Here is a 43,759-nt window from a genome sequence, read left to right on the forward strand (position 1 = left end):
GGATGGCCCGTCACGGCGGCCCACGGATTCAAGCCGGAGTGAGGGCACACCGAGCCCAGGCGAGGTGCCGAGTGGTGGGGCAAGAGCCCTTTGGTTACTTTGGGGCTTTTCCAAAGTGACCCGCCGTAAGGGCGGAACCCATCTCAGCCATCACCCAATAACGGATATACACCCCGTCACGCCCGTACCCCAGCCGGCACCAAAAACGCCGCCTCCAACAACTGCCGCGTATAAACATGCTGCGGCTCAGCAAAAATCGCCGAAGCCTCCCCCTGTTCCACCACCTGCCCATGCTTGACCACCATCAACTGGTGACTCAACGCCTTCACCACCGCCAAATCATGGCTGATAAACAGGTAAGTGAGGTTGTACTTGGCCTGCAAACTGCGCAACAACTCCACCACCTGCCGCTGCACCGTACGGTCCAGCGCCGACGTCGGCTCATCCAGCAAAATCAGGCGTGGCTTGAGCACCAACGCCCGGGCGATAGCAATCCGCTGCCGCTGCCCCCCGGAAAACTCATGCGGATAACGATGCCGCGACTCCGGATCCAGCCCAACCTCACGCAGCGCCGCAATAATCGCGGCCTCCTGCTCAACAGCCGTGCCCATCTTGTGAATCCGCAACCCCTCGCCAACAATCTCGCTGACACTCATCCGCGGGCTCAAGCTGCCAAACGGGTCCTGAAACACCACCTGCATTTCCCGCCGCAACGGGCGCACCTGCTGCTGAGTCAGCCGGTCCAGCTGCTGGCCCTCAAAACGAATCCCACCTTTGCTGGCAATCAAACGCAGAATTGCCAGGCCCAAGGTGGATTTGCCCGAGCCGCTCTCGCCAACAATGCCCAGGGTTTGCCCTTGGGGCAGGCTGAAATTGATACCGTCCACCGCCTTGACGTAATCCACGGTGTTACGCAAAAAGCCCTTCTTGATCGCAAACCACACCCTCAGGTCATCAACCTCCAGCAAGGGCGGCCCCACGTCATTGGTCGCCGGCCCGCCACTGGGTTCCGCCGCCAGCAACTCCTGGGTGTAAGGGTGCTGGGGCGCCTGGAACAGCGTCTCGCAGTCAGCCTGCTCGACGATGCAACCCTTCTGCATCACGCACACGCGGTGGGCGATGCGCCGCACCAGGTTCAAGTCATGGCTGATCAGCAACAACGCCATGCCAAGGCGCGCCTGCAACTCCTTGAGCAGCTCAAGAATCTTCAACTGCACCGTCACGTCGAGGGCCGTGGTCGGTTCATCCGCGATCAACAACTCCGGTTCGTTGGCCAGGGCCATCGCGATCATCACCCGCTGCCGCTGGCCGCCGGACAGCTCGTGGGGCAAGGCCTTGAGGCGCTTGTGCGGCTCGGGAATGCCCACCAGCTCGAGCAATTCCAGGGTGCGCCGGGTGGCGACCTTGCCAGTGAGCCCCTTGTGCAGGCCGAGCACTTCGTTGATCTGCTTTTCAATCGAATGCAGCGGGTTCAACGAGGTCATCGGCTCCTGGAAGATCATCGCAATACGGTTGCCGCGAATATGCCGGATGGTTTTTTCTTTGAGCGTCAGCAGGTCCTGCCCGGAATAGGTGATGGTGCCGGCCGGGTGGCGGGCCAGCGGGTAGGGCAGCAGGCGCAGGATCGAGTGGGCAGTGACCGATTTGCCCGAGCCGCTTTCGCCGACCAGGGCGAGGGTTTCGCCGCGTTTGATATCGAAATTGACGTTATTGACCACCCGGTGGTGATGGTCGCCGGTGACGAACTCGACACACAGGTCGCGGACTTCGATCAGATTGTCCTGATTCATCTCATTTCCTCGGGTCGAAGGCATCGCGAGCGGACTCGCCGATAAACACCAGCAAACTCAACATGATCGCCAGCACGGCAAAGGCACTGATGCCCAGCCACGGCGCTTGCAGGTTGGATTTGCCCTGGGCCACCAGTTCGCCCAGCGACGGCGAGCCGGCTGGCAGGCCGAAGCCGAGAAAATCCAGCGCGGTGAGGGTGCCGATGGCGCCGGTGAGGATGAACGGCATGAAGGTCATGGTCGACACCATGGCATTGGGCAGGATGTGCCGGAACATGATCGCGCCGTTCTGCATGCCCAGCGCGCGGGCCGCGCGCACGTATTCGAGGTTGCGCCCGCGCAGGAATTCGGCACGCACCACATCGACCAGGCTCATCCACGAAAACAGCAGCATGATCCCCAGCAGCCACCAGAAGTTGGGCTGCACAAAGCTGGCGAGGATGATCAACAGGTACAGCACCGGCAAGCCGGACCAGATCTCCAGAAAGCGCTGCCCGGCGAGGTCGACCCAGCCACCGTAGAACCCCTGCAAGGCGCCTGCGATCACGCCGATGATCGAGCTGAGCACGGTGAGGGTCAGGGCGAACAGCACCGACACGCGGAACCCGTAGATCACTCGCGCCAAAACATCGCGGCCCTGGTCATCGGTGCCCAGCAGGTTGACCGAAGAGGGCGGGGCGGGGGCCGGCACTTTCAGGTCGTAGTTGATGCTCTGGTAGCTGAACGGGATCGGCGCCCACAGCGTCCAGGCGTCCTTGGCCTTGAGCAGTTCCTGGATGTACGGGCTCTTGTAGTTGGCCTCCAGCGGGAATTCGCCGCCAAAGGCGGTTTCCGGGTAGCGCTTGAGTGCCGGGAAGTACCAGTCACCGTCGAAGTGCACGGCCAATGGCTTGTCGTTGGCGATCAACTCCGCGCCCAGGCTCAGTACGAAGAGGATCAGGAACAGCCACAGCGACCACCAGCCACGCTTGTTGGCCTTGAAACGCTCGAACCGACGGCGATTGAGGGGGGACAGGTTCATCTCAATGCTCCCGGCTGGCAAAGTCGATACGCGGATCGACCAGGGTGTAAGTGAGGTCGCCGATCAGTTTCACCACCAGCCCCAGCAAGGTGAAGATAAACAGCGTGCCGAACACCACCGGGTAGTCGCGGTTGATCGCTGCTTCAAAGCTCATCAGGCCCAGGCCGTCGAGGGAGAAGATCACTTCCACCAGCAACGAGCCGGTGAAGAAGATACCGATAAAGGCAGACGGGAAGCCGGCAATTACCAACAGCATCGCGTTGCGAAACACGTGGCCGTAGAGCACGCGGTGGTGGGTCAGGCCCTTGGCCTTGGCGGTGACCACGTACTGTTTGTTGATCTCGTCAAGGAAGCTGTTTTTGGTCAGCAGCGTCATGGTCGCAAAGTTGCCGATCACCAGCGCCGTGACGGGCAGGGCCAAATGCCAGAAGTAATCGAGGATCTTGCCGCTCCAGCTCAGTTCGTCGAAATTGTTCGAGGTGAGCCCGCGCAGGGGGAACCAATCCAGGTAGCTGCCGCCGGCAAACACCACGATCAGCAGGATCGCAAACAGGAACGCCGGGATCGCATAACCGACGATGATTGCCGAACTGGTCCACACGTCGAAGTGGCTGCCGTGGCGCGTGGCCTTGGCGATCCCCAGCGGAATCGACACCAGGTACATGATCAGCGTGCTCCATAACCCGAGAGAAATGGACACCGGCATCTTTTCCTTGATCAGGTCGATGACTTTGGCGTCACGGAAGAAGCTGTCGCCGAAATCCAGTCGGGCGTAGTTCTTGACCATGATCCACAACCGTTCCGGCGCCGATTTGTCGAAGCCGTACATCTTCTCGATTTCCTTGATCAGCGCCGGGTCCAGGCCCTGGGCGCCGCGGTAGCTGGAACCGGCCACCGACACTTCGGCACCGCCGCCGGCGATGCGGCTGGTGGCGCCTTCAAACCCTTCGAGTTTGGCGATCATCTGTTCCACCGGCCCCCCGGGAGCGGCCTGGATGATGATGAAGTTGATCAGCAAAATCCCGAACAGCGTGGGGATGATCAGCAACAGACGGCGAACAATATAAGCCAGCATTTAATCGCCTCCGCTCGCCGGATCGGCGCTTGTGTCCAGGGTAACGGCTGGTTTTACGTCAGGTTTGGCCCACCAGGTCGCGGTGCCGACGTCGTAGCGTGGCGAGACTTTGGGGTGGCCCAAGTGATCCCAATAGGCCACACGGAAAGTTTTGATGTGCCAGTTGGGGATCACGTAGTAGCCGAACTGCAATACCCGGTCGAGGGCTTTGGCGTGGGCCACCAGACTTTTACGCGAGTCTGCATCGATCAGCTCTTCGACGAGTTGGTCGATGACCGGGTCCTTGAGGCCCATGTAATTGCGGCTGCCGGGTTTGTCGGCACTGGAAGACGCCCAGAATTCGCGTTGTTCGTTACCCGGTGAGGTCGACTGCGGGAAACTGCCCACCAGCATGTCGAAGTCGCGTGAGCGCAAGCGGTTGATGTACTGCGAGACGTCAACGCGGCGGATCACCAGATTGATGCCCAGGTCCGCCAGGTTGCGTTTGAACGGCAGCAATACGCGTTCGAAGTCGGTCTGGGTCAGCAGAAACTCGATGGTCACCGGTGTGCCGGTGGTGTCGACCATCTTGTCGTCGACGATCTTCCAGCCGGCTTCTTGCAGCAACTGGTAGGCCTCGCGCTGCTGGGTTCGGATCATGCCGCTGCCGTCGGTTTTGGCAGGCGCGAACGCCTGGGTGAAGACTTCGGCGGGGAGCTTGTCGCGAAACGGTTCCAGGATTGCGGTTTCATCCGGTCCCGGCAGGCCGGTGGCGGCCATTTCCGAGTTTTCAAAGTAACTGCGGGTACGCGTGTAGGCGCCGTTGAACAGCTGTTTGTTGCTCCACTCGAAATCCAGCAGCAGGCTGATCGCCTTGCGCACCCGCACATCCTGAAACATCGGCTTGCGTGTGTTGAACACAAAACCCTGCATGCCGGTGGGGTTGCCGTTGGGGATTTCTTCCTTGATCAGCCTTCCTTCGGTGACGGCCGGGATGTTGTAGGCGTTGGCCCAGTTCTTCGCGCTGAATTCCGGCCAGTAGTCGAATTGCCCGGCTTTCAAGGCTTCGAGCGCCACGGTGCTGTCGCGGTAATAGTCAGTGATGCGGTTATCGAAATTGTAGAAACCCTGGGTGACCGGCAGGTCCTTGGCCCAGTAATCCTTGACGCGTTCATAGCGAACCATGCGCCCGGCCTTGACCTGCGCCACCTTGTACGGCCCGCTGCCCAGCGGTATTTCCAGGTTGCCCTTGGCAAAGTCACGGCTGGCCCAAAAATGCTTGGGCAATACCGGTAACTGGCCGAGGATCAGTGGCAACTCACGGTTATTGGTGCGCTTGAACTTGAACAGCACGCGCAGCGGGTCTTCGGCCACCACTTCATCAACGTCGGCGTAGTAGGTGCGGTAGAGCGGCGAGCCGTCCTTTAGCAAGGTCTGGAAAGTGAAGACGACGTCTTCGGCGCGGATCGGGTGCCCATCGTGAAAGCGCGCTTCGGGGCGCAGGTAGAACCGCACCCAGCTGTTGTCGGGGGCCTTTTCGATCTTGCCGGCCACCAGCCCGTATTCAGTCACAGGCTCGTCCAGGCTTTGCATGGCCAGGGTGTCGTAGATCAACGGCAGGTTGTCTGCGGGCACGCCCTTACTGATGTAGGGATTGAGGCTGTCGAAGCCGCCCATGCTCGATTCGCGAAAGGTGCCGCCCTTGGGCGCCTCGGGGTTTACGTAGTCGAAGTGCTTGAAGTCGGCGGGGTACTTGGGAGGCTCGTTGTAGAGGGTCAACGCGTGTTGCGGCGCGGCGTTGACCGCGCTGCACAGCAACAGGCTGCTCAGGAATGCGGTGCGCAATTTCATCATTGGGCTTTCTCCGAAGCTTTCAGCCACCACGCGCTCAGGCCCAGGCTGTAAGGCGGCGTGGTGACAAAGGCGAACCGGTTGCGGTACGCCAAGCGATGATAGTTGAGGTACCAATTGGGAATGCTGTAGTGCTGCCACAGCAGCACCCGGTCAAGGGCGCGGCCGGCGGCCAGTTGTTCTTCGCGGGTCTGCGCCGCCAGCAGTTGTTCCAGCAGGCGGTCGACCACCGGGTTGGCGATGCCGGCGTAGTTCTTGCTGCCCTTGATACTGGCCTGGCTGGAGTGGAAGTACTGCCACTGCTCAAGGCCTGGGCTCAAGGTCTGGTTGAGGGTGATCAGGATCATGTCGAAGTCGAACTGATCCAGGCGCTGTTTGTATTGCGCCCGGTCAACGGTACGCAGGCGTGCGTCGATGCCGATGCTGATGAGGTTCTCGACATACGGCTGCAGGATGCGCTCCAGATTCGGGTTGACTAGCAGAATTTCGAAACGCAGCGGCTGCCCGTCACTGTTGAGCAGGCGCTGTCCCGACAGCTTCCAGCCGGCTTCACCCAGCAAGGCCAGGGCGCGGCGCATGGTTTGGCGCGGAATGCCGCGGCCGTCGGTCTGCGGCAGGCTGAAGGCTTGCGTAAACAGGTTGGGCGGCAGCTGGTCGCGGTACGGCGAGAGCATCAGCCACTCATGGCCCACCGGTACGCCAGTCGCGGAAAACTCGCTGTTGGGGTAGTAACTCAGGGTGCGTTTATAGGCGCTGCTGAACAGGGTGCGGTTGGTCCATTCAAAGTCGAACATCAACCCCAGGGCCTCGCGCACCTTGGTCTGGGCGAAGGTCGGCCGCCGTGTGTTCATGAACAGACCCTGGCTCTGGGTCGGGATCTGGTGGGCGATCTGCGCCTTGATCACGTCGCCGCGGTTGACCGCCGGGAAGTTATAGCCGGTGGCCCAGTTCTTGGCCTGGTGCTCGATATAAATATCGAATTCGCCGGCCTTGAAGGCTTCAAAGGCCACGTCGCTGTCGCGGTAGAACTCCACCTCGACGTTATCGTAGTTGTAGAAACCCTGGTTCACCGGCAGGTCTTTGCCCCAGTAATCCTTGACCCGTTCGAACACCAACTGCCGGCCAGGCGTGACCTTGGTGATGCGGTAGGGCCCGCTGCCCAACGGTGGCTCGAAGGTCGTGGCCTTGAAGTCGCGGTTTTTCCAGTAGTGCTGGGGCAATACCGGCAGTTCGCCCAGGCGCAGGATCAGCAGCGGGTTGCCGGCGCGCTTGAACACAAAACGAATGCGATGACGGTTGAGGATATCGACCCGCGCCACTTCCTGCAGGTTGGTGCGGTATTGCGGGTGGCCTTCGGTCAGCAGGGTGCGATAGGAAAACGCCACGTCATAGGCGGTGATCGGCTTGCCATCGTGGAAACGTGCTTCGGGGCGCAGGTTGAACACCACCCAACTGCGGTCCTCGCTGTACTCCACCGACTGGGCGATCAGCCCGTAGCTGGAGGTGGGCTCATCGCCGGACGGCGCGTACTGGCCGGTGCCGACCATCAACGGCTCGTTCAGCTCATTGACGCCGTATTGCAGGAAATTGGGCGTGGAAACCGGGCTTGAGCCCTTGAAGGTGTAGGGGTTGAGCGTATCGAAGGTGCCAAATGCCATGACCCGCAGTGTCCCGCCTTTTGGCGCTGCAGGGTTTACCCAATCGAAGTGGGTGAATTTGGCCGGGTACTTGAGCGTGCCGAACTGCGTATAACCGTGGCTCTCGGTAATTGTCGCGTTCGCCGCAAAGCTCAAGGCCAGACTTATTAGTAGAAGGAGGGGACGCTTCAAGTCAGAGATCCGATCCAGGCGGCTTGGGCTTTATGATCGGTACAGTAACAGCTTGTTCCGGCTGGAAAAAGGCTGTTGGAAAGCCCCCGGTCAGGGGCCGATAAGGGTTTGAACGGTGTGCAGAACAAATGTGGGAGCGGGCTTGCCCGCGATGCCATCAATGCGGTGCAACGGATGCACCGAGGTGTTTGCATCGCAGGCAAGCCAGCTCCCACACAGGCCAGCGCTTACGCAGGTTTACCTTGGCCCGGAAACCACCAGCATCTGGCCTGGCTTGAGTGCCTGGCCCGTGCGCGGGTTCCAACGCTTGAGATGTTGCATCTCAACGTTGAAGCGCTTGGCGACGATGTACAGCGAGTCGCCTTTTTTGACCTTGTACTGCACCGGCTTCTTGCTGTCAGCCTTGGCCACCAGCTTGCGCGTGTCTTGCATCACCAGGGTCTGGCCGACCTTGAGGGCCTGGCCGTTGAGCTTGTTCCAGCGCTGCAGGTCATGCACATCGACCCTGTTCGCCTTGGCGATCAGCGTGAGGTTGTCGCCAGTGCGCACTTTGTAGCTGCGGCTGCGCCCGGCTACGCGCGCGGTCTCGACTTCGTCGAACACCTGCTTTTTCGGGCGCATGGCCAGCAGTTCTTCGGGCTTCATCGTCGAAAGCGTGCTGGTAAGCAGATGCGCCTTGGAGCTCGGCACCAGCAAGTGCTGGGGGCCGTCGAGGGTGGTGCGTTGTTTCAGGGCCGGGTTGAGCTGAAACAGTTCGTCTTCATCGATTTCAGCCAGCGCGGCGACCCGTGACAGGTCCATGCTTTGCTTGACTTCAACCACTTCAAAGTACGGGGTGTTGGCGATCGGGTTCAGGTTGACGCCATAGGCCTCGGGGGCCAGCACCACCTGGGACAATGCCAGGAACTTGGGCACGTAGTCTTTGGTTTCCTGGGGCAGGGGCAGGTTCCAGTAGTCGGTCGGCAGGCCGAGCTTTTCGTTACGCTCGATGGCCCGGCTGACCGTGCCTTCACCGGCGTTGTACGCCGCCAGGGCCAGCAACCAGTCGCCGTTGAACATGTCATGCAGGCGTGTCAGGTAGTCCAGGGCGGCGGTGGTGGAGGCGGTGATGTCGCGGCGCCCGTCGTAGGCGCGGGTCTGGCGCAGGTTGAAGTAGCGCCCGGTGGAGGGAATGAACTGCCACAAGCCGACTGCATCGCTGCGCGAGTAGGCCATTGGGTTGTAGGCACTTTCAATCACTGGCAGCAGCGCCAGCTCCAGGGGCATGTTGCGTTCTTCAAGGCGTTCGACGATGTAATGAATGTAGAGGCTGCCGCGTTCTCCGGCGTTCTCCAAAAAGGACGGGTTGCTGGCGAACCACAAACGCTGTTGCTCGATGCGCGGGTTGACGCCCAGGCCGTCCTGCAATTGAAAGCCCCGTCGCATGCGTTCCCAGACATCCTGGGGGACTTCGGGGCTGGGCTTCTCTGAGAGCCAAATAGGTTTTTGCTTGATCTTGGCGGCAAGATTGGGTTTGGGTTGCACGGTGGATTGTGCAGCGAAATGAGTCGATTGGCAGCCCGCCAGAGTAGCGGACACAGCCACCGCCACGGCTTGAGCCAGGCGGGTCAATGCGTCTGAAGAAATGGATTTACGAATAGATGACGACATTGGCTGGAAGTAAGTTCCGGGCAAAAATGTCGGGCGATTCTAGAAAGCGCTTTGGTTCCGGTCAACCATTCAGAAAATCCGTATCAGATTGCATCCGCTTAGAACTTATCTTTCCACGCCCTCAAGCTAGCAAACACCTCGGCCCCAGCGCGGTTATCGCGCCCATTCCGTTCGTCCGCTTTTTGTTTAACGGATGTTTCGGCGGTACGAAGAAAAGGGTTAGTACGTTTTTCCAGGGCGAGATTGGACGGCAGCGTCATCTCGCCGCGGGCCCGCAATTGCTTGACCTGTTCGACCCGTTCGGCGATATCGCCGTTGTCAGGCTCCACCGCCTGGGCAAATTTGAGGTTACTTTGTGTGTATTCGTGGGTGCAGTACACCAGGGTCTCGGCTGGCAGGGCGGCGAGGCGTTCCAGCGAGGTGTACATCTGTTGCGGCGTGCCTTCGAACAGACGGCCGCAACCGGCGGCAAACAGCGTGTCGCCACAAAACAGCAGGCCTTGATGGTAAAAGGCGATATGGCCGAGGGTATGGCCCGGCACGCTATAAACGTCGAAGTCCAGGCCCAGTACGCTGATGCGGTCGTTGTCCTGCAATGCGACGTCCCGCGCCGGGATGTTCTCGTTTGCCGGGCCGTACACCTTGGCGTTTGTCACACGTTTGAGTTGCTCGACGCCGCCGACATGATCATGGTGATGGTGGGTGATCAGGATGTCGCTGAGGGCCCACTGCGGATTTTGCTTGAGCCAGGCCAGTACCGGCGTGGCATCGCCGGGGTCGACCACGGCGCAGCGCTGGGTGTGCGGGTCTTGTAACAACCAGATGTAGTTGTCGGTGAAGGCGGGTAGGGCACTGATCTGTATCATTCTTCGATTCGCCAAGCTGAACACATTGGTGCATCTTAGAACGTCTAGGCGAGTTGGAGAATGCAATGACTGATAAAGCGTTCGCCCAGGCCGATCCTGAGTGGCTGGCCCTGATCGGCGCAGCCCGTGAATGGCTGTCCGGGCCGATCGGACAATTTTTGCTGGATGAAGAACGGCGCATGCTCGAAGACGAGCTGGGCCGGTTCTTTGGTGGCTATTTGGTGCATTACGGTCCATCTGCGCAGACGCCGCCTTCTGCGCCGCAGGTGCAGCGCAATGTGCGCCTCGGTGCGCCGTTGCCGGGTGTGGAGATCGTCTGCGAGGAGCAGGCCTGGCCCTTGAGCGAGCATGCCGCCGACGTGGTGGTGTTGCAGCATGGCCTGGATTTTTGCCTGTCGCCCCATGGTTTGTTGCGCGAAGCCGCGAGCAGTGTGCGCCCTGGGGGCCATTTGCTGATTGTCGGCATCAACCCCTGGAGCAGTTGGGGCCTTCGCCATGTGTTTGCCCATGATGGCCTGCGCCAGGCACGCTGCATCTCGCCGTCGCGGGTGGGCGACTGGCTGAACCTGCTGGGCTTTGCGCTGGAGAAACGCCGCTTCGGGTGCTATCGTCCGCCGCTTGCGTCGGCCAAGTGGCAAGGCCGTCTGGCGGGCTGGGAGCGCCGGGCGGGCGCCTGGCAATTGTCGGGTGGCGGCTTCTATTTATTGGTCGCGCGCAAGATCGTGGTCGGGCTGCGGCCGGTGCGTCAGGTGCTGCGCCAGCCCATCGGCAAGCTGGTGCCGATGCCGATGGCCAAGGTCAATCGCAAGCAAAGCGAACCGTAAACCTCTTTTTGATGACCCGCCGAATTTTTCGGCCTCGGGATACTGTCGGTCGATGATCGCCAGCCCGTTTTGATGGATGCAACCGATGACCGATAGCGTAGAACTCTTCACCGATGGCGCCTGCAAGGGCAACCCCGGCCCCGGCGGCTGGGGCGCCTTGCTGGTGTGCAAGGGCGTGGAGAAGGAATTGTGGGGCGGCGAAGCCAACACCACCAACAACCGCATGGAGCTGATGGGTGCCATTCGTGGCCTGGAAGAGCTCAAGCGCCGTTGTGACGTGCTGTTGGTGACCGACTCGCAGTACGTGATGAAGGGCATCAACGAGTGGATGGTCAACTGGAAAAAGCGCGGCTGGAAAACCGCGGCCAAGGAACCGGTCAAGAACGCCGACCTCTGGCAGTTGCTCGATGAGCAATGCAATCGCCATAACATCACCTGGAAATGGGTGCGTGGGCACATCGGTCACCCCGGCAACGAGCGCGCCGACCAACTGGCCAACCGGGGTGTGGATGAAGTGCGCGGCTACAAACAGAGCTGAGCCGACTGACGTGTTAACATCGCGCCCTTTGACGCACACCACACTGCATACCACCGTTGAGAGCTGAACCCTGATGGCCATCCGATCTGTTGTACTCGATACCGAAACCACCGGCATGCCGGTGACCGATGGTCACCGGATCATCGAAATCGGCTGTGTCGAATTGATAGGTCGCCGTCTTACCGGGCGTCACTTCCACGTCTACCTGCAACCGGACCGTGACAGTGACGAGGGTGCGATCGGCGTCCACGGCATCACCGATGAGTTCCTCAAGGGCAAGCCGCGCTTCGCCGAAGTGGCCGACGAGTTTTTCGAATTCATCAACGGCGCCCAACTGATCATCCACAACGCGGCGTTCGACGTCGGCTTCATCAATAACGAATTTGCCCTGATGGGGCAGACCGAGCGTGCGGATATTTCCCAGCATTGCTCGATCCTCGACACCTTGATGATGGCGCGCGAGCGTCACCCAGGCCAGCGCAACAGCCTGGATGCCTTGTGCAAACGCTACGGCGTCGACAACTCCGGCCGTGAACTCCACGGCGCCTTGCTCGACTCCGAGATTCTGGCCGACGTTTACCTGACCATGACCGGCGGGCAAACCAGCCTGTCCCTGGCCGGTAATGCCTCCGACGGCACCGGCTCGGCAGAAGGTTCGGGTAATCGCCCTTCAGAAATCCGCCGCCTGCCGGCTGATCGCAAGCCGACCACCATCATCCGTGCCAGTGAGCAGGATCTGGCTGAGCACGCGGCGCGTCTGGAAGCGATTGCCAAGTCGGCGGGTGCGCCGGCGTTGTGGTCGCAGCTGACCCAGCAATAGCCTCGGTCGAACACGGTTAAAAAATGTGGGAGCTGGCTTGCCTGCGATAGCGGTAGGCCAGCCAACCTATCTGTGACTGATCCATCGCCATCGCAGGCAAGCCAGCTCCCACGGTTGATTTGCAGCGCCTTGGAAATCTTCATTCGCCACATCCGCTCCCAGCTTCTACCCTGAGTACATAGCCCTGGGGACTGCCCGCACTCATGTACAAAGACCTGAAGTTTCCTGTTCTGATTGTGCACCGTGATATCAAGGCCGACACCGTTGCCGGTGACCGGGTTCGAGGTATCGCCCACGAACTGGAACAAGAAGGCTTCAGTATTTTTTCTGCAGTGGATTACGCCGAAGGCCGCCTGGTGGCTTCTACCCATCACGGGCTGGCGTGCATGTTGATCGCCGCTGAAGGTGCCGGGGAAAATACCCACCTGTTGCAAAACATGGTCGAACTGATCCGCCTGGCGCGGGTGCGGGCGCCCAACCTGCCGATCTTTGCCCTGGGCGAGCAAGTCACGCTGGAAAACGCGCCCGCCGATGCCATGAGTGAGCTCAACCAGTTGCGCGGCATTCTTTATCTGTTTGAAGACACCGTGCCGTTTCTGGCCCGACAAGTGGCTCGCGCGGCGCGCGCATACCTGGATGGCTTGTTGCCGCCTTTCTTCAAAGCCCTGGTGCAACACACCGCCGACTCCAATTACTCCTGGCACACGCCCGGCCATGGCGGCGGCGTGGCGTATCGTAAAAGCCCGGTGGGGCAGGCGTTTCATCAGTTCTTCGGCGAAAACACGCTGCGCTCGGACTTGTCCGTGTCGGTGCCGGAACTCGGCTCGCTGCTCGATCACACCGGGCCGTTGGCCGAAGCCGAGGCCCGCGCCGCGCGTAACTTTGGCGCCGATCATACGTTCTTTGTGATCAACGGCACCTCCACGGCCAACAAGATCGTCTGGCACTCCATGGTCGGCCGGGACGACCTGGTGCTGGTGGACCGCAACTGCCACAAGTCGGTGCTGCACTCGATCATCATGACCGGTGCGATCCCGCTCTACCTGTGCCCGGAACGCAACGAACTGGGGATCATCGGCCCGATCCCCTTGAGCGAGTTCAGCCCCGAGTCGATCCGCGCCAAAATCGCAGCCAGCCCTTTGACGCGTGGCCGGCCACCGAAAGTGAAGATGGCGGTGGTCACCAACTCCACCTATGACGGCCTGTGCTACAACGCCGAGCTGATCAAGCAACAATTGGGCAACAGTGTCGAGGTGTTACATTTTGACGAGGCTTGGTACGCCTACGCGGCGTTTCACGAGTTCTTTGCCGGGCGGTACGGCATGGGCACTTCACGCACGCCCGACAGCCCTCTGGTGTTTACCACGCACTCAACCCATAAGCTGCTGGCGGCCTTCAGCCAGGCCTCGATGATTCATGTGCAAGACGGCGGCGCGCGGCAGCTGGACCGTGACCGTTTCAACGAAGCGTTCATGATGCATATCTCCACCTCGCCGCAGTACAGCATCATCGCATCGCTGGACGTGGCCTCGGCGATGATGGAAGGCCCCGCCGGGCGTTCACTGCTGCAGGAAATGTTTGATGAGGCGTTGAGTTTTCGGCGCGCCCTGGCCAACCTGCGCCAGCACATCGCTGCCGAGGACTGGTGGTTCTCCATCTGGCAGCCGCCTTCGGTGGCGGGTATCGACCGGGTTGTCACCGCGGACTGGCTGTTGCATCCGCAGGACGACTGGCACGGTTTTGGCGATGTGGCCGAAGATTATGTGCTGCTTGACCCGATCAAAGTGACCCTGGTGATGCCCGGCCTGAACGCCGGCGGCGCCTTGAGCGACTGTGGGATTCCCGCCGCAGTGGTCAGCAAGTTCCTCTGGGAGCGTGGGCTGGTGGTGGAAAAAACCGGCCTGTATTCCTTCCTTGTGCTGTTTTCCATGGGCATCACCAAAGGCAAATGGAGTACCTTGCTCACCGAACTGTTGGAGTTCAAGCGCAATTACGACGCCAATGTCAGCCTGGCCAGTTGCTTGCCCTCGGTGTTTAAACAAGGGCCGGCGCGCTATCAGAACCTCGGTTTGCGCGACCTGTGTGACCAACTGCACGGCTGTTATCGCAGCAATGCCACGGCCAAACACCTCAAGCGCATGTACACAGTGTTGCCGGAAATCGCGATGAAACCGGCTGACGCCTACGACCAGTTGGTCAGGGGTGAAGTGGAGGCGGTATCGATTGACGCCTTGCCAGGTCGCATCGCAGCCGTGATGCTGGTGCCCTATCCGCCGGGCATTCCGTTGATCATGCCGGGTGAGCGCTTTACCGAGTCGACCCGATCGATCATTGACTACCTGGCGTTCGCGAGGACGTTCGATAGCAGTTTTCCCGGTTTTGTCGCCGATGTTCATGGATTGCAACACGAAGACGACGGCAGTGGTCGTTGTTACACCGTCGATTGCATCAAAGGGTAAAGGATGTTTATGCAAGCTGTAATGAACCCGAAGTACCCGGGGCTCAGCGTACGGGTCGCCGACGAAGGTTTTGATGCCTACGTGTGGGGCAATGATTTCAGTTTTGAAGTCAGTGCCTACGGCGTACCCGAGATGGGCAAACGCGTCGACCAGTGGGCCGTTGAGCGCATCCTGCCGTACCGCAAATGTTATGGCATCGACCCGGAGGAATTCGCCAGTTTTCGCGATGCGCCCGACAGCGCGATCTTCATGGCGTACCTGGATGACCGTGCGGTGGGTCATATCGTGGTCAGCACCAACTGGAATGGCTTTGCCCACGTCGATGAGCTGGCGGTGGCCTTGCCTGCGCGCCGTCATGGGGTGGCCAAGGCCTTGCTGGACGTGGCTCAGTTCTGGAGTCGCAAGAAAAACCTGCCGGGCATGATGCTGGAAACCCAGAACAACAACCTCGGCGCTTGCCGATTGTATGAGCGTTGCGGCTATGTGATGGGCGGGATTGATCAACTGCGTTATCGCGGTATTGACCCGCAGACGCGTGAAGTGGCGATTTTCTGGTACCGGTTGTTCAAGACTGAACTTGAACAGGTTTAACTCGCCAGCAGGCTATCGGCCTTCTGCGTGACAATGTCCAGCAACGCATTGAGTGCCGGTGACGTCTGGGCGTCCCTGAGAGTCAGTGCGTACAGGCTGACCATGATCGGCGGCGACACCGGGCATGCATCCAGCCCAGCTTCGCGTGCACCGGACGCGGTGAACGGGTCGACAATCGCCAGGCCTTCGCCGGCTTCCACCATGCTGCGCATCATCTGGTAGGTCTGCACCCGCGTCTGCACCACCGGCAGCGGGCGCAGGGCCTGTAGCTTGGCGTCCAGCACGCGGCTCAAGGGGTCATGCCCTTCAAGCCCGATCAGCGATTGCCCGGCCAGGTCCTGCAGGGCGATGTACTTTTGTTTGGGTTTCAGCCAGCCATGGGGCGCGAGCAATTGCAACTTGCCCTCGGCCAACACGCTGCTCTGGATTTGCGAGTGCTGCGGGTCATGCAGGCTCAGGCCCACATCGGCTTCGTGCAGCAGCAGGCTTCTGACAATCTCGCGGGTCGGCTGGCTCGACAGGTTGCACGGCGTGTCCTGGAAGCGCCGGCGCAGTACGGCGATGCTTTGCGGCAGCAACTGATTGGCCAGCGGCGGGGTGCATAGCGCGCGCAAGGCCGGAGCATGGTGGAGTTTCAAGCGGCTGGCCAGGCGTTGCACCGGCTCCAGCGCCTCATAGAGGTGACTGATGTGTGCCTGCAGTTCGAGTGTTTCGCGCGTCGCTTGCAAACGCCCGCGCACACTGGCAAACAGCATGAAGCCCAATTGCTGCTCGGCATCCTTGAGCGTTGCGTCTACATCGCCCACGGGAAGTTGCAACCACTCGGCGGCCGTGCCGAGGTGTCCGGTCTGCAAGATGGCCTGAATCACTTCGATATGACGTAAACGCATCGCCGGAGTCTAGGGTCAGTGGGGCGGGGATTCAATGGCTGGGAAAAAAACAGCGCGGGCCTTGATGCGCGTCGTCTAACGTTCACCTTGCGTGCGCTGCAACGAGCGGGTCATATAAAGAGCGTATCAACCGAGGTTCAACAGGGAGCCCTTCCAAGGCCCGGATACACCGCAGTCACAGGCAAACCGCAACCCCAGCAAGGTTTTACACGCTGGGCGGTGCTGGTGGTACTGGTCATCATTGGCTTGCTGGCCCTGGCGGTGGGGCCGCGCTTGTTTGGTGATGTAACGCTGGCAGAGATCGCGACGGCCAAGGCCCAGGTGGCCGAGCTGGGCAAGGCGGTTGAGCAGTTTCACCAAGACACGGGTCGCTACCCCACCGATGAGGAAGGTCTGGAGGCGCTGACCACGCGACCTGCGCAGGACGCCCAGTGGAAAGGGCCCTATGTCAGTGACGAGTTGTTGACCGACCCTTGGGGCGTTGCCTATCAGTACCACTACCCGGCAACCCAGCCCAACACGGCGTTCGACCTGTTTTCGTTCGGCAAGGACCGTACGCTGGGCGGAGTCGGCGATAACAAGGACATTACCTACGGCGACAACTGATTCATCTGGCATTAGCCATCGAGCTGATTAGAATGGCTGCGCTGATCAATAACGACCAATACAACAAAAACAGGTCTGGTCTCGAATGCCTATTCCCTCACGTTTCTTCGGGGTAACGGCCAAGCAACTCCTGGTGCTGGTGACCGTGGGGTGCGTGGCAGCTTATCTCTTCGATAATCACGATGAACACACACCGGAAAGTCGCGCACTCGAGGCGTTTATCCGTTCCCAGGAACAGGTGGATGCGCAGGTGGGGGCAGTGCTGGAGGTGGTGTTGGTCAGGCAGGTGGTGGCCTATCCCGCTAACGGCGCGCCAGGTTACAAGCGTTCGTTGTATGCGGTTGAAGGCGAGCGGGGGCGTTTGATGGTGACGCTCAAGCAGATGGAGGGCGAGCAGGGCGTGGAAGTGACGCAGATAAGCCGGCCGTGATCACCCAGCCCAGTCAATGCCATCAATGGCCAGGACTGAGCAGGTCGATAAGCCGGGATCTTATGACGCGAGGGTCGTTTGCGATTCGCGGACGATAATGGTCCCCGACTGGATCAATTTGAATTCATCGCCTTCCAGTTTCTCTACACGATCGCCAATGGCCAGCTTGTAGGTAGTGGTAGGCGCCGAGCCAGCCAGGTCGCCTTGCACCGGGTTGGATTCCTGGAACTCATGCACCGAATACACGCGTCCTTCCGCGTCTCTGGCATGGAACTGTCCGACAAGTACTGCAGCCATCTGTTTAGAACCTCTGGAGATAAACACTCGATTTGCGGTTCTGTAGACCGTCATGGAGCGGGGTAGTTTACCTATGGAAAAAAAATACTATTCGTTGATATTTTCAGAGTCTTCCTACGCAAGTCACTGCTCGGCAAACGTCTGCGGATTTATCAAAACCTTCTGGTGAACCTGCCGCGAAGACTTTATAACTGCAAGCTCCTTAGTCAAACGTCGGGAAAACCTCAATGAGCAAGGTCTACACGATTGCCGTCCTGGTTGGCAGCTTGAGAAAAGAGTCGATCAACCGCAAGGTCGCCCTGGCACTGGCCGAACTGGCCCCTGCCACTCTCAAATTGAACATTGTGGAAATTGGCGATTTGCCGCTCTACAACGAAGACCTCGAGGGAGCATCGCCGCCCGCAGCCTACAGTAGTTTCCGTCAGCAAGTACGTTCATCCGACGCGGTGTTGTTTGTGACGCCCGAATACAACCGTTCCGTGCCCGCACCGTTGAAGAATGCCATTGACGTAGGGTCTCGTCCTTACGGGCAAAGTGTCTGGGGCGGCAAGCCGGGTGCGGTCATCAGCGTGTCGCCCGGAGCGATTGGCGGCTTTGGTGCCAATCACCACCTGCGCCAGTCGCTGGTGTTCCTTGATGTGCCGTGCATGCAGCAACCGGAAGCGTACCTGGGGGGCGCGGGCAGCGTGTTTGATGACGCAGGAAAACTTTCGGAAAAGACCAGGCCGTTCCTGCAGGCGTTTATCGACGCCTACGGCAAGTGGGTAGAAAAGCTGTCCGCCTGATGCGTCTGCCTGTGTAGGAACCTGCTTGCCGGCGATTGGCCCTCACGCCTGGCGCTGCTCATCACATCGCCTTCGCCGGCAAGCTGGCGCCTGCCGCGGTCCGTAGTCAAGCGAGGCGGTCCGCCAGCGCCAGGGCCTGCTCGGTGGCTGCCTGGCGAGATGCCTGATCCACCTCTGGCCCCAGGATAGTTTTTTCCACAGACAGCGAGTGCACATCGGTCACGCCGATAAAGCCCAGCCAGGCTTCCATGTACGGCTTCTGAAAGTCCATCGCCTGTGCGTCGGGCGCTGAAAAATCCATGCCCCGCGCATACACATTCACCGCCGTCTTGTCATGCAGCAACCCGCGCAAACCATGCTCCGGGCTGAACTCGAACAGCACGCCCTTCTGCGAGACTACGTCGATAAAGTGCTTGAGCTTGTAGGGCAGCGCGAAATTCCACAGCGGCACCGAGAACACCAGCAGATCGGCCTGGTGCAGATGGGTCGCCAGCGACCTCAGTGAGTCCCAGGCCGCCGTCTGTTCCTCGGTCAATGCCGTGCCGCTGAGGCCGGCGTATTTGGCCTCCATGATCGGGCCATCAAACTCCGGCAGGTCCAGAGCCCAAAGGTCCAGCGTCACCACGCGGGTGTCCGGGGCGTTGTGCTGATAACGCGCGATAAATTCTCGGGCGATTTCCAGCGATGCAGAGCGCTGTTTGCGCGGCGAGCATTCAATATGCAGAAGAGTGGTCATGACAGGCCTCAGGAATGATGACCTGAACATTGCAACATAGCGCTCGATGAAATATAAATCGTATTTCCATCGCCTATTGATCACCTATCAGAATATGTTTGATGCCTTGCTACTCAAGACCTTCGTCGCGGTCGTGGACGAAGGTGGCTTCAGTCGCGCCGGTGAGCGCCTGCACCTGACGCAATCGGCCGTCAGCGGGCATTTGCGCCGCCTCGAAGAACAGGTCGGCAAGCCACTGCTGACGCGCACCACGCGTTCCCAACAGTTGACGCCGGATGGTCAGCGATTGATCGCCTACGCGCGCGGTATCCTGGCGCTGCATCGTGATGCCTGGGCAGAACTGACGCGTTCGGCGTTTGAAGGAAGCCTACGTGTAGGCGTGTCGGAGGAGTTCGCAGAGGCGCGTTTGCTGCGCGAGCTACAGGATGTTGCCGCGCAGTACCCTGGCCTGCATATCAGCGTGCAAGTGGGCATTCCCGGTTCGTTGCTGAGTATGATGAAACAAGGCGAGCTGGATGTGGTGGTGGGTTCGTTGTGCGAGTCCAGCGAGCCGGGCCTGGCATTATGGCGCGAGCCGTTGGTGTGGGCCTGGTCAGCGCAACCGCTGGCGGCATTGCCGACGCCGTTGCCACTGGCCTTGTTCCCCGAGCCCTGTCCGTACCGCGAGGCGGCGCTGTTGCGGCTTGCCCAAGCTGGCATTGCTCAGCGTACCGCCATGCAGTGCGCCAGCTATGCGGCGTTGCACGCCGCGGCATCGGCCGGTTTTGCCGTGGCCCCGATGGCGCAAAGCCAAGTGGGCCCAGGCTTGGCGGTCCTCGGCGCCGAGCACGGGTTGCCCGCGTTGCCCGATGCCGAGTTTCGCCTGTTCAGCGCGCCGGATGCCGACCCGCGCATGGTCGAGGTCGTCACCCAGGTGGTGGTCCGCTATGGCGCGGCCCGGCGCCACTGAAACACCCTGCGACGGAAGCTCAGCGCAACCAGTTGGTACGCGCCAGCTCGATCACCTCGTCGCCACGCCCGCTCATCACAGCCTTGAGCATGTACAGGCTGAAACCCTTGGCCTGTTCCAGCTTGATGCTCGGCGGCATGACCAGCTCCTGCGTGGCCGTGACCACGTCCACCAGCACCGGGCCGTCATGGGCCAGGGCGCGACGCAAGGCCGGCTCGAGGTCTTCGGACTGCTCCACGCGGATGCCCAGGATGCCCATGGCGTTGGACATGGCCGCAAAGTCCGGGTTTTTCAGCTCGGTGCCGGTGTCGAGGTAGCCTGCGGCTTTCATTTCCATGGCGACGAAACCCAGTGATGAGTTATCGAACACAATGACTTTTACCGGCAGTTTCAGTTGCGCCAACGAGATGAAATCGCCCATCAGCATGGCGAAGCCGCCGTCGCCGGACATCGAAATCACCTGGCGTCCGGGAAAGGCCGCCTGAGCGCCGATGGCCTGAGGCATCGCATTCGCCATCGAGCCGTGATTGAACGAGCCGATCAAGCGGCGTTTGCCGTTCATCTTCAGGTAGCGCGCGGCCCACACGGTGGGCGAGCCGACGTCGGCCGTGAAGATGGCATCGTCGTCGGCCAACTCACTGAGCAAGCGTGCGACGTACTGTGGGTGGATCGGCCGGTCGGCCTTCGAAGGTTCTGCCAGGTCGTCCAGGCCCTGGCGGGCTTTTTCGTAATGCTTCAGCGAAGTCTCGAGGAAGCTGCGATCGGTTTTGCGCGTCAGGCGTGGCAGCAGCGCGTTGATGGTTTCGCTGACGTCGGCGGCAATGCCCAGGTCCAGCGTGGCCCGACGCCCGAGCGCCTGCGGATTGCGGTCGACCTGGATGATTTTTGCGTCGGTGGGGTAGAACTGGCGGTAGGGGAAGTCGGTGCCGAGCATGATCAGCGTGTCGCAGTTGAGCATGGCGTGGTAACCCGAACTGAACCCGATCAGGCCGGTCATGCCCACGTCAAACGGGTTGTCCCATTCCACGTGCTCTTTGCCGCGCAAGGCGTGCACCACCGGCGCGCCAAGGGCATCGGCCAGGGCCACGACCTGGTCATGGGCACCGGCGCAGCCGCTGCCGCACAGCAGGGTGACTTTCTCGCTGCTTTGCAGGATTTCGCTGAGGCGTTGCAGGTCCTGTTCGGCCGGCAAGGTGCGCGGCGCATGCAGGGCTGGCCACGGCTTGAGGGTGTTTTCCACTTCCAGCAACGACACGTCGCCTGGAATGACGACCACCGCCACGCCACGGTTAAGAATCGCCGAGCGCATGGCGCGGTGCAGCACTTGAGGCATTTGCGCAGGGTTGGTCACCAACTCGATAAAGTGGCTGCACTCCTTGAACAGTTCCTGGGGATGGGTTTCCTGAAAGTAGTTCAAGCCGATTTCGGAGGAGGGGATTTGCGCAGCAATGGCCAGCACCGGCACGTGGTTGCGATGGCAGTCGAACAGGCCATTGATCAAGTGCAGGTTGCCCGGCCCGCAGCTGCCGGCGCACACCGTCAATTCGCCGGTGGCGGCGGCTTCGGCACCGGCGGCAAACGCAGCCACCTCTTCGTGGCGCACGTGCATCCACTCGATGCTGTCCATGGTGCGCAAGGCGTCGGTCAAGCCATTGAGGCTGTCGCCGGTCAGGCCCCAGATGCGCTTGATGCCCGCCTGTTCAAGGGTGGTCGCCAATTGCTGGGCCAGGTTGATTTTCGCCATGAAGAACTCCAATCGTCAGTGAGTTAAAAGCTGCTGATCAGTAGAGGACAGCTCGATCACGGCGGATGTTCACCTGCGAGTGTGAAGATTACGTCATCGGCACTGGCAAAATCCGCCCTGGCGTGGCTCGGCGTCATAGCGGCGGTGCGGGCACCGATCAAACTCAAGCCATAAAAAAAGCCCTGGCAGGCCAGGGCTTTTTCAGGCGCGAAGATTTAACGGCGACGAAACAGCGGCAACGGCTCATCCGTGGCAGCCTGGTACGTCACCGAGAAATCCTTGAGGCTTTCCAGCGCTTCGTACGGGTCTTTGTCGGCACGCAAGGCGAAGGCGTCGAACCCGCAACGGTGCAGATAAAACAGCTGGTCGCGCAGCACGTCGCCAATCGCGCGCAGCTCGCCTTTGAAACCGTAGCGGTCACGCAGCAGGCGTGCGTTGGAGTAGTTGCGCCCGTCGGTGAAGGCCGGGAAGTTCAGGGCGATGACCTGGAAGTGCTCCACGTCGTCGCCGATCTCTTCGGCTTCTTCATCGGCGTCCAGCCACACACCCAGGCCGCCGTCGCGGGCCTTGAGGGCATGGCCGTGCTCGCGCCACAGGGCCAGCGGCACGATCAGGTCGTCGCAGTTGGAAATGCCGTCGAAGCTCGCGTCCTTGGGCAGCAGGTGCCAGGTTTCGTCGAGGACTTCGTTGTTCTTAATGATTCGCTGCATAGACGCGCTCCTTGAACAGGTCGATGCCGATGCGCTGGTAGGTGTCGATGAAACGCTCATCTTCGGTGCGCTGTTCGATGTACACATCGATCAGTTTGCCGATCACCTCGGGCATGGCTTCCTGGGCGAAGGACGGGCCGAGGATCTTGCCCAGGCTCGCATCGCGGCTGGCGCTGCCACCCAGGGACACTTGGTAGAATTCTTCGCCTTTCTTGTCCACGCCCAGGATGCCGATGTGGCCGACGTGGTGGTGACCACAGGCGTTCATGCAACCGGAGATGTTCAGGTCCAGCTCGCCGATGTCGAACAGGTAGTCCAGGTCGTCGAAACGGCGCTGGATCGATTCGGCAATCGGGATCGATTTGGCGTTGGCCAGGGAGCAGAAATCGCCGCCGGGGCAGCAGATGATGTCGGTCAGCAAGCCGATGTTCGGCGTGGCGAAACCGCCTTCGCGCAGCTCGCCCCACAGGGTGAACAGTTGGCTCTGCTCGACGTCCGCGAGAATGATGTTTTGCTCGTGGGAGGTGCGCAGTTGGCCAAAGCTGTAACGCTCGGCCAGGTCGGCGACGGCGTCCAGCTGCTTGTCGGTGATGTCACCCGGCGCCACGCCGGTGGGTTTGAGCGACAGGGTCACGGCGACATAGCCCGGCTTTTTATGCGCCAGGGTGTTGCGGGTGCGCCAGCGGGCGAAACCTGGGTGCTGCTGATCGAGTGCAGCCAACTCGGCGTCCTGATTGCTCAGGGCCTTGTACTCAGGATCGACGAAGTGCTTGGCCACGCGGTGTACTTCGGCTTCGGTCAGCGTGGTCTGGCCACCGCGCAGGTGTTCCATTTCGGCGTCGACTTTCTGCGCAAATACCTCAGGGGTCAGCGCCTTGACCAGGATCTTGATCCGGGCCTTGTATTTGTTGTCACGACGGCCGTAGCGGTTGTAGACCCGCAGGATGGCGTCGAGGTAGCTCAACAGGTCTTGCCAGGGCAGGAACTCATTGATGAACGCGCCAACGACCGGCGTACGGCCCAGGCCACCACCGACCAGCACGCGGAAACCCAGCTCGCCGGCTGCGTTGTGCACCGGCTCAAGGCCGATATCGTGCACTTCGATGGCTGCGCGGTCCGAGGTCGAGCCATTGATGGCGATCTTGAACTTGCGCGGCAGGTAGGCGAACTCCGGGTGGAAGGTGGTCCACTGACGGACGATTTCGCACCACGGACGAGGGTCGATCAGCTCATCGGCGGCCACGCCGGCAAATTGGTCAGTGGTCACGTTGCGCAGGCAGTTACCGCTGGTCTGAATGGCGTGCATCTGCACCGTGGCCAGCTCGGCCAGGATGTCCGGCACGTCTTCCAGCGCCGGCCAGTTGAACTGGACGTTCTGGCGGGTACTGATGTGGGCGTAGCCCTTGTCGAAGTCGCGGGCAATCTTGGCCATCATGCGCGTCTGACGGGAAGTCAGTTGGCCATAAGGCACGGCAACCCGCAGCATCGGCGCAAAGCGCTGAACATAAAGGCCATTTTGCAGGCGCAGAGGGCGGAACTCTTCTTCGCTCAGTTCACCTGCTAGGTAGCGTCGGGTCTGATCACGGAACTGCTTGACGCGGTCCTCGATGATGCGCTGATCGTATTCGTCGTATACGTACATATAGGTCCTGTTCTCGGCAAATCTGCGCGCACGGCCGCGCACTCCCAACGGAGCCGGCGCACGATACCAGTTTGCGTTTATGCGCAAAAGTGATGTTTGAGTATATGTAAATAACCAAATTGACTAATGAGAACGGTTATCGCGATACCCACATTTGTCATGCGGGCAATCATCAACTTTACTGTGATCGTGTTTGAGTGCAATCACCTATAAAACCGATAAGAGGCGATGCAATGAGCAATCCGACCAAAGCCCGTAAACCCGACAGTACCGTTGATGCCTGGGCGATTTTGTTTCTGATAATCCTGGTGGTAGGAACCGCCGTATTCTGGGTCAGCCACCAATAAACTCGCGTTGATTGGACCTCGATTGACTGTCGTATTGCCACTATCATGGCCGTCAACGTTCAAGGTTCAGACAACTATGTTGAAGGTTCTTATTACGTGTGCGTGGTTGCTGGGATCGACGTACGGGGCCATGGCCCACGCCGCGTCGGTGGTGTTTCTCAACCCTGGCACGTCCACGGAAACCTTCTGGGTCAACTACGCGCAATTCATGCAGGCCGCCGCCAAGGACCTCGGCCTGGATTTGCGCGTGCGTTATTCCGAGCGCGATCCTCGTAACACCCTGGCCCAGGCCCGGGAAGCACTGCAAGGCAGCGAGCGGCCTGATTACCTGGTGCTGGTGAATGAGCAATACGTCGCCCCGCAGATTCTGCGTATGGCTCAGGGCAGCCGGGTCAAGTTGATGATCGTGAATAACGCCCTGACCAGCGACCAGGTGCAACTGCTGGATGCCCACAGCTATCCCAACTGGCTCGGCAGTCTTATCGCCAATGATGAGGAGGCCGGTTACCTGATGCTCACAGAGCTGCTGCGTCAGCATGGCCCCGTCGCACCCGGCCAAACCCTCGATCTGCTGGCGTTTTCCGGGGTCAAGACCACGCCGGCGGCGCAGCTGCGCGAGCAGGGTTTACGGCGGGCCCTGGTCGATTTCCCCTACGTGCGTATGCGCCAGCTGGTGTATGGCGAATGGAGCCGCCAGCGCGCGTTCGAACAGGCCACGCAACTGTTCAAACGTTATCCGCAAACCGCCTTGGTGTGGTCGGCCAATGATGAAATGGCGCTGGGCGCGATGGCGGCGCTGCAAGCCACTGGGCGTACGCCGGGCAAGGACGTGCTGTTCAGCGCCGTCAACAGTTCGCCCGAGGTAGTGCGGGCTCGCCTTGATGGGCGCTTGAGCGTTCTGGTGGCAGGGCACTTCACCCTTGGCGGCTGGGCGATGGTGTTGCTGCATGACGATGCGCTGGGGCTGGATATCCGCCAGAACGGCGTGAATGAACGCAAGCTCGATCTGTTTGAGTTGATCGGCCCGGACCTTGCCCAGCGTCTGCTGGACATCAACGCGGCGCAGGTCTACGGCGTGAATTTTCGGGCGTTGTCGGCCCAGGGCAAACCGGCCGGTTACGTTTACCCGTTCGGCTTGCAGCTGTTAACGCCTTGAGCGCACTCAAACGCCTGCCAGGTGCAGCACCAGCTTGACGATGGCGAACAGGGTCAATGCAAACACCGCCGTGAACACAATTCCCAGGATCACGAAGTGGCTGGGCTTGCCATGCGTGAAATCGCGCGCGCGGTTCTTTCCGCTTTGCACCCCGAAGGCCGCGGCCATCACGCTGTGCAGCATTTGCCAGAAAGTAGGGGGCTTATTGGGTGAGTCGTTCATAAAACCCTCGTCATGCGGATCCGGTCGATCCTGAGCAAGCATAGTCAATTCCCCGCAGCAGGCCATAAAAGTGCACCGCTTCGGGGGGCCGCCAGCGTGATTTTCTGATGCTTCTTCAAGACGCATCAGGAATCGTCAAACATGCCCACCCCTTCACTTCATGCTCCGTTCATCAAGGCCCGTCTCCCCGGGTGGATCAAACACCTGACGGCGGCGGATATCGAGGCCCTCAACCGGGCGCGCGACCCGGTGCAGCGCTTCAAGCGCGGCTATCCCGAGGCGATTGCCGCCGCCAGCCCAGCAGTGCGCCAAGCCCTGGAAGACAGCGGCCGCCGGCGCCAGGCCTCCAGCCAGGCCCTGGCCGAAACGCTGAAAGACTTCAAAGGCCTCACTGAATTTGCCGAGCCGTTGCTGGCCGAGGCATTGCACAAGGCATTCGCCCAAACACCCGACGTCAACACCACCGCGCTGTTCCACCTGCGCGCGCCCAACCGGCTCGAACAGCATTCGCTGTTGCAAGCCGCGCTGCGCAACTTCGAAGACGGTGAGCGGTTTGATGAAACCGCGCTGCAGGAAACCAGTGCGCTGGCGCCGGCGGGGTCGCTGGACATCCTGGCGTACGATGAAAGCAACCGTTATCCGTTTGCGAAATGGCGTTACCGCCTGCGCGACAAGCTGTCGATCAAGCCTGCGGATTTCGCCAACCTGTGCCGCGAGCTGGACCTGGGTCAGCAATACCAGCAACACCTGAGCCGCGTGTTTGAGACGCCAGCCACTGCGGCGCAGGTGCGTCGGCAGATGATCGAGGCAAACAAGGACACGCTGCGGGTGCACGCCCACATCGCTCGCCTGCGCAACACCCTCAGCGCCACGGCCTACGCCACGTTGCTGGCGATACTCGATGCCCATCCCGCACCGACCCTGGATGGCAAGCCGGTGGCTTACAGCCAGTTGAGCCTGTTGGGGGCGCAGGTGAGCGAGGTGCTGATCATCGGCGCCAGCACACGCAAGCCGTTGCCGGGCATGGCGACGCTCATCGACGTTATCCTGCCGGCGGCCGAGCTGCTCAAACTCCGGGCTGGCGACAGTCGAGTCATCGTGTGGATCCCCGGTGATCCGCGCAACCCAGTCAGGGAATACGCATCGCTCAAGGCGTTCACCACGCAGTTGGCGCTCAACTTGCGCTCGGTGGGTTACCAGCGGTTTTTTACCGGCTTCTTGTCCCAGGATGAAGCGCAGACGTTCCTTCGGCGGCTTAAAAGCCAACTGAAAACGATGCGCTGGAACCCGAACCCGGTGCCACCAGGGCCCCATTACAACCCTGCGGCCTATGCCCACGGGATGTACGAGGAAGTCTGGAACGACAGCGTCAAGCTGCAGCCCGAGGAGACGTTCATCAGCGCCGAGGTATTCGGTCACCTGTACGAATGCCACCTTGCGCGCCTCAGGTCCAACGCGAAGTTGCTGGCGGTACCCACCGCGCAAGTCGATCACGACGCCTGGGTCAATCGCCTCAAGCACTGGGCCGAATGGGGCCTGAACCTAGTCAATGTCGCGGCGTTTTTGGTGCCGGGGCTGGGCGAAGTGATGATGGCCGTCACCGCCGTACAGCTCGGCTATGAGGTTTATCAAGGCGTGCAAGCGTGGAACGCTGGCGACAGGGAAGAGGCCTGGGCGCATCTGGCCTCGGTGATGCAGAACGTCGCGTTCATGGCCGCGCTGGGTGCCGTGGCGGGCAGGGCGCCGCCGATTATGCCGTCGCGCTTTGTCAACGGCATGAGCCGGGTGGTCACGCCGTTCGGCAAACTGCGCTTGTGGCATCCCGACCTTGCGGCCTACAAAAGCAGCGTCTCGCTCAAGGGGCTTGAACCCAACGCAATGGGGCAATACCCGGTAGCAGGCAAAACCTACATTGCGCTGGAGGGCAATGTTTACGAAAAGACTTTCGACCCGCTGCGCAAGCAATGGCGGATCAAGCACCCGACTGAAATCGACGCCTATCAGCCGGTTGTGCAACACAACGGGCACGGTGCCTGGCGGCACACGCTGGAGCGGCCGTTGGCATGGCGTCGCAGCACGTTGCTGCGCCGCTGCGGACTGCACATGGAGCCATTTTCCGATGCGCAACTGGAACAGATCGCCGACGTCTGCGGGATCAGTGATGATCAATTGCGCAAGCTGCACATGGATCAACAGGCGCCGCCGCCAGAGTTGTTGGAGGTGGCGCGGTTATTCGAGGCAGACCGTCAGGCGGACGAGGTAATTAAACAAATCCGCGAAGGCGCCTGCCTGGAGGGCCTCTGCCAGTTCATGGTGCCGCTGGCCGTGGACATGCCGGGCTGGCCGGTCGAGGAGGTGGTGGAGGTGTTCAGCGGCCCCGAACCCTGGGGCGCTTCCCAGCGGTTCGGCGCAGAGTCGCCGGGCAGCGCAAGGCCCACGATCAAGATGACCCAGGCGCAAGTCGATGCCGGGCAATTGCCGGCGCACGTGCTGGCCGCCCTCAACGAAGCGCAAATCAGCCGTTTGCTCGGCCGCGAAAGCATGCCGGCCGGCGCCGATCCGGTACAGGTGTTCAGAGAGCGTCTGGCCGATCAGGCGCAGGCTCGCAAGAAGGCCCTGTTCGACAGCCTCCTGAGCCGACGAGCGCCGCCAGAGGCGGATATTCGCGCGCTGCAGCGCAGTTTTACGTCGCTGTCGCCAGAAGCCGCGCAGCGGGTGCTGGCCAGTGCCAGCGCTGCCGAGTTGAGCCAACTGCGCAGCAGCGGCCGGGTGCCCCTGCGCCTGGCCAAAGCCATTCGCGAGCACCTGCATCGGGGCAGTGTGAGCCGCGCCTTGGCAGGCGTGTACCGCGACAACCTGGCCTCTGCGGCCAGTGACCGTGTGGCGCTGCACAGCCTCGAGCAACTGCCCGGTTGGTCGCCGGCTATACGCATAGAAGAACGGTCCCTCGGCATCAACGGGCCGCTGGTGGACAGCATCGGCACTGAGCAGGCCGCAACGCGGTATTACCTGATCAAGGCGGGGGAGAGTTTTCGCCTGCTGGATGCCGAGGGCAGGGCACTCAATAGCCTTCCCCGGTACGGTCGCAATCTGTTTGAGTCGCTGCTGCACGCGCTGCCCGAGACGCTACGCGCGTCCTTACAGGGCGAGCCGGCTGAGGCGTTGCGCAAACACGTGGCGGACTACGCGTGCAGCCACCGCGAGGCCATGTCGCGCATCCTCAAGCGCGAGCCGCTCACACCCGGCGCCGGTCGCCGGGTCCGAAGCCCGACCGGTCAACTGGGTTACGCGGCCAGCGGTGATGCGGTGGGGTTTGCCGACGAGCCGTTGGTTGCCAGGGTGCGGGACATTTATCCCAATCTGGATGATCAGCAGGCGTTGCAGTTCGTCAGGAGTCGACTGCTTGCCGGTGACTCCGACCAGCAGGTGTTTCACCTGTTGGAGAACCGGCGCAGGGAGTTCGAGGGCTTGCGCGCAGCGCTGGACACCTGGGTCGAGGGCGACGTGCCTGCGTATCCTCGTGGGGCCAACTGGCCAACCCGACGCGATATCGCCGAGCGGCTCATTGCCGGCTGGAGAAACGGTTTGTACCGCGGGCAAGCTCCGTTGTTCGAGCTCAATCTGTTGGGCACCGAGCCGTTGCCGACCTGGGCTGCCGATTTTTCCCATGTGCGCAAGCTGCGAATCAACAGTTCACAGCTCGCCGCAGGTGCGCTTTTCGAACAGTTTGGCGCGCTTGAAGCCCTCGATGTTTTCATTGACTCAGCCAACATGGCTGCATTTGCCGACGCGCTGCCGGGCCTCACCCGCATCACTGAGCTCAAGCTCGAACTGCCGACGTTTTTCGGTGAGTATTCGCCGGCATTGACCCAGGCCCTTCAAGGCATGAACCAGCTGGAGCAGTTGCACCTGACCGGCAGTCTTCCGGCCCTGGATTACCGTGCGCTGCCACGTTTGCGTACACTGCGGCTGGCCGGCAACCTGCGTGAATGGCCGGCAGGGCTGCTGGCGCTTGAGGCGCTTGAATCGGCGGACCTGACCGGTGTGCAGATCGCCTCACTGCCCGATGAACTGTTCACGGGGCATGAGCGTTTGTGGCGCCGCTTGAGGTTGAACTGGAAGGCGCTGGAACCGCAGGCGTTCCGGAAGGCGTTTGACTACGTGCAGGGCAATCCGGCGCACCTGGTGGACGAGCCCTACATCGTCGCGCAGCACTGTGAGCGGCGCCTTGAGGCGCTGGTGCCGCACGTACCGGCCTTCGCGGCCAATGCACTCGCCGCGTTCAGCGAGGATGGCCTGGCGGGCCGTGCGTTGCTGGATAAAGTCGAGGCGCTGCACGCGGAGTATCGCGCCTGGGATGCGCCACTGGTTGAATGGCAGAGCCGCGATGGGGTGCGCGTCGAGGGCGAGCAGATGCCCTCCCATCATCGCCAGACGCTGGCGGACAGGCTGCGCGTGTGCTGGCGTGACGCTTTGGCTGCCCGGTACGCGGCCCGCGAGCCGCTGGCGGGTCCGTCGCGAGGCCGTGGCGAGCCGATGAGAGAAACGTTGGACTTGCGCGAATACGGTGCGCCGGGCGATTTACCGGCGCTGGGCGATACGGTGTTCCCGCAGATCCGGCGTTTGATCCTGGCCGGCGCAAAGCTCACGGCGGCACAGGTGAATGCATTCGTGGGCCGGTTTGCGCAGCTGCGCGAACTGGACCTGAGTCACAACCGCCTGACCGAGCTGCCTCAGGCCCTTGAGACGCTGGAGCACCTGAGCGACCTGAATCTTTGTGGCAACGAACTGACGATCACCACGCCTACCCAGACGCGGCTCAACCGCCTCCAGGCGCTGCGACGGCTGGACTTGTCGATGAACCGCGTCGGCCGGCTGAGCGTCACCTCGCTGACAGAACTGGTGTCGCTGAACCTGGGGCAGACCGCGATCCTCGACTGGCCCGAGGGCGTGCTGAACCTGCCGCGCCTGGGGTTTCTCGACCTCAGCCACAGTGCGGTCACCGGCATTCCCGAGGCGGCGCTGGCGGGGCACGATGCGCTGCTGGCCGGTACCACCTTGCGTGGTTGCCGCTTGAGCCCGGCGGCGCTGGCCGTGGCGCAGGCTTTTGCCCGCCGCACCAGCGCCGGAAAACCCATGGCGAGCATGTTTGTCAGGCCGTTCGGGATTGATCGAAACGTGCTGGCAGCCGGCATGACCGGCGGCGATCCCCTGTTCTTCCCGGTCGAGGTGTCGCAGCAACCGGACCTGATAGTGCCGCTGGCATTGGCGCCAAAAGCCACCGAGGCGTCGCTGACCTCGGCCGAGCGCTTGCAGCGCCTGGATCCACAGCTGGATGCCACCCAGGCCGGCAAGCAAATCGACACATGGCTGGCGCAGGACGTCAGTGCCACGCAGATCGAAACGGCGCTGCGCCAATGGCAGGCGCAGCACACCCAGATGATCGAGCGGTTGAACGGCTGGATTGACAGGCCAGCCGTGCGCAACCGTAACGAGTGGGTGAACGCGACCGACCGCCGGCGCGCCGCTGATCGGCTGCTGGCCTGCTGGCGAGAGACGCTGAGCGACGTGCGGGGCATCGAGACACCCGCCAGTGACGCTGCGCTGGACTTGAGCGGCCTGATCCTCGGTGACCTGCCGGCGCTGCCGGTTACCTTCAACCATGTGCGGGCGCTGGACCTGAGCGGTGTACGCCTTACGGTCGCCTCGAACGATTTTTTACGCGCCTTTGCGCGCGTGAACCGCCTGATGCTCAACGGCAACCGCATGGGCACGCTGCCCGAGGCCGTAACGCAGATGGCAGACCTGACCGAGCTGGGCATTAACGACAACGCGCTGGCGGCCAACGTGCCGTTGCAGCGCCAACTGCGTGACTTGCCGCGCCTGCAAGTGTTGGACGTGGGGCGCAACGCCCTGAGTACCTTCGACCTCACCGGTCTCGACCGCCTGCAAAGCCTGGATCTGAGTCGCAACCGGCTGTCTGAATGGCCCACCGGCGCATTGGAAGCTCCCGCGCTGACCCGTCTCGATCTCAGGAGCAACTACCCGATAGCCGTCATCCCTGCCGAGGCATTTGAGCCACAACATGCTGCCTTGATGGCCGGTACCGATCTGTCCGACAACCTGCTGCTGGAGGAAGCGTTCATCCGCCTGCGCGAGTATCAACGCGAAACCGGGCGTGGGCTGGGTTTCAGTGCCGAGGAAATTGACGATCAACTGGCGGGGTATGGGGCCGAGTCCGATGACGAACATCCTGACGTTCACCCAGAGCTTGAGCCTGCAGATGTGCAAAAGGCACGCTGGTTTGCCGGCGTGGCCCTCGACTCGGAAAAACACAGGATATGGGACACGGTGATCGCCCGGGACGACAGCGGTGATTTCTCCAACATTCTGGCGCAACTGCGTAATACCCGAGACTTCGAACTCGACCGCGCCGACCTGGCCGGGCGGGTTTGGCAAGTGCTGGAGGCGGCCTATGGCGATGCAGCCTTGTGCGAGCGGCTGATGGGCATCGCGCGTGCTTCCAGGCTTGCGGTGACCTGTGGGGATGGGCGCATGCTGTTGTTCAACGCGCTGGAAGTCGAAGTCTATGAGTTCAATGCCCTGCGTGCCATCGACCCCACCGACAAGGGGCGCGCCCTGTTGAACCTGTCCAGAGGCTTATTCCGCCTGGACCAGCTGGAGGAAGTGGCGAGCGTGCGGATTCGCGAAAACCCGGGCACCGACCCGGCCGAAATACGCCTGGCCTATCGTATCGGCCTGGCCCGGCGCCTGGCTTTGCCCAGGCAACCTGCAAGCATGCTTTACGAAGGTCTTTCCGGAGTACGGCCAGTCGACCTGGAGGCGGCCTATACGACGATCATGGCCCGCGAACAGACATCGCTGTTCATCGAGCAACTGACGGCGCGCACGTACTGGGTCGATTATCTGCAGCAGCAGTACCCGGACGCGTTCGCCCGGCTGCAGCAGACGCTGGCGGACAGCGCCTCGGCGCTGGAGGATCGCTACCCCGACATGAATTCGGCGTACCTCCAGCAGATGGAGGCGTTGCAGAAGGCCAACAAGGTGCAGCGCCAGGCCTTGATAAACGTGCTGTCAGCGCGGGAGATCGCCGCGCTGAGCCATTAGCCGATCAGTTGTCGTAACCCAGGTTCGGCGCCAGCCAGCGCTCAGTCACGGCCAGGTCCTGGCCTTTGCGCGCGGTGTAGCTCGCGACCTGGTCCTTGTCGACCTTGCCCACGGCAAAGTACTGCGCCTGTGGATGGGCGAAGTACCAGCCACTGACCGCCGCCGCCGGGAACATCGCGTAGTGCTCGGTGAGGAACACGCCGCTGCGCCCGGCGTGCATTTCGCGCGCCTCGGGGTCCAGCAGTTGGAACAACTGGGCCTTCTCGGTGTGATCAGGGCACGCCGGGTAGCCGGGAGCAGGGCGGATGCCGCTGTATTGCTCCTTGATGAGCGCTTCGTTGTCCAGTTGCTCGTCCTTGGCGTAACCCCAGTGCTCTTTACGCACTTGCTGGTGCAGCCACTCGGCGCAGGCTTCGGCCAGGCGGTCGGCCAGGGCCTTGACCATGATCGAGTTGTAGTCGTCGCCCGCGTCCTGATAGGCCTTGGCGACTTCTTCTGCGCCGATGCCGGCGGTGGTGATGAAACCACCGATGTAGTCGGTCACGCCGCTGTCTTTTGGCGCCACGAAGTCGGCCAGGGAGAAGTTCGGCTTGCCGTCGGTCTTGATGATCTGCTGGCGCAGGTGATGCAGCCTGGCAATCGGCTGGCCATCGTCGCCGTAGACTTCCAGGTCATCGTCCTGCACCTGGTTGGTCGGCCAGAAACCGAATACCGCGCGGGCGCTGATGAGTTTTTCGTCGATCAGCTTCTTGAGCATTTCCTGGGCATCGGCGTAGAGCGCGGTGGCCGCTTCACCGACCACTTCGTCTTCGAGGATGCGCGGAAACTTGCCGGCCAGGTCCCAGGAGATAAAGAACGGCGTCCAGTCGATGTACTCGGCCAGCACCTTGAGATCGATATTGTCCAGCACCTTGGCGCCGGTAAAAGTCGGCTTCACCGGGGTATAGGTACTCCAGTCGAACTGCGGCTTCTTGGCGATGGCCGCCGGGTAGCTCAGGCGCTCGGTGCGGGCGCTGCGGTTAGACGTACGCTCGCGCACGTCGATGTATTCCAGGCGGGTTTTCTCGACGAAGCCGGCCTTCAGCTCCTTGGACAGCAATTGCGTGGCCACGCCCACTGCGCGCGAAGCGTCGGTGACGTAGATCACCGCGTCGTTGCTGTACTTGGGCTCGATCTTGACCGCCGTGTGGGCCTTGGAGGTGGTGGCGCCACCGATCATCAGCGGCAGGTGGAAGTCCTGGCGCTGCATCTCGCGGGCCACGTGAACCATCTCATCCAGCGACGGCGTGATCAGCCCGGACAGGCCGATGATGTCGCACTTCTGCTCCTTGGCCACCTGCAGGATCTTCTCCGCCGGCACCATCACGCCCAGGTCGACAATGTCATAGCCGTTGCAACCGAGCACCACGCCGACAATGTTCTTGCCGATGTCGTGCACGTCGCCCTTCACCGTGGCCATCAGGATCTTGCCCTTGGCTTCCGGTTTGTCGCCTTTTTCCAGCTCGATAAACGGAATCAAGTGGGCCACGGCCTGCTTCATCACCCGGGCCGATTTCACCACCTGGGGCAGGAACATTTTGCCGGCGCCGAACAGGTCGCCGACGATGTTCATGCCGGACATCAGCGGGCCTTCGATCACTTCGATCGGGCGCGCGAACGACTGGCGCGATTCTTCGGTGTCTTCAACGATGTGCGTGGTGATGCCTTTGACCAGCGCGTGTTCCAGGCGCTTGTTGACGTCCCAGCCACGCCATTCTTCGGTCTCGGCCTCTTTGACGCTGCCGTCGCCCTTGTACTTGTCGGCGATGGCCAGCAGGGCGTCAGTGCCTTCCGGCGTGCGGTTGAGCACCACGTCTTCTACCGCATCGCGCAGCTCGGCCGGGATCTGGTCGTAGATCTCCAGCTGGCCGGCGTTGACGATACCCATGCTCAGGCCGTTGCGGATCGCATACAGCAAAAACACCGAGTGAATCGCCTCACGCACCGGGTTGTTGCCGCGGAACGAGAACGACACGTTGGACACGCCACCCGAGGTCAGCGCATACGGCAGCTCGTCGCGGATGTAGGCGCAGGCGTTGATGAAGTCGACGGCGTAGTTGTTGTGCTCCTCGATACCGGTGGCGACCGCGAAGATGTTCGGGTCGAAGATGATGTCTTCCGGCGGGAAGCCGACGTCATTGACCAGGATGTCGTAGGAGCGTTTGCAGATTTCTTTCTTGCGCGCTTCGGTGTCGGCCTGGCCGGCTTCGTCGAAGGCCATCACCACCACCGCGGCGCCATAACGCTTGCACAGTTTGGCGTGGTGAATGAACTGCTCGACGCCTTCCTTCATGCTGATGGAGTTGACGATGCCCTTGCCCTGGATGCACTTGAGGCCGGCTTCGATCACTTCCCACTTGGAGGAGTCGATCATGATCGGTACGCGAGAGATGTCCGGCTCGCCGGCAATCAGATTGAGGAAGGTCACCATGGCCTTCTTCGAATCGAGCATGCCCTCGTCCATGTTGATGTCGATCACCTGGGCGCCGGCTTCCACCTGCTGCAGGGCGACTTCCAGGGCTTCGGTGTAGTTGTCTTCACGAATCAACCGGGCGAAGCGTGCAGAGCCGGTGATGTTGGTGCGCTCGCCGACGTTGACGAACAACGAGCTGCGATCAATAGTGAACGGCTCCAGGCCCGACAAGCGGCACGCCTTGGGAATGTCCGGGATCGGGCGCGGCGCGTAGCCGGCCACAGCTTTGGCGATGGCTTCAATGTGGCCTGGCGTGGTACCGCAGCAGCCGCCGACGATGTTCAGGAAGCCGCTCTGGGCGAACTCTTCGATGACCTTGGCGGTTTGCGACGGCAACTCGTCATATTCGCCGAATTCGTTGGGCAGGCCGGCGTTCGGGTGCGCCGAGACGTGGGTGTTGGCCTTGTTCGACAGCTCTTCCAGGTACGGACGCAACTCGCTCGCACCCAATGCACAGTTCAGGCCCACGGACAGCGGCTTGGCGTGGCTGACGGAGTTCCAGAACGCTTCGGTGGTCTGGCCCGACAGGGTACGGCCGGAGGCGTCGGTGATGGTGCCGGAGATCATGATCGGCAGTTCGACGTTCAGTTCCTCGAACACGCCTTGCACGGCGAAGATCGCGGCCTTGGCGTTGAGGGTGTCGAAAATGGTTTCGATCAGGATCAGGTCGGCGCCGCCCTCGATCAGGCCCTTGGTGGCTTCGGTGTAGTTTTCCACCAGCTCATCGAAGGTCACGTTGCGGTAGCCAGGGTTGTTCACATCGGGCGACAGCGAGCAGGTACGGCTGGTCGGGCCAAGCACACCGGCGACAAAACGCGGCTTGGCCGGGTTTTCCAGGGTTTTGGCGTCGGCGATCTTGCGTGCCAGTCGCGCGCCTTCTACGTTTAATTCGTAGGCCAGTTCCTCCATGCCGTAATCGGCCATGGAAATACGCGTGGCGTTGAAGGTGTTGGTTTCCAGAATGTCGGCACCGGCATCCAGGTAGGCCTTTTCGATGCCGCCGATCACGTCGGGGCGGGTGAGCACCAGCAGGTCGTTGTTGCCCTTGACGTCACTCGGCCAATCGGCAAAGCGTTTGCCGCGGTAGTCGTTTTCCTCAAGCTTGTAGCTCTGGATCATCGTGCCCATGCCGCCGTCGAGGATCAGGATGCGTTCCTTGAGGGCTTGGTGAAGGGCTTGCAGACGAGCACTACGATCGGACATGGGACTACTCTGGTCAGGCATTTCGGAGGGCGTGAATCATAACAAACCTGTGCCGATTTAGAGCATGTCCAGATTTTGCATGAATATCGTTCATGTTGGCGGGTAGCATGGCCCGGTAGACTGCTGGCACTTTTATATCGCACGCATTGAATCGGGATCGGATACATGTCACTTCGCCTCATCATCAGCGCCGTTCTGGCCTTGATAGCCAGCTACGCTCAGGCACAGGCCTTACCGGTCAACAGTCCCGCCCCGGCGATCTCTTATACCCGCGACGTCCAACCGATCTTCACCGAGAAGTGCGTGGCCTGCCACGCCTGTTACGACTCAGCCTGCCAGCTCAACCTGGGCAGTGCCGAGGGCGCTGCGCGCGGCGCGACCAAAATGCCGGTCTACGACGGCGAACGCAGCCAGGCCGCACCGACCACCCGTTTGTTCTCAGACGCCTTCGGCAAGCAGGCCTGGCAGCAGAAGGGCTTTTACTCGGTGCTGGACGCCCAGGGCAGCCAGGCCGCGTTGATGGCGCGCATGCTGGAGCTGGGTCATAACGCGCCACTTGAACCCAATGCCAAACTGCCCGACGAGATCATGCTGGGCCTGAACCGCCAGAACCTGTGCGCCATGCCCGGCGAGTTCAATGCCTACGCCGGCGCGCATCCCAAGGAAGGCATGCCGCTGGCCGTCACCGGCCTGACCGACCAGCAATACCAGACGCTGCAGCGCTGGCTGGCCTCCGGCGCCCCGATTGATGACCAAGGCCTGGCGCCCAGCGCCAGGGAAGCCTTGCAGGTGCAGCAGTGGGAAAACCTGTTCAACCAGCCCGGCGCCCGCGAAAGCCTGGTGGCGCGCTGGTTGTATGAGCATTTGTTCCTGGCGCACATTTACTTCGAGAACGGCGAGCCGGGGCATTTCTTCCAGTGGGTGCGCTCACGCACGCCGAGCGGCCAGCCGATTGATCTGATCGCCACCCGTCGCCCCAACGATGATCCAGGCACCAACGTTTATTACCGCCTCTGGCCGGTGCAGGGCGTGATCGTGCACAAAACGCACATCACTTACCCGTTCAGCGCGGCGAAAATGGCGCGCATCAAAGCGCTGTTCTACGCCGGTGACTGGCAGGTCAACGCCTTGCCGGGCTATGGTCCGGGGCGCCGGGCCAACCCGTTCGAAACCTTTGAGGCAATTCCGGCCAAGGCGCGTTACCAGTTCATGCTCGATAACGCCGAATACTTCGTGCGCACCTTTATTCGCGGGCCGGTGTGCCGTGGGCAGATCGCCACGGACGTGATTCGCGATAATTTCTGGGCCCTGTTCCAGGACCCGGACCACGACCTGTACATCACCGATGCGCGTTATCGCGGCCAGGCCACGCCATTGCTGGCGATGCCGGGGCAGAACGACGACGTGGGCAGCGTGCTCGGCCTGTGGCTGGCCTATCGCGACAAGCGTAACCACTACGAGGCCTTGCGCCGTGACAGCTACGCAGACTTGCCGCCGCCGAGTTGGTCGACCCTGTGGGCGGGTAACGACAATGCCTTGTTGAGCATTTTCCGCCATTTCGACAGTGCCTCGGTGACCAAGGGCCTGATCGGCGAAGTGCCGCAAACGATGTGGTTGTTCGATTACCCGTTGCTGGAACGCACTTATTACCAGTTGGCGGTGAACTTCGATGTGTTCGGCAACGTGTCGCACCAGGCCCAGACCCGGCTGTACTTCGACCTGATCCGCAATGGCGCCGAGCAGAACTTCCTGCGTCTGATGCCGGCGGATACCCGCGATGATTTTATGGACGATTGGTACCAGAACAGCGGCAAGCTCAAGCTGTGGCTGGACTATGAAGCGATTGATGATGACAAGCCGAGCGGTTTGCACCTGGATGAAAAGGACCCGAAGCGCGATTTTGCCAAGCAGTTGCTGACGCGTTATGGCTATTTGAATGCCAGCCCGGATCCGATCAACCGCTGCACCAGTGCCTATTGCTCGCGCGACGGCATTGAGCCGGCGTTGCAGGCTGCGGAGCAGGCGCTCAGTCGCCTGACGTCGAGGCCGGCGGCGGGGCTCAAGGTGATTGATCAATTGCCCGAGGCGAGCCTGCTGCGGATCGAAACGGCCAGTGGCAAACGCGAGTTCTACAGCATGCTGCGCAACCGGGCGCACAGTAATGTGGCGTTCCTGTTGGGTGAGGCTTATCGCTATCAACCGGGCCTGGACACTGTGACCATCTACCCCGGTGTGCTCAGCAGCTACCCGAACTTCATCTTCAATATCCCCGCGCAGGAAGTGCCGGAGTTTGTGGCGGCAATGGAAAATGCCAGGGACGCCAAGCGCTTCGAGAAGATCGTCGATCGCTGGGGCGTGCGCCGCAGCCATCCGCTGTTCTGGCAGTATTTCCATGACGCGTCGCGGTACATCCGCGAAACCACGCCGGTGGAAGAAGGCGTGCTGGACATGAACCGCTACGAGAATCTTTGATCGACCTTTGACCGTCCGCCATGGTCCCAACTTCATCTAGATGAGTTGGGAAGGGCGGCAAACAATGTTGATCTCGGTACAGGCGTTGCGCGCGCTGGCGGCCTGGACGGTGGTAGGGCACCACTTCATGCAGATTTTCTTCGGTTTCAAGGCCGACACGGCCTTGGGAAGGTTATTTGTCGAAAAGGGCGCCGCGGGCGTGGACGTGTTTTTTGTCATCAGCGGCCTGGTGATTTTCCTGTCTACCCAGGACAAGGACCTGCCGCCCTGGCGTTTCCTGTTGTACCGTTTGCTGCGCATCGTGCCGGCCTACTGGTTCTACACGCTGCTGATGGCATTACTGGTGGTGGTCGCCCGGCCAATGCTGCCGGACCAGAGCGTCGATGCCGCCCATGTGTTGATGTCGCTGTTGTTTATTCCTTCGCAAAACCCCGGCGGTTATGGCGTGTACCCGACCCTTAACGTCGGTTGGACGCTGAACTACGAGATGCTTTTTTACCTGCTGTTTGCCTGGGCCTTGCTGTTCCGTCGGCAATGGCGACTGCTGGTGGTGGCGGCGTTGCTGTTTGCGGTCTGCGAGGCCTGGACCTCGTTTGGCTGGATCAGTGAGTTCTATCGCTCGGACATTGTCGTCGAATTTCTGATGGGCATCGGCATCGGCATGCTCTACCGCAAGGGCTGGATTCGCCCGGGGTTATGGCTGCCGCTGCTGGGAATCGTCGCAGCGCTGCTGGCGATCTATCATTGGCCGGCCTCGCCCCGCGCCTTGACCTGGGGCCTGCCCAGCGCGGTGTTGGTGGTGGCGTGCGTGGCGCTTGAGCGATTCTTCGTCAACTATCGTCTGTTTAAGGTGCTCGGGGACTGCTCCTATTCGGTGTATTTGCTGCACGTGCTGGTGCTTTCGGCCGGCGGTTATCTGGCCCAGCGTTACGCCCTGAACCCTTATGCCGTGCTGGCCGTGTGCGTGGTGATCATCGGCCTGAGCGCCATGGGCAGCTACCGATGGCTGGAGCAGGGCAGTTATCGCGTGCTCAAAGGTTGGTTTGATGGCGACGAGCGGTCGAATTTATCCCGACAAAAACACTAGGACTTTGTACCTCTGTAATGATTTGGCGTAAACTGCCCGCAAGCCTGTGAGGAGTTTCCATGACTGCCATAACCATTACCGACGCCGCCCACGATTACCTGGCCGACCTGCTGTCCAAGCAGAACACCCCAGGTATCGGCATCCGCGTCTTTATCACCCAGCCCGGCACCCAATACGCCGAGACTTGCATCGCCTACTGCAAGCCCGGAGAAGAGAAACCTGAAGACACCGCCCTGGGGCTGAAAAGCTTCACCGCGTACATCGACAACTTCAGCGAAGCCTTCCTCGATGACGCCGTGGTCGACTACGCCACCGACCGCATGGGCGGCCAGTTGACCATCAAGGCGCCCAACGCCAAGGTGCCGAATGTCAACGCTGACAGCCCGGTCAACGAGCGCATCAACTACTACCTGCAAACCGAGATCAACCCGGGGCTGGCCAGCCACGGCGGTCAGGTCAGCCTGATTGATGTCGTCGAAGACGGCATTGCCGTACTCAAGTTCGGCGGCGGTTGCCAGGGCTGCGGCCAGGCAGACGTGACCTTGCGTGAAGGCATCGAGCGCACCTTGCTCGAGCGCATTCCCGAGCTCAAGGGCGTACGCGACGTCACCGACCACACGCAGAAAGAAAACGCCTACTACTGAGTAAGGTGTTCGCTGCGAACAAAAAAGCGGCGCCCCGTGAGCGCCGTTTTTTTATGCTTAAAATTCAGCGACTTGCGCGGTATTCCTACCAAAGAAGATTAGCTGTGGGAGCGGGCGTGCTCGCGAATGCGGTGTATCAGTCAGTACATCTGCAACTGACCCACCGTCTTCGCGAGCAAGCCCGCTCCCACATTGTTTGAGCGCATTGCTTCAGGGCCGATAGAGGTGCGCGTGGCCTGCACGGTACAGCGAGGATTCACTGAAGCTGTCATTCGCCAGCACCCGCCCGACCACAATCAGTGCCGTACGCCGAAAGCCTTTAGCTGCCACTTTCTCGGCAATATCACTCAGCGTACCCACCACCCAATCCTGATCTGGCCACGTCGCCCGGTGCACCACGGCAATCGGGCAGTCTGCGCCGTAATGCGGCAGCAGCTCGGCGACGATCTTGGCCAGATGATTAACCCCCAAGTGAATCGCCATGGTCGTGCCGTGGCGCGCCAGGCTGTCGAAGTCTTCACCGGCCGGCATGCTGGTTTTATCCGCATAGCGCGTCAGGATCACGCTTTGCGCGATATCCGGCAGGGTCAACTCCGTCTCCAGCAACGCCGCACACGCCGCCACCGCCGTAACGCCCGGGATGATCTGGAACGGTATGCCCAACTCGCGCAAGCAGCGAATCTGCTCGCCAATCGCCCCGTACAGGCTGGGGTCGCCGGAGTGCACGCGCGCCACATCCTGGCCCTTGGCATGGGCAGCCTTGATCAGGTCGATGATCTGTTCCAGGTGCAATTCGGCGCTGTTGATCACCTGTGCCGCCTGGTGACCTTCCAACACCGCCGCTGGCACCAGTGAGCCGGCATAGATGATCACCGGGCAACTGCGGATCAACCGTTGGCCTTTGACGGTAATCAATTCCGGGTCGCCGGGGCCTGCGCCGATGAAGTAGACGGTCATGGGAATTCCTGTTGAAAAACGGGCGAGCATGAAGATTGCTCATGATCGAGAAGGGCAATTATCGGGTTTTTAGTCGGCGCAGGCCAATGCAAAGGTGGCCTGAGCGACTTTTTTGCGCGTGATCAGCAGGTGGGCGGGGCGGTGGGAGAGCTGTTCAGCCAAGGCCAGGGCGGCACTTTCGGCGATGCCGTAACAGCCGGTATGGGCAAACGCGACCGCCGATCTGTGACTGAGGCGCGGTTCAAGCACCGCCAATTGCGTTGCGCTGAAACACCGCAACGGCAGGTTCAACATGTGCGCCAGGGCAAGCAGCCCCGGTTCATCCCGCTTGCGGTCGATACTGGCCAGCGCGGTGATGCGCTGGCGCTCGATACCGCCCTCGGCCAGGGCGGCGTCAAACAGGCCGAGCAGGGTGTGAACATCGCACCCGCGCTGGCAACCCAGCCCGACCACCAGCGTCATGCCGAGTATTGATCGTCGCGGTTGCGGCGAAACAGCCAGGCGCTGATCAGACCCAGTGCCAGCCAGAACGCGACGTTGGTCAGTTGCGAGGCGATCTTGAACTGGGCTTCCAACGCTTCTGGAGCCAGCATCGAATGCACTTCAGGTTGCGGTGCGCCGATCACATGCGGCACGGCCAGGATCGCCACACCCAGCCCTTTGAGCAGCCAATTGCGACCAAACACCAGCAGCGCGATACCCGCAGCCGTGGACGCCGCCGTGCCGATCCACCAGATCTGCCGCTGCGCCAGGTCGGCGGCAGCGGTGCCCGGCAACTCCGGTGGCAGGCCCAGGGTGGGCGCCAGTACAAACGTCGCGTAACCGGCCAAGCCCCACAGCAGCCCTTGAGCGGTGCGGGTTGGCGCGCGCAAGGTGTAAAGACCGGCCAGCATCAATGCGAAACCGACCGCAACCACCAAGTTACCGCCAGTGGTGGACAGCACGCGTTGCCAGCCGTTTTCCGGCTCCCAGGCTTCGGCGTCGTGGGTGTGAGCCGCGGCGCCTTCAGCGTGCACATGGGGCACGACTTCGGCAGCGGCCGGGGCGTTTTCAAAGGTTTCCGCCTGCAGAATCAGCGGGGCGACCCAGAAGCTTTGCAGCAGGGTCAGCAGCAGGGCGGCGAGCAAGCCGGTGAAGCCTGCGGTTTGGGCGATGCGCTTGATCATGTCGGCAGGTCTCAGTGGCACGGGAACGCGGCGCTGTGGCGGGTATCGTGGGCAGCGTTGTGCACCGCCTCGATATGCGAGAAACCGGCGAAATACACCAGGCACGCGCCGAGGATCGACGCACCGATGGCGGCGGTCAGGCGTTGGCTCAGGGTGGCGGTGCTACTGGCGGAGTGCGAGGTGCTGCTGATGATCGACATGGGCGCGTCCCTTCGGGTTTCGGGGTGAAACGAGCGCATGAAAACCCTGCGAGCCGGGCACGCAGGGTTCTGAACAGCGCCCGCCCACCGCGGGTTTGTTATCTGAATTTTTTCGGGCCGGTCTCCGGGCTTGCGAGGGACGCTGGGTCTAAAAAGCATCGCCTTCCCATGCTGTACAGGCACAGTGGTTATGATGCTTCGCTCGCTTACCGTTGCGGGGGCAGCACCGGACTTCTTATGCGCAGGCATAAGTCACCGGTTTCCCGTTTCACCCTGTGAAGGGCACCCGAAACAAGGTGTGTAGGAGAGCATGGGGGTGGGAGGGGAGTCAAATGGGATGTTTGGTGTACATATCCGTTGCTGCGGTAACGGCCACTTAGGGTTCCGCTCTTACAGCGGGTCACTTTTGGCAAACGCCCGGAATGCCGGCCCAGCCAAAAGTAACCAAAAGGTCTTTGCCCCACCACTCGGTGCCTCGCCTAGGCTCGGCATGCCCTCACTCCGGCTTGAATCCGTGGGCCGCCGCGACGGGCCATCCATGGCCCAACGCGGCTAACCCGGCGTCCTGCCGGGTTACCCACGG

Annotated in this window: 33 protein-coding genes and 1 riboswitch; of the genes, 14 read left to right on the forward strand and 19 right to left on the reverse strand. The window is 61.3% G+C overall.

What is annotated here, in order from left to right:
* Positions 1–176: 176 nt before the first annotated feature.
* The 7 genes from AC19YS_RS31265 to gloB form a co-directional block, all read right to left on the reverse strand.
* A complete protein-coding gene (locus AC19YS_RS31265; RefSeq protein WP_169366464.1) occupies positions 177–1,790 on the reverse strand; it encodes an ABC transporter ATP-binding protein in 1,614 nt (537 codons plus the stop codon).
* A 1-nt stretch (position 1,791) separates the two neighbouring features.
* Entirely contained in the window at positions 1,792–2,811 is a 1,020-nt protein-coding gene (locus AC19YS_RS31270; protein ID WP_106578708.1) for an ABC transporter permease, read from the reverse strand.
* Between the two features lies 1 nt (position 2,812).
* A complete protein-coding gene (locus AC19YS_RS31275) occupies positions 2,813–3,886 on the reverse strand; it encodes a microcin C ABC transporter permease YejB (RefSeq protein WP_119741592.1) in 1,074 nt (357 codons plus the stop codon).
* A complete protein-coding gene (locus AC19YS_RS31280; protein WP_500603494.1) occupies positions 3,887–5,719 on the reverse strand; it encodes an extracellular solute-binding protein in 1,833 nt (610 codons plus the stop codon).
* On the reverse strand, positions 5,716–7,545 hold the full coding sequence (locus AC19YS_RS31285) for an extracellular solute-binding protein (protein ID WP_119741596.1): 1,830 nt from the start codon (positions 7,543–7,545) through the stop codon (positions 5,716–5,718). Before AC19YS_RS31285 ends, AC19YS_RS31280 begins: the two co-directional genes overlap by 4 nt.
* Positions 7,546–7,782: 237 nt before the next feature.
* A complete protein-coding gene (locus AC19YS_RS31290; RefSeq protein ID WP_200625207.1) occupies positions 7,783–9,195 on the reverse strand; it encodes a transglycosylase SLT domain-containing protein in 1,413 nt (470 codons plus the stop codon).
* 98 nt (positions 9,196–9,293) lie between these two features.
* A complete protein-coding gene (gene gloB, locus AC19YS_RS31295) occupies positions 9,294–10,061 on the reverse strand; it encodes a hydroxyacylglutathione hydrolase (RefSeq protein WP_179607451.1) in 768 nt (255 codons plus the stop codon).
* 65 nt (positions 10,062–10,126) lie between these two features.
* On the opposite strand from gloB, the gene AC19YS_RS31300 reads away from it, so the two are divergent.
* The 5 genes from AC19YS_RS31300 to AC19YS_RS31320 all read left to right on the forward strand — a co-directional run bounded on the left by AC19YS_RS31300 (position 10,127) and on the right by AC19YS_RS31320 (position 15,293).
* Positions 10,127–10,885 carry a class I SAM-dependent methyltransferase gene (locus AC19YS_RS31300; RefSeq protein WP_200625208.1) on the forward strand — a complete coding sequence of 253 codons (759 nt, stop codon included), beginning with the start codon at positions 10,127–10,129 and terminating at the stop codon, positions 10,883–10,885.
* Positions 10,886–10,970: 85 nt separating this feature from the next.
* Positions 10,971–11,423, forward strand: coding sequence for a ribonuclease HI (gene rnhA, locus AC19YS_RS31305; RefSeq protein WP_029291380.1), 453 nt, complete (start codon positions 10,971–10,973; stop codon positions 11,421–11,423).
* Between the two features lie 79 nt (positions 11,424–11,502).
* On the forward strand, positions 11,503–12,243 hold the full coding sequence (dnaQ, locus tag AC19YS_RS31310; protein ID WP_164487980.1) for a DNA polymerase III subunit epsilon: 741 nt from the start codon (positions 11,503–11,505) through the stop codon (positions 12,241–12,243).
* Positions 12,244–12,446: 203 nt separating this feature from the next.
* A complete protein-coding gene (locus AC19YS_RS31315; protein ID WP_119741602.1) occupies positions 12,447–14,702 on the forward strand; it encodes an Orn/Lys/Arg family decarboxylase in 2,256 nt (751 codons plus the stop codon).
* 9 nt (positions 14,703–14,711) lie between these two features.
* Positions 14,712–15,293, forward strand: coding sequence for a GNAT family N-acetyltransferase (locus AC19YS_RS31320; protein WP_119741603.1), 582 nt, complete (start codon positions 14,712–14,714; stop codon positions 15,291–15,293).
* Here the strand turns inward: AC19YS_RS31320 and AC19YS_RS31325 are convergent.
* On the reverse strand, positions 15,290–16,183 hold the full coding sequence (locus AC19YS_RS31325; RefSeq protein WP_179607455.1) for a LysR substrate-binding domain-containing protein: 894 nt from the start codon (positions 16,181–16,183) through the stop codon (positions 15,290–15,292). The two genes, AC19YS_RS31320 and AC19YS_RS31325, sit on opposite strands and share 4 nt — an antisense overlap.
* A 114-nt stretch (positions 16,184–16,297) precedes the next feature.
* Here AC19YS_RS31325 and gspG point away from each other — a divergent pair, with 114 nt between their 5' ends.
* The gene (gspG, locus tag AC19YS_RS31330; protein WP_500603499.1) at positions 16,298–16,789 is read left to right on the forward strand and encodes a type II secretion system major pseudopilin GspG; all 492 of its coding nucleotides are present in this window, start codon (positions 16,298–16,300) and stop codon (positions 16,787–16,789) included.
* A gap of 85 nt (positions 16,790–16,874) precedes the next feature.
* Positions 16,875–17,219 (forward strand): hypothetical protein, encoded by a 345-nt coding sequence (locus AC19YS_RS31335; RefSeq protein ID WP_200625209.1) that lies wholly within the window; start codon positions 16,875–16,877, stop codon positions 17,217–17,219.
* A 60-nt stretch (positions 17,220–17,279) separates the two neighbouring features.
* Here the strand turns inward: AC19YS_RS31335 and AC19YS_RS31340 are convergent, their stop codons facing one another.
* A complete protein-coding gene (locus AC19YS_RS31340; RefSeq protein ID WP_106578721.1) occupies positions 17,280–17,516 on the reverse strand; it encodes a hypothetical protein in 237 nt (78 codons plus the stop codon).
* 227 nt (positions 17,517–17,743) lie between these two features.
* Between AC19YS_RS31340 and AC19YS_RS31345 the strand changes: the two genes are divergently transcribed.
* Positions 17,744–18,301, forward strand: coding sequence for an NADPH-dependent FMN reductase (locus AC19YS_RS31345; RefSeq protein WP_119741607.1), 558 nt, complete (start codon positions 17,744–17,746; stop codon positions 18,299–18,301).
* A 106-nt stretch (positions 18,302–18,407) separates the two neighbouring features.
* Here the strand turns inward: AC19YS_RS31345 and AC19YS_RS31350 are convergent, their stop codons facing one another.
* Positions 18,408–19,037 (reverse strand): FMN-dependent NADH-azoreductase, encoded by a 630-nt coding sequence (locus AC19YS_RS31350; RefSeq protein WP_500603495.1) that lies wholly within the window; start codon positions 19,035–19,037, stop codon positions 18,408–18,410.
* Between the two features lie 94 nt (positions 19,038–19,131).
* Here AC19YS_RS31350 and AC19YS_RS31355 point away from each other — a divergent pair, with 94 nt between their 5' ends.
* Entirely contained in the window at positions 19,132–19,986 is an 855-nt protein-coding gene (locus tag AC19YS_RS31355) for a LysR substrate-binding domain-containing protein (RefSeq protein ID WP_500603500.1), read from the forward strand.
* 19 nt (positions 19,987–20,005) lie between these two features.
* Here the strand turns inward: AC19YS_RS31355 and poxB are convergent, their stop codons facing one another.
* The 3 genes from poxB to AC19YS_RS31370 all read right to left on the reverse strand — a co-directional run bounded on the left by poxB (position 20,006) and on the right by AC19YS_RS31370 (position 24,082).
* A complete protein-coding gene (gene poxB / locus AC19YS_RS31360; protein ID WP_106578724.1) occupies positions 20,006–21,730 on the reverse strand; it encodes a ubiquinone-dependent pyruvate dehydrogenase in 1,725 nt (574 codons plus the stop codon).
* A 215-nt stretch (positions 21,731–21,945) separates the two neighbouring features.
* The gene (locus AC19YS_RS31365) at positions 21,946–22,440 is read right to left on the reverse strand and encodes a DUF934 domain-containing protein (RefSeq protein WP_106578725.1); all 495 of its coding nucleotides are present in this window, start codon (positions 22,438–22,440) and stop codon (positions 21,946–21,948) included.
* Positions 22,424–24,082, reverse strand: coding sequence for a nitrite/sulfite reductase (locus AC19YS_RS31370; RefSeq protein WP_017136919.1), 1,659 nt, complete (start codon positions 24,080–24,082; stop codon positions 22,424–22,426). The genes AC19YS_RS31365 and AC19YS_RS31370 overlap by 17 nt, the downstream gene beginning before the upstream one ends.
* Before the next feature lie 423 nt (positions 24,083–24,505).
* Here AC19YS_RS31370 and AC19YS_RS31375 point away from each other — a divergent pair, with 423 nt between their 5' ends.
* On the forward strand, positions 24,506–25,585 hold the full coding sequence (locus AC19YS_RS31375) for an ABC transporter substrate-binding protein (RefSeq protein ID WP_500603496.1): 1,080 nt from the start codon (positions 24,506–24,508) through the stop codon (positions 25,583–25,585).
* A gap of 6 nt (positions 25,586–25,591) precedes the next feature.
* Here the strand turns inward: AC19YS_RS31375 and AC19YS_RS31380 are convergent, their stop codons facing one another.
* Complete coding sequence (locus tag AC19YS_RS31380) at positions 25,592–25,807, reverse strand: DUF2970 domain-containing protein (RefSeq protein WP_106578727.1); 216 nt, start codon at positions 25,805–25,807, stop codon at positions 25,592–25,594.
* Between the two features lie 141 nt (positions 25,808–25,948).
* Here AC19YS_RS31380 and AC19YS_RS31385 point away from each other — a divergent pair, with 141 nt between their 5' ends.
* Positions 25,949–32,935, forward strand: a complete 6,987-nt coding sequence (locus tag AC19YS_RS31385) for an NEL-type E3 ubiquitin ligase domain-containing protein (RefSeq protein WP_500603497.1) — start codon at positions 25,949–25,951, stop codon at positions 32,933–32,935.
* Between the two features lie 4 nt (positions 32,936–32,939).
* On the opposite strand, the gene metH is transcribed toward AC19YS_RS31385, so the two are convergent.
* Positions 32,940–36,650, reverse strand: a complete 3,711-nt coding sequence (gene metH, locus AC19YS_RS31390) for a methionine synthase (protein ID WP_200625212.1) — start codon at positions 36,648–36,650, stop codon at positions 32,940–32,942.
* Positions 36,651–36,815: 165 nt separating this feature from the next.
* Between metH and AC19YS_RS31395 the strand changes: the two genes are divergently transcribed.
* From AC19YS_RS31395 to nfuA, 3 genes are all read left to right on the forward strand, one after another.
* Positions 36,816–39,122 (forward strand): fatty acid cis/trans isomerase, encoded by a 2,307-nt coding sequence (locus AC19YS_RS31395; RefSeq protein ID WP_500603498.1) that lies wholly within the window; start codon positions 36,816–36,818, stop codon positions 39,120–39,122.
* Positions 39,123–39,186: 64 nt separating this feature from the next.
* Positions 39,187–40,209, forward strand: coding sequence for an acyltransferase family protein (locus tag AC19YS_RS31400; protein WP_106578732.1), 1,023 nt, complete (start codon positions 39,187–39,189; stop codon positions 40,207–40,209).
* A gap of 59 nt (positions 40,210–40,268) precedes the next feature.
* Complete coding sequence (gene nfuA, locus AC19YS_RS31405; RefSeq protein ID WP_017136914.1) at positions 40,269–40,853, forward strand: Fe-S biogenesis protein NfuA; 585 nt, start codon at positions 40,269–40,271, stop codon at positions 40,851–40,853.
* A gap of 210 nt (positions 40,854–41,063) precedes the next feature.
* Here the strand turns inward: nfuA and cobM are convergent, their stop codons facing one another.
* The 4 genes from cobM to AC19YS_RS31425 form a co-directional block, all read right to left on the reverse strand.
* Positions 41,064–41,810, reverse strand: coding sequence for a precorrin-4 C(11)-methyltransferase (gene cobM / locus AC19YS_RS31410; protein WP_200625214.1), 747 nt, complete (start codon positions 41,808–41,810; stop codon positions 41,064–41,066).
* Positions 41,811–41,879: 69 nt separating this feature from the next.
* Positions 41,880–42,272, reverse strand: a complete 393-nt coding sequence (locus AC19YS_RS31415) for a cobalamin biosynthesis protein (RefSeq protein ID WP_200625215.1) — start codon at positions 42,270–42,272, stop codon at positions 41,880–41,882.
* Positions 42,269–42,976: a CbtA family protein gene (locus AC19YS_RS31420; protein WP_124417153.1), complete on the reverse strand. Its 708-nt coding sequence runs from the start codon at positions 42,974–42,976 to the stop codon at positions 42,269–42,271. The genes AC19YS_RS31415 and AC19YS_RS31420 overlap by 4 nt, the downstream gene beginning before the upstream one ends.
* A gap of 11 nt (positions 42,977–42,987) precedes the next feature.
* Positions 42,988–43,176: a CbtB domain-containing protein gene (locus tag AC19YS_RS31425; protein WP_032875937.1), complete on the reverse strand. Its 189-nt coding sequence runs from the start codon at positions 43,174–43,176 to the stop codon at positions 42,988–42,990.
* Between the two features lie 98 nt (positions 43,177–43,274).
* Positions 43,275–43,481, reverse strand: a riboswitch (cobalamin riboswitch).
* Positions 43,482–43,759 lie beyond the last annotated feature (278 nt).

The organism is Pseudomonas sp. MF08831 (genome assembly GCF_059862645.1).

Excerpts from the sequence above, each read along its gene's own strand:
- AC19YS_RS31265 (WP_169366464.1), bottom strand. The coding sequence starts at position 1,790 with ATGAATCAGGACAATCTGATCGAAGTCCGCGACCTGTGTGTCGAGTTC.
- AC19YS_RS31270 (WP_106578708.1), bottom strand. The coding sequence starts at position 2,811 with ATGAACCTGTCCCCCCTCAATCGCCGTCGGTTCGAGCGTTTCAAGGCC.
- AC19YS_RS31275 (WP_119741592.1), bottom strand. The coding sequence starts at position 3,886 with ATGCTGGCTTATATTGTTCGCCGTCTGTTGCTGATCATCCCCACGCTG.
- AC19YS_RS31280 (WP_500603494.1), bottom strand. The coding sequence starts at position 5,719 with ATGATGAAATTGCGCACCGCATTCCTGAGCAGCCTGTTGCTGTGCAGC.
- AC19YS_RS31290 (WP_200625207.1), bottom strand. The coding sequence starts at position 9,195 with ATGTCGTCATCTATTCGTAAATCCATTTCTTCAGACGCATTGACCCGC.
- gloB (WP_179607451.1), bottom strand. The coding sequence starts at position 10,061 with ATGATACAGATCAGTGCCCTACCCGCCTTCACCGACAACTACATCTGG.
- AC19YS_RS31300 (WP_200625208.1), top strand. The coding sequence starts at position 10,127 with ATGACTGATAAAGCGTTCGCCCAGGCCGATCCTGAGTGGCTGGCCCTG.
- rnhA (WP_029291380.1), top strand. The coding sequence starts at position 10,971 with ATGACCGATAGCGTAGAACTCTTCACCGATGGCGCCTGCAAGGGCAAC.
- AC19YS_RS31315 (WP_119741602.1), top strand. The coding sequence starts at position 12,447 with ATGTACAAAGACCTGAAGTTTCCTGTTCTGATTGTGCACCGTGATATC.
- AC19YS_RS31320 (WP_119741603.1), top strand. The coding sequence starts at position 14,712 with ATGCAAGCTGTAATGAACCCGAAGTACCCGGGGCTCAGCGTACGGGTC.
- AC19YS_RS31325 (WP_179607455.1), bottom strand. The coding sequence starts at position 16,183 with ATGCGTTTACGTCATATCGAAGTGATTCAGGCCATCTTGCAGACCGGA.
- AC19YS_RS31335 (WP_200625209.1), top strand. The coding sequence starts at position 16,875 with ATGCCTATTCCCTCACGTTTCTTCGGGGTAACGGCCAAGCAACTCCTG.
- AC19YS_RS31340 (WP_106578721.1), bottom strand. The coding sequence starts at position 17,516 with ATGGCTGCAGTACTTGTCGGACAGTTCCATGCCAGAGACGCGGAAGGA.
- AC19YS_RS31345 (WP_119741607.1), top strand. The coding sequence starts at position 17,744 with ATGAGCAAGGTCTACACGATTGCCGTCCTGGTTGGCAGCTTGAGAAAA.
- AC19YS_RS31350 (WP_500603495.1), bottom strand. The coding sequence starts at position 19,037 with ATGACCACTCTTCTGCATATTGAATGCTCGCCGCGCAAACAGCGCTCT.
- AC19YS_RS31355 (WP_500603500.1), top strand. The coding sequence starts at position 19,132 with ATGTTTGATGCCTTGCTACTCAAGACCTTCGTCGCGGTCGTGGACGAA.
- poxB (WP_106578724.1), bottom strand. The coding sequence starts at position 21,730 with ATGGCGAAAATCAACCTGGCCCAGCAATTGGCGACCACCCTTGAACAG.
- AC19YS_RS31365 (WP_106578725.1), bottom strand. The coding sequence starts at position 22,440 with ATGCAGCGAATCATTAAGAACAACGAAGTCCTCGACGAAACCTGGCAC.
- AC19YS_RS31370 (WP_017136919.1), bottom strand. The coding sequence starts at position 24,082 with ATGTACGTATACGACGAATACGATCAGCGCATCATCGAGGACCGCGTC.
- AC19YS_RS31375 (WP_500603496.1), top strand. The coding sequence starts at position 24,506 with ATGTTGAAGGTTCTTATTACGTGTGCGTGGTTGCTGGGATCGACGTAC.
- AC19YS_RS31380 (WP_106578727.1), bottom strand. The coding sequence starts at position 25,807 with ATGAACGACTCACCCAATAAGCCCCCTACTTTCTGGCAAATGCTGCAC.
- AC19YS_RS31385 (WP_500603497.1), top strand. The coding sequence starts at position 25,949 with ATGCCCACCCCTTCACTTCATGCTCCGTTCATCAAGGCCCGTCTCCCC.
- metH (WP_200625212.1), bottom strand. The coding sequence starts at position 36,650 with ATGTCCGATCGTAGTGCTCGTCTGCAAGCCCTTCACCAAGCCCTCAAG.
- AC19YS_RS31395 (WP_500603498.1), top strand. The coding sequence starts at position 36,816 with ATGTCACTTCGCCTCATCATCAGCGCCGTTCTGGCCTTGATAGCCAGC.
- AC19YS_RS31400 (WP_106578732.1), top strand. The coding sequence starts at position 39,187 with ATGTTGATCTCGGTACAGGCGTTGCGCGCGCTGGCGGCCTGGACGGTG.
- nfuA (WP_017136914.1), top strand. The coding sequence starts at position 40,269 with ATGACTGCCATAACCATTACCGACGCCGCCCACGATTACCTGGCCGAC.
- cobM (WP_200625214.1), bottom strand. The coding sequence starts at position 41,810 with ATGACCGTCTACTTCATCGGCGCAGGCCCCGGCGACCCGGAATTGATT.
- AC19YS_RS31415 (WP_200625215.1), bottom strand. The coding sequence starts at position 42,272 with ATGACGCTGGTGGTCGGGCTGGGTTGCCAGCGCGGGTGCGATGTTCAC.
- AC19YS_RS31420 (WP_124417153.1), bottom strand. The coding sequence starts at position 42,976 with ATGATCAAGCGCATCGCCCAAACCGCAGGCTTCACCGGCTTGCTCGCC.
- AC19YS_RS31425 (WP_032875937.1), bottom strand. The coding sequence starts at position 43,176 with ATGTCGATCATCAGCAGCACCTCGCACTCCGCCAGTAGCACCGCCACC.